Genomic DNA, 57,671 nt, shown 5'->3' on the forward strand with positions numbered 1-57,671 from the left:
TACCTATACGTTTCCTAATCTCTGTCACTGGAACGCCTTTAGCATATAAATCAAGATTCTCTAATCGTAATTTACCATCAATCTTGGCATCCGGAGAGAGATCATGCATACGGTTAAAACTGCGCAACAAAGTGCTCTTTCCACATCCCGAGGGGCCAATCAAGGCTGTAATTTCATTCTCTGCAAATGAAACATTAATATTCTTGAGAACATGCTTTGATCCAAAGCTTATATTTAAATTTTCAGCTGATAATTTAGACTTCATTTTTTCTATACTTATAACGAATGTAGAACGCTGTAAGGTTCAATAAAAAGACAACAATCACGAGAACTAGAGCCGTCCCGTATGCAATTGGTCGCACTTCATCAATGGATTGATGCTGCGTAGACAACATATATAAATGGTATGGCAGCGCCATAAACTCTTGGTTGATAAATCCGGAAGATCCATTGATATAAAATGCCGCTCCAGTAAATAATATTGGCGCTGTTTCCCCGGCGGCACGACTTAAAGTCAATACAACACCAGTCAAAATACCCGACATGGCCGAAGGGATAACAACATCCTTAATGGTTTCAAACTTTGTTGCACCAACAGCCAAAGCTGCTTCTCGTGTAGAGTTCGGAATACGCATTAAGGCTTCCTCCGTTGTTGTAATAATGTAAGGCAAGGATAACAATCCAAGTGTTAAACCCGCCGCAACTAAGGAAGTACCTAACTCCATAGATTGCACAAACAATGCCAAGCCAAACAAGCCATAAATAATACTCGGAACGCCTGATAGATTACGGATTGAGGCACGTATCGTACGCGTTAGCCAATTATCCTCCGCATACTCATGAAGATAAATAGCGCAACATACACCAAAGGGAATTGAAAAAATTGCGGTAATTAGTGTCAATAAGACCGTCCCAATAATTGGCGTTAGTATTCCTCCTTTTGTCATTCCATCGGTGGGAACACCCGACACAAATTCCCAAGACAGCTCTCCAGCACCTTTTGAAACAATCTCCCAAATAACAACCAGCAAAAAGAAACATACAATCAGCGTGCTGGTAAGCAGGGTTCCCCACTCAATAACTCTCGATAATTTTGACGTCCTATACTGCATGGAATTTTCTAAAACGGTTAATAAAATACTCTCCTAACATATTTGCTGCCAAGGTCATAATGAAAAGTACAGTTGCAATCGCATATAGCGCGAAATAATGAGTCGTCTGATAAGGAACCTCTCCCATCTCAATTGCAATCGTTGCTGTCATCGTTTTTACAGAATCAAAGAAGCCAGTAGGCATTAACGCTGCATTACCCGTTGCCATCAATACGGTCATCGTTTCACCAATGGCGCGTCCTACGCCCAACATAACCGCAGCGATGATACCTGGTGCAGCAGCTGGAATAACAACTTTTATCAAAGTTTCCCATTTCGTTGCCCCAACTCCATAGCTCGCTTCTTTATAAGTCTTTGGAACCGCATGAATAGCGTCTTCAGCGACCGTAATAATAGTCGGCAATGCCATAACAGCTAGTAATATTGCACCATTTAAAGCATTAAGTCCATTCGATAAATCAGCAAGATTTGCTATCCCCGGACTTACAACCACAATACCTAAGAATCCGATAACAACAGAGGGAATTGCAGCTAGCATTTCCACTGTAGGTTTCAGTATATTCTTCACTCGCGGACTTGCATAATCAGCGATAAATGCTGCAGTCCCGATACCTAATGGAATTGCGATAAGCATAGCCCCAAAGGTGACTAAGGTCGTACTAAGAATCAGCGGTAACATCCCATACTTAGGATCATTTGCCGTTGGGTTCCATTCCATTCCAGTAATGAAATCTAACGGTTTAACGTCCATGAAGAATGAAAAGGAGTTATAAATTAACATGGCCAAGATACCGCCTAATAAGGCTAGTACGAGTAAACCCGTCGCTTTAAAAATATATTTAAAACAAAGGTCTAATGACAATCGTGTTTTATATTTCATGTTGTTGATTTTCTAGCGTGTAATATCCGTGTTCTTCAATCAATTTGCGACCATGAGCACCGCGTTCAAAATTTATAAACGGGCGAACTTTTTCCCAGGACTTAGCGAGCACAAACTGGTAAAGCGGGCGTTGAAAATAATAGAGACTGTTATTAATCGCTTCCGGATCCAGTGGAGAGTACGCAATAGCCTTCGAATCTGCACGAATCTTTAGAATCTTGACCTTCTTGTTACTATTCGGATCATGCGCCACATATCCAGCACCAACATAACCAATCCCGGTCTTATCCGCTTTTACACCTTCGATAATTTGAGCATTACCGGTCATCTCCTTCGCCGTATTAGCGAATTCAATTTTCAACTTCTTTTTAATGAAAGAATGCGTTCCAGAGCTGCTCTGACGCCCATAAATATTAATAGGGTAGTCAACATCGATAATTTGATTCCAATTGTTAATCTGCCCACTCAAGATTAGTCCTAAGGTATCAACAGAAATCTCATCGATAGGCAAATCCTTATGCACCACGAATGCGGTCGCATCTTCGGCAAAGACGATCGTCTTCAATTCAATATTCTTCTCTTTAAATTGTTGGATCTCCTCTTCTGACAACGGTCGCGAGGAATTAGCGATATCCGCTTGACCATTCATCAAGGAAGTAATACCTAGCCCGGAGCCACCTCCAGAAATCGCGATGCTAAAGGTTGGATCTAGCTTGGTGAAACTTTCAGCGAGATTCACCGCTAAATTCACCTCGGTATCTGAACCTTTCATCTTAATTGAATTCGTATTGTTACTACAGGAATTCAAAAAAAATAAGGTCAGAACACAAAAACTTGGAAAATAGTTAATAATCTTTTGTTTCATCCCTACAAAATTGCTGTTTCAATATTAACACAATGTTAATCTTATATTATCCTAATGGTAGATTATCAATTTTATGTAAGGGAATTGTAAATTTGATGCTAACTAATTATTAAATACTGCCAAAAACCTTGACTTCCATCAAAACGAGGGAATTTCGATATAAGAAAAAAGCCGCCTAGAAAATCCAGACGACTTCGATTATGAATTGTAGAAGGTTAATCGCATTACAAAATTCGACAGCCAATAGGCCTTGCTAAATTAAATAAGGTCGGCGACGGCAGCCTTACGCTGTCTAAGACAACTACGGTACGTTTAGCAATTCAACAAATAAATAGTTATAATTTTATGCCTAGATCATTTGGTTCTAAGTTCTCGATGTTTAAACTTCGTTCAAATCAAACCTAGAAAATAAAATTTCATGCCTTAGATGTCAAAATATCTTGCCCAAAGATATAGCAACGTTGTTAATAGAGTATTAACAGAATATTTAATTTTGTTTAAAAAACACTTTACAAGAAGTACTTTTTAAAGATAATAAAACTAAAGATAAGAGATATCCGCACGTTCTTTGGTCAGTTGCAAGAGGTTTCGTCTTAGCTTTGGAGACGCAAAATCTAACATACCAATTTTCTTAATCACAATCTCGCCATTTTTGGCAATGATAATTGTCATGGGAATGGAATTGGTTTGCATATCACTTGGTAATGCTGAACCGAGCGAATATAGCGGGATACTATAGTCATTCTTTTTAAAAAACTTCGCCGCTTTTTCGTAATCTTGATCCATTTCGATCGCAAGGAATGCTATTTCCTTTTCATTTGCTAATGAGGAGTGCAATTGCTGAAATGACGGCAACTCAGCGATACAAGGTTGGCACCATGTCGCCCAAAAGTTTAAAACCAAGACCTTACCTTTAAGTTCAGAAAGCTTGAATGTCTTCCCATCTTTATCGACTAAGCTGAGTTCAACAGCCTCTTCTTGTTTATTTGTATCAATATTCACTTGATCCTGTGCTTTCGCGAGGCAAGTGCTAAACAAAAAAACTAAAACAGCAGAAAACTTAATCAAGGTGTGTCGCATTTATTTCTCTCTCCTATAGGCCCACAAGATAAGCAGATCGCTTGAAAATCACGAAAAACAGAAAATTTTAAAAAAAAATCAAATTCTTACTAAGGTTTTGCAAGCTCCCTCGTTTGAACAAGTAACAACCAATATAAACTTTATGAAGTTAAGTGCTGAAATTGCTGCTTTAATCAAGAAGCATCTTGAGGGAAATCTGTCGGAACTAGAGACCAATACATTAAAGAATTGGCTTAGTGAAGATCCTACGCACCAACATTTTTTTAATGATCTTATCCATAAAGACGAACTCTACGAAGATGCCCTTGCATACCTCGAACTAAAATCAGAAGGAAACGATGACTGGTTGCAGAGTTTGAAAACACAAACATTAGAAAAAATAGAGACCAAGAAATCTAACACCCCTAGACGGCTTTACAGGTGGGTCGCATATGCGGCATCCGTCCTTGTGATCTCCGCACTTTCTTACTATTTCTTAGTTCCAAAATTAAAAGAGCAGCAGCAATATGAGCAATTACAAGTCAGCGATGTCAAGCCAGGCAGCAACAAAGCAGAACTAAGACTTTCTAACGGACAAATCATTCAACTACGTTCCGACAAAGACGGAATCACCTTTGACGAACAACTGAACTATCAAGACGGAACAAACATCATCAAACTCAAAGAAGCAGAATTAGCAAAACTTACTGCAACAATCGAAGTACCGCAGGGAGGTAAATACCAAGTAAGCCTGCCCGACGGAACCATTGTTTTTCTTAATTCGGCAAGTCGATTGACATACCCATTGAGATTTGCAGCGAATAAAAGAGTCGTTACTTTAGAAGGCGAAGGGTACTTTGAAGTAAAATCACAGCATTATCAAGGGAAGAAAACAGCCTTTATCGTGAATTGCCAGGATCAGCAAATTGAAGTAACCGGCACCCAATTTAACGTAAATGCCTATCCAGATGAACAGTATATTAAAACAACTTTAGTCGAAGGTTCTGTCAATGTCATACACGGCCAGGAAAAATCAGCATTAAAGCCAAATCAGCAACTCACATGGAATCATCAACAAGCAAGTATCCAAACGGTGGACGTCGCTACTTTTATTGCATGGAAAGACAACAAGTTTCTATTTAATGAGACTGAGCTTCGGGAAGTCATGCGCAATATCGCGCGCTGGTATGATATTCAGATTGCCTTCGAGGGCAGCATTCCAGCAACCTATTTCTATGGCGAGATTGAGCGCAATAAAAACCTATCGGAAGTCTTGAGCTTATTAGAAAAAAGTGGCATAAAATTCCAATTGGATAATAAAAACAGAAAAGCAAAGCTAACGGTGCTACCCTAGTTAACGAACCTGATAAAAAACTATATTAAACAGAACTTATATGAATAATCTTATACCTCCCTGAGTAACCGATGGATTATGAATAAAAAAACCGAACGATGGTTGCAACATCGCTCGGCGTATACTAAGATAATCTTGAGCCAAGAACAAAACAGTGAATTTAATCCTTAACCAATTTTTAATCCTAATTGTACAAAAATATGATTTTTATACAACAAAATGATGGGACTAGCGCTTACGCGATTCCTAAAATAAAACCATGGGTTCTATATATGAAATTGACCATTTTTCTAACAATCTTATGTGTGTTTAAACTGTCCGCAAATGGCTTTGCACAACATGTATCACTAAAAGCGGTGAACAGCCCCTTGATCGAGGTCATGCGGAAAGTTCAAAAGCAAAGTGGTACGCCATTCCTTTTGCAAGGGAAAGATTTAGCAAATACTAAAATTAGTGCCGACTTAAAACAAGTCGAACTGCAGCAAGCACTTGCGCTAATCTTGGCGGATAAACCGATTTCTTGGGAAATATCTGAAGGCACAATCATCCTAAGGACCGATACGAAACGAAAAATCAACAAAGCGCAAACAACCGAAAGCAAGGCGCTTTATATGCAACAAAGCATCAGTGGGAAGGTTGTCGATGAACAAGGGCAAGCAATCTCTGGGGCTTCAGTGACCGTGAAGGGAACTGCTGTAGGTACGAAATCAGATGAGCAAGGGAACTTTACATTGGAAGCCGTTCAGGCAAATGCGGTTATTGTCGTATCAAGCATTGGCTATCTACGGCAAGAGATTTCCTTAGCAGGACGTTCGACCATACAGGTAAAACTTATAGAAGAACAAAGTGATTTAGATGAGGTCATCGTAATCGGCTACGGAACGCAGAAGAAAAAACTGAATACCGGAGCTACCATTCAAGTTAAGGGTGAGGATTTAACAAAATTAAGTACGCCAAGTGTGATGGAGGCCTTGCAAAGTCAATCTCCAGGCGTACAAATCACCCAAAGCTCGGGCATGCCTGGCGAGAACTACAAGGTGACGATTCGTGGTCTTGGAACCATCCACAATTCCAATCCGCTTTATGTAATCGATGGAATTCCTGGTGGAGATATCAATAACTTAAATCCTGCGGATATCGAAAGCATCGATGTCTTAAAAGATGCTGCATCTGCTGCAATCTATGGTTCAAGAGCCGCGAACGGTATTATTTTGGTAACAACCAAACAAGGTAAAGCAGGAAAGATGTCTGTTTATTTAGATTCTTATCTAGGAATGCAGCAGGTACAAAAACTTCCTTCCGTGTTGACGGCCAAGGAATACATGACCATTCAAAATGAGCGTCGTTTTAACGAAGGCTCTGCACCTTACGATTGGGCTACTATCATTCCGAAACAATATCAACAAATTCAAGATGGAACATGGAATGGAACAAATTGGATAAAAGAAGCGTATAACGAAAATGCTACGCTATTCAATACGGCGGTTTCATTATTAGGAGGTACCGAGTCATCAAAATTCTCCTTCGGTTATGCGAATAGCCATCGCGAAGGGATATTGGGGAATCCCCTACCGCCGGACTTTAAAAGACACAACGTACGCTTAAATTCAGATCACGTCATCTTGAAAAATGATGAGTTTGATATCATAAAATTCGGTGAAAACATTACCTATACGTTCAACAAGAAAAGAGGTCAAGGAATTGGCGATATCTACTGGAACGATGTACATAATTTAATCGTTGGCAATCCTTTACTTCCTTTATACAATGAAGCTGGCGGATATTACGATCAACCGAGCAAAGTTGCTGATGCTTGGGCCCTAGATGGTGCAATTGCAAATCCGATTGCCGAAATGTTTTATCGTCGCAGCCAGAATGAAAGCAACAACCATGCGTTAAACCTAAATGCTTATCTCGAAGTGCAGCCCATCAAAAACTTGAAATGGCGAAGCAACTTCGGATATAGAATGAGTACATACAATTACCGTCAATATACACCAACCTATCGACTGTCCACTACCCTAGAGAATGTATATGATGACATTTCTCAGAATCAAGGATTAGGCTATAGCTGGGTAATCGAAAATACCTTAAATTATCGCTTAGTTCTAAACGATGCACATGATTTCGATTTCTTAATTGGTCAGTCCATGGAGAAATCAGGAATGGGCTCGGATCTAAGTGCCACGCATACGAACTCTTCTTTCCCTGACAGTTGGGATCATGCTTGGATAAGCAATGCACAGGGCTATGAAGGCTTTGTTCCTGCACTATCTGGCCTCGGATGGAATCAAGGAGCCATGGCATCATTCTTCGGTCGCGCGATATACAATTATAAAGAAAGGTACATGGCCAGTTTAAGTCTTCGTGCCGATGGTTCTTCGAACTTTGCGTCTGGCGAACGCTGGAGCTACTATCCTTCCGTTTCTTTAGGTTGGTTAGTAACAGGAGAGGAATTTATGCAAGACAGCAAAGCATGGTTAGATTTCTTTAAAATTCGTGCCAGCTGGGGACAAAATGGCAACCAAAGTATTCCAAACTTCAATTACTTATCAACCATTGCAATCGACAACCAAAATGGCTATTATTTTGGAAACAACAAAAATAGCTTGATTAAAGGCGCTTATCCTGACTTATTAGCAAACCCTATTGTGACTTGGGAAACATCAGAACAGCTAAATGTCGGATTCGATGCACGATTTATTAACGATAGGCTTGCCGTTGTTTTTGACTGGTATAACAAGAAAACAATTGATTGGCTTGTGCAAGCCCCAATTCCAAAAATATTTGGAACAGGAGCACCGTACATTAATGGTGGTGAAGTACAAAACAGAGGTGTTGAATTGGGCTTGAATTGGACGGAGAAGTCTGATCAATTCCGCTATAGCATTGGTCTTAACGCCGCCTACAATAAAAACAAGGTGTTAAAAATCGATAACGACGAGGGCATTATTTTCGGACAGCGCGATGTTTTAAGTCAAAGTACGACCGATATGTACCGCGCACAAGTCGGATTCCCAATGGGTTATTTTTACGGTTATCAAACAAATGGGGTTTTCCAAACACAAGAACAAATCAACGATTTGCGAGCGAATGGTGTGGGCGTTCTTGCCACAGCACAACCGGGCGACCTGTACTTTGTTGACAACAATAAAGACGGAGCAATTACGGATGCTGACAAGGTCATGATTGGTAATCCGCACCCAGATTTCACTGCTGGATTTAATATCAGCGTCGGATACAAAGGTTTTGATCTTGCAGCAAACACTTTCGGAGCGTTTGGGCAACAGGTAGCAAAATCATACCGCTCATTCGCCGATAGTCCATTACAAAACTACACCACCGAGATATTCGGAAGATGGCATGGTGAAGGAACATCCAATAAAATTCCTCGACTAACCTCGGGAAGTCACACAAATAATCAATACATATCCGATTTATATATTGAGGATGCAGATTTCTTGAAAATTCAGAATATCACTATAGGCTATGACTTTGCGAAGTTATTCCCAAAAATTCCATTTTCACAAACAAGATTATACTTCACGGTACAAAACTTATACACGTTCACAAACTATTCTGGTATGGATCCAGAAGTTGGATACGGTGCAGCCGATCCTTGGGCATCCGGTATAGATTTAGGATTTTATCCACAGCCGAGAACCTACATGTTTGGTGTTAACATTAAATTTTAATTGTAGATCATGAAAAAGATAGGCATACTAGTAGCTTCCGCATTGTTGATGACGTCCTGCGAAAAATTCCTGGACACGGAAAGCTTAAATAAAAAGAATACGGGAAACTTCCCTGTGACTGTAGCAGACGCCAATCAGATGCTAACGGGAATTTACTCGGCTTTAAGTCGCGCGATCACGAACGTCCCACATACCCACTTCTATATGGCAGAATTGGCTTCCGATGATCGCTTCGGCGGAGGTGGTGAAAACGACCGGGATATGCAAGGTTTAGACCATTTAATGAACACGCAACCAGATCGCTTCCTAACGTTTTGGACAGCACGCTACGAAGGAATTCTACGTACAAATACCGCGATTGAAACCTTAGATAAGGTTAGTGGATGGAGTACAGAAGCAGAAAAAAATCAAGTACTCGGCGAAGTTCATTTCATGCGCGCGCTCTATTACTTTGAATTAGCACAGATGTTTGGTGAAGTTCCTTTGCTGACAGCTTCCGTTGCTAGCATTCAACCAAAAGCAAGTGCCGATGCTTTGTTTGCCCAGATTGGATCAGATTTAAAAAAGGCAATCGAATTGATACCAACCAGAGCATATAATGCTGTTCCATCGGGACATGCAACGAAATGGGCAGCACAAGCATTACTCGCGCGTAGCTACTTGTTCTACACAGGATATTATAAGAAAACTGCCATGCCGCTCGCCGACGGCAGTAGCCTAGCAAAAGCGCAAGTTATTCAATATTTAGAAGACTGTATTCAAAATTCAGGACACAATCTTGTCCCCGAGTTTAGGAATCTATGGCCATACAGCAATGAGCATACGGCGAAAGATTACCAATACGCGAAAGACAATAATTTAAAATGGGTGGGTGACGGAAACATAGAAACTGTGTTCGCTGTTAAATTTGGAACGCTAGCGGATTGGGGCGATCAATATATCCTAGGATACACAAACCAATACTTATTACACTTTGGTTTACGTTCTAACAACGGACAAGCAGGCACATTTCCTTTTGGACAAGGATGGGGAGCAGGCCCTGTAAATACTAGTCTTTGGAACGATTGGCGACAAGCTGAACCGACAGATATTCGTAGAACCGCATCTATAATTAATGCAGACACCGATCTGCAAGACTACATATATGGTGCAGACAATCAAATGGAGGAGACTGGATTGTGGCAAAAAAAATATATTCCGGTTACTGCTTATAGTGAGGGTAAATTAATTCCTTCCTATGCCATTCTAAGCGACGCTGCCGCAGCGGACTACCAATTAGCACATACACAAGATTTAGTATTAATACGCTTTTCTGATGTTTTATTAATGCATGCGGAACTAAAAGAGGATGCTACGAATTTGAATCGCGTTCGTGCGCGAGCTAAATTACCTGCAGTTGCCTACTCCCTAGCCGCATTAAAACGCGAACGCCGTTGGGAACTTGCTTTTGAGGGCTTACGTTATTTTGATTTGATGCGTTGGCACGATGCAGCCGAAGCTCTTGGCAAACAAGAAGGAATAACCATTAAAAATAAAGGAGTAAATACGGCTATGAAAGCTTTTGGAGGAGGTTATAAAGCCCGATTTGAAGCGACAGGTGGATTCTGGCCGATTCCAAATTCAGAAATAACGTTAACGGATGGAGTTTTAACCCAAAACAAAGGTTGGGGTACGCCAGCAGCTGAGTTTACAGGTTGGTAACCATTAAAAAGCTAAATCATGAGAAAAATTATAACATACGCTAGTCTATGCTTTCTAAGTTTACTGGTTTTTGCCTGTGAGCCAATGGAGGATCGCATGGAATTGGGAAATGCCATAACAGCGGATCAACTTGAAATTACCGCCGTTCCCATCATTGTGAATGGTAAAAAATCAAATAAAGTTATTTTAGATAACAAGAGTCCTGTACTTTCCTCTTGGGATTTCGGAGTTGGAAGTACCCAAAAGAAAACAGACACCGTTTTACTGGTGACCACGGGTACCAATGAGATCCTTTTTACAGGACTGAATCCTGAAGGAACTAAGATTACCAAGAAAATTGATGTGACAGTCGATGAGCTTACTTTCCCAGTTCCATTGGAATGGGGATATTTAACCGATGGAAGCGAGCGTACCTGGAAATGGGATGAAACAGCGCCAGCGGTATGGGGCAATGGTGGTTATTTGGGAAACTCTGCACCCGCTTGGTGGACTTTAAAAGAAGCCGATATTAATGGTCAAGTCGCTGGTGAAGGTGTAGGCGCCAAGATGACCTTTAGCTTACGTGGAGCAAAACTCACCAAGCTAAAATCAACTGGTGCAAAAGAACAAGGTGAATTTTCATTTGACATGACTAAAATCGTCAAGTTGGATGATGGCACGACTTGGGCAAAGGGCAAATTGACAACTAGAGGTATTACTGTTCTTTGCGGTATATCTCCAAATGAAGGGAATGCCCCGGTATACCAATACGATATCATCATTCTAAACAACGAGAAAATGATATTGAGTTATGCCGAACCTGGTGCTGGCCCATGGGGTACTGCTTGGTTCTGGGTATTTAGAGCAGAGTAATAAATTTATATTTAGGTTAGAGCGAGAGGCTGTCCTTCGGGACAGTCTCTCTTTTTTTTGTACATCCTTTAAGGATTAAGCCTAGCTGAGGCCTAGCTTAGCCATAGCTTAACCCATTAAAGTGCGTTTGTAAGGCCTAAGCTACGATTTAACTATTAGTTATTTTTACTTTTGATATATTAATACTACATTTACAATACCCGATTATGTAACCGAATAATTACCATGATTAAGAACGTCGAACAGCAGCTTGTTGATTTACGTGCTGGAAAAGAAACCAGTTTGAGCTTTTTCATGGATCAATATGCCCATTCCCTTCGTTTCTTCGCCCTTAAGATGATTAAGGACAGGTTGATCGCTGAAGAGATCATCTCTGATGCCTATGTAAAATTATGGGAGCGAAAGGAAAACTTCCATTGTGAAGAAACGGTTAAGTCATTCCTATATTTAGTAACCAAGAATGCGTGTTTAGATTTCATCAAGTCGGGAAGGAACAAAGTTCAGCATGAAGAGGAATGGCTTTACGACTTAGAAAATCCAGATAAGGATATATTGACAAAAATGATCTATTTTGAACTCATCGAGTTGATCGTACAAGAAATTGAGAAGCTACCTAAGCAACAAGCTCAAATATTTAAGATGTCTTATTTTGATGGTAAAGATACCGGAGAAATTTCAGAAGCGTTGGGAACTTCCGCAAGCAATATATACTTCGCTCGTTCGAGAGCGATTTCCATGCTAAAACAGGTCTTTAAACAGAAAGATATTTCTTTCTATAGCCTCTTGATAGCCTTTCTTGCTAACAATTATTAATCGCGTACTAGACAATTTTAGACGAGTATTCGAATCTCGTTTCGTAACAGTAAGATTTGATTCTCATTCTCCAATTTCTTCAGAATACGGGAAACCACAACCCGAGAACTATTAAGATCTGAAGCTATTTCTTGATGGGTAAGTGTAAGGATGGGACTTTCAGTAAGTCTGACTTTTTCTTTCAAGTAACTCATAATACGCATTTCCATATTGGAGAAAGCTAAATTATCAATGGCGCCAAGCATTTCATTCATTCTTGAAGAATAACTGCTTAAAATAAATTCACGCCACGAACTATATTTCGCAAGCCATTCATTGAGATATTGGTTAGGGATCATGGCGACAAGTGTTTTCATTTCCGCCTGCGCGCGTATTTCACTTTTCTTGTTACCTACGCAACAAGCGATAGACATGGTACAAGTCTCACCTTTTGCTAAATAATACAGTAAGATCTCCCCTTCCTTGAGGTCCTCACGAACTATTTTGATCGCGCCTTCAATCAACAAGGGCATTGCTCGAACATATTGACCAATGTCGATTATAGTCTCCCCCGCTTGGAAAGTCTTCATAATAGCAACCGCTTCAATCTCTTCGATTAAAGCGGGTTCTAATACATTCTGGTATGCATTTGCAATTAAACTCATCGATATCCTTATTTGATCGTTTCTTTTCCTAATCGAGTCCAATCGATAAAACTACCTGCATAATTATATACATTTTTAAAACCTGCACGTTCCAAAAACGAAGTTGCAATCGTCGCACGGTCACCTGATTGGCATTGTACAATTATTCGTTTATCGGCATATTCTGTAGGCAATTCTTTGGGAAAATATCCCACAAATTTATGTACAGCGCCTGATATATGAGCTGTTTCAAATTCAGATCTATTGCGAACATCTAATAAGATGGTATCTTCTTCATCTTTCCAAGCTTCAACAGTCTCAGCGTCAACAAGCTTAGTCGACACTAAGGATGATTTTGAAATATCGGTTACAAAGCCAACAATTTGATCCATTCCTATACGCATTAGTTTTCGTGTAACCTCTTCCTCCTGCCCTGCTTCTGCTATAATGACTAAGTCTCTATTGTATGGCAACATCCATCCCGACCAATTCGCTAATGCATTATTGTTCTGTATATTAATCGAATTGACTAGATGTCCTTTCGCAAACTCAACTTTATTGCGTGTATCAACAAGTATACTGTTGTCATTTGAAAGCGCATCAGTAACACTCAGATTTGGATGTTTTGGTATTTCCACGAGCAGAGGGCGTTCAACCTTATTGAGCTTTTTCATCATGGCAAAATAGGTTGGAGCTTCGGGTTGATCACTTAACAAATAGTTTTTAAACCCTTCGTAGTCATTTCCAAACTGAAATGCCCAATTACGAATCTTCTCATACCCAACTGTACTGCTCGGTACGGCGCCTAATGCTTTCCCACATGCAGAACCTGCACCATGTCCCGGCCAAACCTGAACATAATCAGGCAGGGCAACAAACTTTTTCAAGGATTGAAACATCTGTTCCGCACCAATTTCTTTCGTTCCAATCAAACCTGCTGCTTCTTCCAATAAGTCCGGGCGACCGATATCTCCGACAAAAACAAAATCGCCAGTGAAGATCATAACAGGTTCGTCAGATGCTGGATGATCGCGAAGTAGAAAGCTAATACTTTCTGGCGTATGTCCAGGCGTATGCATAACTGTTAAAGTTAAGTTACCTACCTGAATAACATCATTGTCTTTTAAGCCTTCATGTGGAAATTCATATTGCCAACTCTCCCCTCCTTCATCTGAAAGATATAATTTGGCACCAGTAGCCTTTGCGAGTTCACGCGATCCAGCTAAAAAATCAGCGTGAATATGGGTCTCCGCTATATGCGTAATTTCCATATTATTCTGCTTGGCGATCTCAAGATAGGTATCGATATCACGTTTGGCATCAATAACAATAGCAACCTTTTTGGCTTGACAACCTATAAAATAGCTAGCTTGTGCTAGCGTCTTGTCGTAAACTTGTTGAAAAAACATCTCTAAATTTAAATTTCGTTTTTAAAATTGCTTCTATAACACAGGTTTAAACCTTAGATTATAAAAACTTTCATAATATAACAAAGCTAACCCTAATTTTAGTCACACTCAGTTACAAATGTTACATAAGATGAGTTTTAATGTGGCAACTTATGACGCAACAATCCATACAAATAAGTCCCTATTAATGCGAACACAATTACAATCAGAATAGAATAAACCCCGGCGCCGAGCAGCACAAATAGAGGTCCAGGACAAGCCCCAACTAATGCCCAGCCTAATCCAAACAATATGCCGCCTATAAGATAGCGAGGAATCGATTTGGCTTTATCGGCAATTTGAATCTTCTCGCCGTCAATATCTTTTGCTTGAGTACGTTTAATGATTTGAACAGCAATAACACCAACGACCAGGGCAGTGCCTATAAACCCATACATATGGAAGGATTGGAAATTGAACATTTCATAAATCCTAAACCAAGATGCAGCTTCTGCTTTATACATCACCACACCGAATAGAACGCCAAGTATAATAAATAATAACTTTCTCATTTTTATTTTAGAAGATTAAAGGGAACAGTAAGTGAACCATAAGCAGGCCACCGATAAAAAATCCAATTACAGCAACCAAAGACGGCCATTGCAAGTCACTCAATCCAGATATCGCATGCCCCGAGGTACAACCCCCTGCATAGCGCGTTCCAAACCCAATCAACAAGCCTCCGATCGCTAAGATTAGCACGTTTTTCAGGCTCAATTCACCAAAGATCTCCGTTGGGGAATAGGCGGATCCAGCTGATTCAAAACCCATCGACTGGAGTTGTGTAATTGTATCTTCTGTGATTGCTGGGACTTGATTATTGGATAAGTAATGAGCAGCAACAAAGCCGCCTATTATCGAACCTACAAGGAATAGTATATTCCATCGTTGTGCCTTCCAATCAAAGTCGAAAAAACTACAATTCTTACCTGCACCTAAGGCAGAACATAGATTCCTGAAATTCGACGAGAATCCGAAACTCTTTCCAAGATAAATCAATGCGACCATAATGAGTGCAACAAGTGCTCCTCCAACATACCATGGCCATGGTTCTAAGATGATATCCATATATCCTTTCATTTTTTTACAAAGGTACGTACTGACAGGCCGCCCATTGGTAACATAAGTTACATGCTTAACATAGACTGGGAGGTTTGCTCAGGTCAAACAAAAGTCAATCCTTCCCCTGTGTAACAAAGGTAACCAAAATTGCAACGCTAAACCGTCACCTTTGAACCATCAAAATTTGACAGAATGGAAATAATTGGATTTATAGCAGCGATAGGCATTGGTTTGATACTTGGCTTAATTGGTGCAGGAGGAAGTATATTAACCGTACCTGTAATGGTATATTTATTTCGAATAGAACCCTATCTGGCAACAACCTACTCCTTATTTATTGTCGGAATAAGCAGCCTGATCGGCATGGTTCCCTATGGAAAAAACAAACTCGTAGACTATAAGACTTCATTTTTCTTTGGCATCCCGTCAATTCTTGGGGTTTTCATCATGCGCCATTACATCCATCCTATGCTTCCAAATGAAATTATTAGCACTCCAGATATGATATGGACGAAAGACTTATTGGTCATGCTTCTTTTCGCTCTATTGATGCTGAAGGCGAGTTTCAACATGATCTTTAAGAAAGAGTCATCAACAATAGCACAAAAATCGAAGTCCTCGATTCTAAAAATCGGAATACAAGGTCTGATGATTGGGCTACTCGTTGGCTTGGTCGGTGCTGGTGGAGGGTTCTTAATTATTCCTGCACTCGTTATTTTTAATAAGATGCCAATCAAAACTGCAATTGGATCTTCTCTATTTATCATTGCCTTCAATTCACTATTTGGGTTTCTCAGCAGTAAGAATGTTTTAGCTATTCATTGGCCTTTGCTATTGGAGATAACTGGAATCGCTATAATTGGCATGTTGCTCGGAACCTGGCTTAGTCAACGCATAGATGGTTCCAAACTAAAACCATTCTTTGGTTACTTTGTTCTGCTTATGGGAATCTTAATTATGATGAATGAGCTCCTGTAATAGAGACGGAATTCACCGAATAAAATCGGTAATTCACCGAATTTAAAACTCATTTAACCTATTCATGTATACAGATATCTCGAACATGATGTACTTTTGAATAACAAATTAAACAAGTAAGGTAAATAATTGTTAATCAAATAAAAGAAGAGATATGTCAATCAAAGAAACATTCACTATTACTGGTGAGAACTTATTAAAAAGAGTAAAAGAAATCATTGCTGAAGGAAACGTAACGAAGATCAGCATTTCAGATAAGTCAGGAAAAGACATCATGAGCTTTCCAGTGACTTTAGGAGTTATCGGAGTGGTCTTTGCGCCAATCTTTGCAGCAGTAGGCGCGTTAGCAGCCTTGTTGACGGAGTGTAAAATCACGGTTGAACGCTCTGAAAAACCTGCTGAAGACGCAGCGGATACTGATACAGTCGAACAAGAAGGTCCTCGTGATATCGAGGTTCACTAATAAGGATTTTTCAGTAGTTTAGGTTAAGTTAAATTAGAAAGGAGATGCTCGGGTGCATCTCCTTTTATGTTTACATTAATATAGCGTCTTTTACTTCAACTTTTGTCCAATACTTTTTATACTTCTCTATAGCGGCTAAATGCTCAGGATGCGTTTCATACACGTTAATTTCCTCCATATTGTGGAAAGTAACTAATAGCAGATAAGAAAATGAATTATCAACGACTGGACGAGGTGTCGTCGGTGCTGGTTTGCCGTACTTCAATTCCTTAATTCCTTCAATCTTACCCAAGATGGCAAAGAAATTTAAAAAATCCTTTTCTTCTTCAGGCGTAATTCCTTCTTTCAGCCAAAAATAAACAGAATGTACAATAGTGTCTTTTGATAAGGATGTATCCATATGATTTGATTTGTTTTTAGGTTCTACGCAACTGTTTAAAAGGGAGCCCGCAGCTGCTCCAATGAACATGCTTGCAATAAATTGCTTTCTTTTCATAGTATAAGTTTAGATTGATCTTGACAATGATAAATATACTAAAATCTTAGCAAATATAAACTGATGATTGATTAGCAATATTTTAGCGCTTTTTGCAATGCAACACCTATATTTGTAGGGGTATTAACACTAATAAAATTATCGAGAATCAAACATTTTCTGTTTTCATTCGTTAATAAATTAGAATTAAAAGATAATTATAAAAAAAGACATCTCCTGCTTTGAATAAATTCGGCCGTATTGCAATCAAAACATTCTTATGGATAATTGGTTCCATAATCGCTTTGGCGTTACTGATCGTTTTCTTAGTCCGTCTTCCTGCTGTTCAAAATTATATTGTCGGCAAGGTCACGAACTATTTAGAAAATAAAATTGGTACTCAAGTTGAAATCGGACATATCAACATTACATTTCCCAAAAAATTAGTACTCGAGAACGTCTTTTTTGCCGATCAGTCGAAGGATACATTATTGGCGGGGGAGCAATTGTTGGTGGATATCAACATGTTTAAACTCCTAAAAAACACGGTTGAAATTAACGAATTTGAGCTTAAGGGGATTACCGCTAAGATTAATAGAAATCTACCTGATAGCAGCTTTAACTTTTCGTACATCATTAATGCATTTGCTACTGAAAAAGAAAGTACCGCAACTGCTGACTCCACTTCTGCCCTCGTTTTCAATATCGACAAAGTACTTTTTGAACGAATTCGTTTCGTTTATAAAGACGACGTTATAGGAACTTCTGCAGACTTATATTTAAATCATTTTGACACCCGAATAAAGACCTTTGATTTAACGAAAAACATGTCCTTCAATATGCCTAAAATCAATATTGATGGCTTACAAGCAAAAATTAAACAATGGTCTGTCGTTAGTCAAGACGAAGCACCAGATGCTTCAGATTTTGGAATTAATGACCCATCGGTCGAAGCAAGTTCACTGCTACCTAATCTGGCGACAGAAGTGCTCGGTCTAAAAAACATTTATGTACAATATGATGATGAGGCTTCGAATATTAATACGAAGTTTGACATAAAAGAACTGATTGCAAACGTTGATGAGATTGACCTCAATAAAGAACTCGTTAAACTTAAAGAAGTTAAGTTAACAAATTCGGAGTCTGAAGTTTTTCTTGGTAAACCTGCTGTCAAAGCAAAGACTGACACATCAGCGTCGAGTCCAATTAATTGGGTTGTCTCCGTAGAGAAGTTAGGTATTGCGCATACAAACGTTTGGTTTAAAGACGATACACAACCTCGAATGAAGGGACTGGATTACTTCAATCTGAAACTTACCGATCTCGCGGGCGCAATGGATAATATCTATTACTCTGCCGACTCTATCTCGGGAAATCTGACAAATCTTGCCGTTAAAGACCATTCAGGATTCCAGTTAAAGCAATTGAAAGGTGATTTCGTATACACCAATACGGGTGCTATCGTGAAAGATTTCTTGATTGAAACACCAAACTCGATTATTCGGGATAATATCAAGGTTTCTTATCCGTCACTTGAAGCCGTTTCCAACAATCCAAGTCTAGTAGAAATTGAAGCTACCTTAAAGAAAACACAGATTGACATGCGTGATATTCGATATCTCGCCCCGGATCTTGAAAAGGAAGCGACAATGAAACCATTGATGGATAAAAAATTCTACATTGATGGGAAGGTATTGGGTAAATTAAATGATTTAAGAATCCCTAAAGTTGAATTTAAGACCTTAAACAACACGCATCTTATTGCATCGGCTCATATCAAAGGCTTGCCAGATATGAACAAAATGTATCTAGATCTGGATATTCGCAAAATGACAACAAGCCGAGCAGATCTTAATCGACTAATTGCTCCTTCCCTATTGCCAGATAGCATACAATTACCGAAAAACATCAGCCTTGTGGGTACTTTCAAAGGTGGAATGTCTGGCTTTGATACCGATTTGAAATTGGTAACTGAACAAGGGAATGCAACGGTTAACGGTCGATTAGACATGGGACGCGACACAACCTACAATGCATTCGTGTCGGTCGACAATTTCAATCTTGGCGAATTCTTAAAGCAAGATTCTGTTTTAGGCTATATAGCTGCTCAAGCACAGGTAAAAGGTACTGGTTTAAATCCAAAAACGATGATTGCTGATGCCACCGGAACGTTGAAACGTTTAGATGCCATGGGCTACGGATACCGAGACATTGATTTTGATTTCACCGCCGATCGAGGAGATATTTCTGCAAACCTACATAGTCCTGATCCCAATATACAATTGAATGCTAGCATTCAAGCGAATATGCATGGTCAATATCCGAAGCTTTACGCAGAGATGATGGTTGACAGTATTAATTTGAAGAACTTGAAATTAATGGATCAAAATCTAAAGTATCACGGTAAGATCATTGCCGATTTTGAGACACTTGATTTAGATCATTTAAATGGTTCGTTGCAAATTGCAAACTCATCGATTGCATACAACGATGAGCGTTATGTATTGGATACGGTCGCTTTAAAAGCTCAAGCGGATACCAATAGGAATATTTTAATTTTGAGTTCAGAATTCTTGAATGCGCATCTTGCGGGTAAATATAAATTGACTGAACTTGGTTCTTCGATTCAAGATATTATTAGAACATACTATAATCCTTCAAACAATCATGACAAGCTTGAATATTCACCTCAACAATTCGAGTTTAGTGCGCGCATAAATAATGCGAGAATCATACGAGAATTCTTACCAGAACTCGAGGAACTACAAGATATAACGTTGGATGGTACCTTTAATAGTGCTGACAAGTCATTGATGGCGAAGTTAATGGCTCCGAAGATCTTATATGATGGTACTGAGATTGAAAACATTGGTATGGATATCATAACCGTTGATAGTACAATGTACTATAATGCTTTGATTGAACATATCAAAGTAAGTGGTGTAGAGTTGAGAAATACGGTATTCAGTGGTAACGTTATAGAAAACAAAGTCGACTTAGGGCTTTGGATTAAGGATAAAGACGATAAGGAACAGTACCATCTTGGTGCAAACATGTCCGTCGATGCAAATAATTATAACTTCTCATTAAAAGAAGATGGTTTAATGCTGAACTATGAAAAATGGGGCATTAATCCAAACAACTTACTGAGTTTCGGCAAGGCGGGCGTTCGAGCGAATGATTTCCACCTTTCCAAAGATGGACAGGAAATGATTATACAGTCTAAGGATTCCACCTTAAACGCGCCAATCGATCTGACGTTCAATAATTTTAGAATCGAGACCATAACGCGCATGTTGAACTCCGAAAACCTTACGCTGGGCGGTGGTATTAATGGTACGGCTACTGTATCTCGACTAGAGTCTAGTCCTGTTTTTGTATCGGATCTTACCATTGATAAATTCTTTTTTGGAAAGGATACTGTCGGGAATGTGATGTTAAAGGTTAATAACATCAAGGAGAACACATATTCTGCTGATGTAAGAATCACGGAGAATGGCAATGATGTACAACTAATAGGAGATGTTATCATTCCTCCGAATGGCGATATGCAAATTGACGCTACATTGGATTTGAAGCCGATGACAGTGAAAACCATTGAAGCCTTCAGTATGGGACAATTAAGGGGATCACAGGGTGATTTATCAGGTTCATTACGAATTACGGGGACCTCAGCCGCTCCACGTATTAATGGAGAACTAACATTCAATGATGCGATAATAAACGCCTCGATGTTAAATTCTAATATGAAAATCGATGGCCAGAAAGTATATTTCAATGATCAGGGAATAGCTTTCAAACAATTTAACTTGGTAGACTCGAAGAATAACGTTGCTCGCCTGAATGGATCAATTAGAACATCGACATATACTGATTTTGTATTCAATCTGAATTTAACAACGGACGACTTCGAAGTTATGAACTCGACGAGAGAGGATAACGACTTGTTCTTTGGCAAAATGTACGTAACGTCGAATCTTCGAATTACAGGAGATTTAAACAAGCCTAGAATTGATGGGAATGTAAAAGCTAATGACCGTACAGACTTTAACTTTATTGTACCAAACGAGGATCCAGGACTTGCACAACGAGACGGAGTCGTAAAATTCGTCGATAAGAGCGATACAGCACGAGCAAACGTTTTTGCACGATTAGATTCGATGACAACTGCTACTACCCTATCTGGTTACGATATAGCATTGAATTTAAGTACTGACCCTCAAGCAAAATTCAAAATCATACTTGATGAAGGAACGCAAGACGCTTTGGATATTCAGGGTATTGCAGAAATCAACACAACCATCGATGCAAACGATAAAATTACGATGTCAGGTACCTTTACAGTTGAAGATGGTGATTATACCTTTTCATTTGGTCCGATATCCAAAGATTTTAGATTCCAAAAAGGGAGTACAATTACTTGGAATGGTGACCCGTTAGATGCTCGTCTAGATATTACGGCCCTTTATTCTGGTAAATTCGCCACATTAGAACTTGTTCAGAATCAAATTGGTGCTGAGAGTCAGAATTTATATAAGCAACGAATTCCTTTCAATGTGAAGTTGATATTGACAGGTGAACTCTTTAAGCCACAGATTAACTTTGATATCGATGTGGATGAAAATAATGCGGTTGCTTCACAAGACGTGATTAGTAAGGTTAATATTGCTTTGTCGAATATACGTGAAGACCCGGCTGAATTGAACAAACAAGTATTCTCATTAATAGCGTTAGGACGTTTTATGTCGAACAATCCATTTGAGAGTCTTTCCGGCGGTGGAGCGGAATTAATTGCTAGAAGTACCGTGAGTTCATTCTTAACGAGTCAATTAAATAATTTAGCGTCCGATCTAATTAAAGGAGTTGAATTAGACTTCAATTTAAATTCCGAAGAGGACTATCTTACTGGAACAGCTCAAACGCGAACAGACTTAAATGTCGGTATTTCGAAAATGTTATTCGACGATAGATTGAAGATTACGATTGGATCCAATTTTGAAGTCGAGGGTAACTCAAGACCTGGCGAGAAGGCGACAAATATTGCAGGTGATATCTCTTTAGATTATCAATTGTCTAAAGACGGGCGCTATTTCGCTCGAGTTTATCGCAAAAATCAATATCAAGCGACCTTACAAGGTCAGTTTGTCGAAACTGGTATTGGTTTCATCATTAATATGAGCTACGACCGCTTTAAAGAATTGTTTATGAGTTCGAAAGCCATTGCTGCCTACAATACTGACAGCCGTGGATTTAGAAAGAGATTCGATGTGGATCGTATGGATACGGATTCAATCTATCGTGATAGCGTACGTCTTGTCATTCGTGATAGTCTAATGAAACATAGCCCGGAATACAGAAAACGTATTGAAGAGGAACAAAAACAAGAATTGAAGAAACAGCAGGAACAGAAAGATACGACAAAGAATCTTCCTGATACAAGTAAAGTAACAGAGCCTAAAAAGGCAGCCATCAAAAACGAAGAAGAGGAAGGGGAATCAAATGAGAAATAAACTAGTCATACCTTGCTTTTTAGGGCTATTATTGAGTAGTTGTAATCCGACTAAATATATTGCCGACGATCAAAAATTATACAAAGAAGGAGACGTTGTGATTCATCATGACTCGATGGCTTTAGATCGTAAAGAGGCGTTTGAGACTTTCCTAGAATCGTCCTTGATGCCTAAACCAAATAAAAAGTTAGCTGGAATTTATTTCAAGCTTGGCATGTGGAATATGGGCGGAGGTCCGGATTCTACAGACAACTTCGTGCGTAAGTGGTTGAAAAAAAATGGAGAGAAACCAGTCCTTTTAAGTGATGTAAATCGCGAATACAATCAGAATTTGCTGCGTGGAAAGATGGAAAACTTAGGTTTCTTTCAAGCGCGTGCGACTTCTGATACTATTATAGATGGTAAGTTTGCGACAGTTCGATACGATGCTTATCCTGGAAAAATCTATCGGATAAATTCTGTTAAAATGGATGTGGATAGTACGACACAAATTGGACGCTCCATATTAGAATCCAAAGATCAAACTTTCTTAAAAGAAGGTTCTAATTACAACTTAGATGTAATTATCGGGGATCGCGAACGCATCGATAACGATTTAAAACATAAAGGCTATTATTATTTTAGTCCAGACAATTTACTTGTAGAAGTTGACAGTACGATTGGCAACAACAAAGTCGATATGTTTGTCACGCTCAAGCCGGAGACTCCAGCAAAAGCGAAACAACAACAAAGAATAGGTAATATTTATATTTTCCCGAACTATAAAGAGACAACGGGCTCAAACCGACGTCGCATCCCTCGCGGGACTGAGAAATACGACGATAAGTATTATATCGTTGACCGAGAAAACAGATTTCGTAAAAAGGTTCTGGCCAACCATATCTTTATGGAGCCAGGGAAGTTATATAACCGTTGGGAGCATCAGCAAACGATCAATCATTTGGTTAATCTAAATGCTTTCAAATTTGTGAAGAACGACTTTGTTGATAGTGCTGATTCCACAAATACACTTGATGTCTACTATTACTTGACGCCAATGCAGAAGCGCGCCCTACGATTAGAGCTGATTGCAAAAACGGCATCTGTTTATAATGGTACAGAAGCGAATATTAATTGGACTTTCAAAAATGCGTTCAAAGGTTTTGAGACCGTAACACTTTCGGTTTTCGGTGGATATGAAACGCAAACAGGTGGCAATGTCAATTTAAATTCTAGTTATATACGTTATGGTACAGAGGTTGGGATTAATTGGCCGAGACTGCTATCCCCTTACAAATGGGCTCCTGGAAGACGTTATATTCCTAGGACTTTCTTAAAAGTTGGATATGAATTCTTGAACAGACGAACAGCCTATACGTTGAATTCCTTTACAACGAATTTCGGATATGCATGGAAAGAAAACGAACAGAAAGAACATAATTTAACGCTTGCAGAGATCATCTATGTGCAGCCGAGAGGTATTTCAGATGAATATCGAGCGCAAATGGATACCGTTCCTACCCTACGCCATATTGTTGATCCGCAGTTCTCATTCGGGCCGAACTATACTTATACGTTCACCAATACAATGGAGAATAAGACCCATACATTCTATGCGAAAGCGGGTTTAAATACTTCTGGTAATATATTAGGGCTTATTCAAGGCGCTGATTACAATGGTGGTAACATTAAAGAATTATTCGGTACTGCCTATTCTCAATTTGTAAAAGCGGAAGCGGATTTACGTCATTATATGAAGCTCTCTCCGAACTCTCAACTTGCTTCGCGCATTATGATTGGAACGAGTTATTCGTATGGAAACTCCCGTTCATTACCTTATTTAAAACAATACTTTACGGGTGGTCCAAATGGTTTAAGAGCATTTAGAGCAAGATCTGTAGGTCCTGGATCTTCGCTTCCTGAAAATCTTGGAGAAGAGAACTTCTTTGCAGATCAAACGGGTGACATGAAACTCGAATTAAATACGGAATACCGTTCGAAAATTGCAGGGATGTTCCACTGGGCCGCGTTTGTTGATGCGGGTAACGTTTGGTTACAACGTGAAGATGTAAACAAACCTGGTGGTAAATTCAGCAAAGAGTTTCTCTCAGAGCTTGCTGTTGGTGGAGGTGTTGGACTACGCGTAGATTTAGATTTTTTGATTATACGTACGGACTTTGCTATTCCATTTCGCGTTCCTTATCGCGACAAAGGAGATCGTTGGGTATTTAAATATATTGATATCCGCGAGCGTGATTGGCGCCGCGATAACTTGGTATTTAACTTAGCGATCGGATATCCATTCTAATAGCGCTACAACGACAATTGGATGTAAATTAGCAGATTATTGGAATTTACTGGGCTAATTAGGACTGATTAACGATAAATTTTGTTAAATTTAAGAAGTACATAAAACCCCATACTATGAAGATAACCGTTGTTGGTGCAGGCGCAGTTGGAGCAACTACCGCAGACAATCTGGTAAGACGCAATATAGCAGAAGAAATTGTGCTCCTTGATATTAAAGAAGGCTTCGCAGAAGGTAAAGCGCAGGATATGATGCAAACCGCCGCTCTTTTAGGCTTCGAATCCCATATCAAAGGGGTCACAAACGATTATCAAGCAACATCGGGATCTAGCGTCGCTGTCATTACATCCGGTCTTCCACGCAAACCAGGGATGACGCGTGAGGAACTTATTGGCACCAATGCTGGCATCGTGAAATCGGTTGTCGAGAACCTAATTAAACACTCCCCAGATATTATTATTCTTATTGTATCCAATCCAATGGATACGATGACCTATTTGGCATTAAAGGCAAGTGGATTACCGAAGAATCGAATTATAGGAATGGGTGGAGCATTAGACTCGGCACGCTTTAAATATCAGATTTCTGACAAATTGAACGCTTCTGCAAATGACCTCAATGCGATCGTTATTGGCGGACATGGCGACACAACGATGATTCCTTTGATCAAACATGCGACTTGGAATAGTGTTAAAGTGGACTCCTTTTTAACCGAAGAGGAAGAAGACGAGATTGTTAAAAAAACAATGGTTGGAGGGGCTACATTGACCGCTTTAATAGGTACCTCTGCTTGGTATGCTCCTGGGGCTGCAGCGGCAGCGATGGTCGAAAGTATTGTAAAAAACCAGAACAAGTTATTCACAGCCTCTGTATTTTTAGAAGGCGAATATGGTCAAGAAGACATCAATATCGGAGTCCCTGTTATTATTAACAATAAAGGTTGGGATAGAATTGTACCGATGGAATTGTCCGACAAAGAACAAGCACTATTTAAAGCGTCGGCAGATGCAGTCAGAAAAATGAATGACGTTTTGTATACAGAGGGCATTTTAAAAAAATAGAAAACAGAATAACAAGATAAATCTTACATGCAAAAAATTCCTTTTGAAGTCATCGGTCTACAGGCCGATGGCTTTCATATTATTACTGAGATCACAATTTACGACAAGACCTTTAAAATCGTTATTGACACCGGAGCCTCTAAAACGGTATTAGATAAAGAAACACTATTACACTCTGGACTGGCGGAGGAAAATTTCCAAAATACAGACATTTTATCGACAGGATTAGGCACCAATACGATGGAAAGCTTTATGCTTAGCATTCCTGAAATGAAATTATGCGGATGGAGCGTAAAGAATTTCACCGTAGCGGTACTCGACTTGAGTTCCATCAACTACGCTTATACGCAGATCGGCTTGGATCCAGTAATCGGTGTCCTAGGGGGTGATATATTGAAAACATATGGCGGAATTATCGACTACAAGAAGAATCTACTGAGCTTAAATCAACGAAAATTAGCTTTAAATAACCGACGTTGAATATGAAGTCTTAGGTAAATGTAGAAGCCAATAGAAATTAACACCCCACATCCACCCATAATGTAGAGGGTGTTTTTTATGCCTAATACTTCGGCAATAGCACCTGTTAATAAGCTTCCAATCGGAAAGATCCCTTGAAAAGCCATCACATAATAAGACATTGCGCGAGCTCGATAAGCTGGCATCGCATGTGTTTGAATATATGTATTGATTGAGGAATTCTGCATCATCATAGCAAAAGATACCCCCATCGTGAAGAATAAAGCAGCGGGTAAATAGTTCGCATAAGCTAAGAATATTAACGAAATCCCCATAGCAAGGGCCGCAAAAAGCACGCGATATCGCAAGTTTTCTCCTGATTTTAATCGAGCCATATTGATTGCTCCAATCATTGCACCTAATCCCGCGGCACTTTCAAACCAAGAAAAAGTACGTTCATCACCCTCAAAAAGTTCTCTCGCCACAGCAGGCAACAGGGAGGTATACGGGATAACTAAAAGGCTCGAAAACGTCAATATGATGATTAAAGACATGATGTGTGGAGAACGCATCAGGTATTCAAAACCATGTTTTAGACCTTCAAATGAGCTTTCATTCGGGATTACGATGGGTTTTTCTACTACTTTCATTAATGCTAAGCAGAAAATTACTGGAATAAAACTAACGAAGTTCAAAGTAAAACAAGCCAATTCTCCATAAGTGGATAGCAAAACACCGCCTATTGCAGGCCCAACCATACGCGCAGCATTAAAAATTGAGGAATTTAATGCGATTGCGTTCGGCAAATCCTTTCGATCATCTACTAGAGAAACCAATAATGATTGTCGCCCCAAGACATCGAAAGCATTAATAACTCCTTGGATAAAGCCTAAAATTGACAGGTAAAGTACTGATTCCAGCTTAAGATAAACCAACAATGCTAATAAGCCAGCTTGTATCATTAAACCGATTTGCGTGATAAAAACAAGCTTATATTTCTTATGCCTATCGACAAATGCACCAATGAAAGGTGATAGCACTAAAGAAGGTAAAAGAGATACAAAAGAGACAAATCCTAGCCAGAAAACTGAATTCGTTAACTGATATACCAGCCAACTGATGGCAATACGCTGCATCCATGTGCCGAGTAGCGAGATCGCTTGGCCAATAACATGGAGTCTAAAGTTCGGATATGCTAGTGATCTAAATAATTGCATGAATATAGGTTAGCCTATTTAAATAACCTAATGTATGCCAAAGAGTTTGCCTTGACACGATAAATGTAGGCTTTTAAAACAGTAAAGAAGAATATGAATAATAAAAATTCCTCATTTAATCCCTTGCTAACGAATAGTTTATTATGAAAACGCAATTAGTTAATGTACATCTTCACATTCTGCAACAATATAATTACCTTTGTGCAAACAAAGCGTTTAGCTTATTTTGAGACAACAGTAAACACAATCATTCAACACTTTACAACATGAAATTTTTTATTGATACCGCTAATTTAGAGCAAATCAAAGAAGCGCAAGATTTAGGCGTTTTAGACGGCGTAACAACAAATCCTTCCTTAATGGCTAAAGAGGGTATTTCTGGCGAAGAAAACGTGATTAACCATTACAAAGCGATCTGCGCAATCGTTGATGGCGATGTAAGTGCCGAAGTTATTTCTACTGAATACGAGGGTATGATTAAAGAAGGTGAAGCTTTAGCGGCATTGGATAGCAAGATCGTTGTCAAAGTTCCAATGATCAAAGAAGGCATCAAAGCAATTAAATACTTCAGCAAAAAAGGAATTAAAACGAACTGTACATTAGTTTTCTCTGCAGGTCAAGCTTTATTAGCGGCTAAAGCAGGTGCAACTTATGTATCTCCATTTATCGGTCGTTTAGACGATATCTCTGTCGATGGTTTAGGCCTAATCGAAGAGATTCGTGAGATCTACGATAACTACGGATTCGAAACTCAAATCTTAGCAGCATCTGTACGTAACAGTGCTCATATTTTAGGTTGTGCGAAGATTGGTGCAGATGTAATGACTGGTCCTTTATCGGCAATTACAGCGTTATTAAAACACCCTTTAACAGATAGTGGATTAGCACAATTCTTAGCGGATCACGCGAAAGCTGCTGGAAAATAAGCCAGCAAAAACATACATAAATCAGCCTTCGTAGTTCCACTACGAAGGCTTTTTTTTATCAGCTAAAAATTTCGTAATTTTAGATTTATGAAAGCGGAAATGTACACGGATAATACAGCATTACAAGCAGCAGAATTCACTCAAATTCTGAAGACAAATAAGTTAAAAATTACACAACCTAGACTACGTGTTTTGGAAACTATTTCGACGAAAACCGCTGCGATTTCCCAACCAGAATTAGAGAAAATTCTTGGAGCTGAAATCGACCGTGTTACCCTTTATCGAATACTCGCAAGCTTCGAGGAAAAAGGAATCCTTCACAAGGTTTTTGATCTAAACGGAACTGCTACTTATGCACTTTGTTCAACCAAATGCACCGAGCATCATCACCATGATCAACACGTTCATTTCATTTGTTCGGTTTGTAATTCTGTGTTTTGTTTAGATGAAACTGCTGCCCCGAAAATCAGTTTACCCCATGGCTTCACACTTCATTCCATAGCCGTTAACGCAGTCGGCCTTTGCAATGATTGCAAAGAAAAATAAGTCAATTTCTCGATTTTTTTTGTAATTTTCACCTGCTTAACCCAATAAGTAGTTTGTCAATCTGTTTGTTTGAAAAACCCCTAAATGAAAGCTAAATCAATTAATTCACACTAAAGCTAAAATTTAGCATAGTAGAACATAACTCTTTATATTAAAGTAATATACCATACGCAAAACAACCAAACAGTTTATACATATAAATTTAGCAAACCTTACTATTCTTGTTGTAATTTTTATAAATAAACACAACAATATTCATTATCAGCTATTTACGGAAATTTAGCGATTTATATTATTTTAGCAAAACATGTTTATTAACAATATATTCAGCTAATTACACATGCTAAAAAGAATAGTTAATTTACATACATAATTTCATCCAAACACCGCTATATCCCTTCTCAAAACTTGCACGAAATTTGAACAAGTTTTTACGTACCTTAGTTCTATCATTTTAGAGGCGCATTAACGAAGATCATCCCAATGCTGGCAGGACCTCTCCTACCCTAGTATGATTAAATAGCTTCTAAAAACTGGAGCACAAAACAGACATATGAAATCAAAAAAAGAAAACCCTTACAAAGAAGTTTTAACCCAACTGATCGTAGACGTTTTTGAAAAATCAGGAAACACTCCACTCAACTATAAGCAAGTTGCTGCGAAATTAAATATCAAAGAATCCGACGCTAAAGTTGCCATCGCTGACATACTCAACGACGGTATTAAGGCAGGTCAATTCGAACAACCCGAGCGCGGAAAATTCAAGCTTCGACAGCTCAATGTTTACATCACAGGAAAGGTCGATATGACTGCCGATGGGTCTGCCTATATTGTCCCGGAAGATGAACTCGAAAATGACATCTATGTTGCCCCTCGAAAACTCCGCCAAGCCCTACATGGTGACCGTGTCAAAGTACATGTTTACGAACGTAAAAAAGGCCGTAAGCGCGAAGGCGAAGTCGTGGAAATCCTCACCCGTGCGAAGACTGATTTCACTGGTACAGTAGACATGTCGAACAGCTACGCCTTCTTCCTTCCAGATGATCGCAAAATGCTACACGACATTTTCATTCCGCTTGACAATTTAAACGGAGCGAAAGACGGAGAGAAAGTATTAGTTTCCATTATCGAATGGCCAAAGAATGCGAAGAATCCTATCGGGCGCGTAAAACATGTTCTCGGAAAAAAAGGAGAAAACAATACAGAGATGAATGCCATCTTAGCGGACTATGGATTCCCGCTCGAATTTCCTAAAGAAGTCGAGAACGAAGCGAACGCTATCTCGGACATTATCTCCTCGGAAGAAATTGCAAAACGTAAAGACTTTCGTCAAATTACAACTTTCACGATTGACCCTGCCGATGCTAAAGATTTTGATGATGCCATCTCTTATCAAGTCTTGGAAAATGGGAACTACGAAATTGGCGTTCATATTGCCGACGTTTCACATTACGTAATTCCTGAGACCGCATTAGACAAAGAAGCATTTGAAAGAGGAACCTCAGTATATTTAGTCGACAGAGTTATTCCCATGCTCCCTGAGCGACTTTCTAACAATCTGTGCTCATTGAGACCCAACGAAGATAAACTTTGCTTCTCAGCCGTCTTTGAGCTTGATGAGAAAGCGAATGTTGTAGACCAATGGTTCGGCAGAACAGTTATACATTCTGACCGTCGGTTCACTTACGAAGAGGCACAAGAAATAATTGAAGGAAAAGAAGACGCACTTGCGCCAGCGATACTAAAATTAAATGAGCTTGCATTTATTCTGCGCGAACGCAAATTCAAAAATGGCGCAATCAGTTTTGAATCTGAAGAGATAAAATTCCATTTAGATGGAAATGGTAAGCCTATTGGCGTATACACTAAAATCCGTAAAGAGGCCCATAAGCTAATTGAAGATTTCATGCTACTGGCGAATCGTAAGGTTGCCGAATTTATTGGCAAGCAAGGACGCGGAAAAAACAAGCTTCCGTTTGTCTACAGATTCCACGATGTACCGAATCCTGAAACACTAACTAACTTTTCACAGTTCGCTTCGCGCTTCGGTCACCGATTAATTATCAAATCCGATAAAGAGACTGCAAAATCTTTAAACAGCTTAATGACCAAGATAGAGGGATCGAAAGAACAAAATCTATTAACTTCTCTTGCTGTTCGCTCGATGGCGAAAGCGATCTATACCACGAAGAGCACTTCGCACTACGGATTAGCATTCGACTATTATACGCATTTCACTTCGCCTATCCGTAGATATCCAGATGTGATGGTTCACCGCTTGCTTCAATACTACTTGGACGGAGGAACTAAGATCAATGCCGAACACTACGAGAAGATGTCAGAACATTCTTCCCAAAAAGAGAAGAAAGCAGCGGAAGCCGAACGAGCGTCCATTAAATACAAACAAGCCGAATTCCTACAAGATCAAATTGGCGTAGAATACACGGGAATTGTATCTGGCGTCACTGAATGGGGTATGTATGTCGAAATCGAAGAGAACAAATGCGAAGGCATGGTTCGTCTACGCGATATCACAGACGACTTCTATACATTGGATGAAAAGAATTACGCTATCATTGGACAACGTAAGAAAAAAGTCTACCAACTCGGCGATGAAGTACAGATCAAAGTCAAAAAAGTAGATTTAGAAAAACGTCAGATCGATTTCACACTGATAACCTAATTCAAACAACTATATCAGCAATCTGGAACGAAATTAATAAACAGAGCCGTCCTAAGAGACGGCTCTTGAATTATTAACCATCTACGTATGGATTGAGCAGCTAAAAAAATATGGCATCATAGAAAGTCATCAAAATAGACAAGGTCAAGTAGCGCGATTTATCACTATAGATAACGATATCTACCCATTTAGTCAAAATGGGTCTACTCAATGCTAAAATTAGACAATTCTTGAAGACTCCATATCTTTATCGAGATTCAATATCTAATTTCCAGCAAATTGCGAGGTAGAATTGTCCAACTGAAAAGAGCGCGTAAAATATTTAAAAACTTTATCGCACAACTCTTTACGATTCAAGATATTCTTTATATCTTTGCAGACTTAAAAATTAATTTTACACAAATTAAAAACACAAAACAGGTAAATGCCTACTATTCAACAATTAGTTAGAAAAGGTAGAGTAGCTCTGGTTGACAAGAGTAAATCACCAGCGTTGGATTCATGTCCACAGCGAAGAGGTGTGTGTACACGTGTATACACTACTACCCCTAAAAAACCAAACTCAGCAATGCGTAAAGTAGCTCGCGTTCGTTTAACAAATGGAAAAGAAGTGAATGCTTACATTCCAGGAGAAGGACACAACTTACAAGAGCACTCAATCGTGTTAATCCGTGGTGGCCGTGTTAAAGATTTACCAGGAGTTCGTTACCACATTATCCGTGGTGCATTAGATACTTCAGGTGTAGCTGGTCGTAACCAACGTCGTTCTAAATACGGAACAAAACGTCCTAAACCAGGACAAGTAGCTGCTCCAGCAAAAGGTAAGAAATAATTAAACGGAGGAAGAGAAAATGAGAAAAGCAAAACCAAAAAAGAGAATCATTTTACCTGATCCAAAGTTTAATGACGTTCAGGTAACACGTTTCGTAAATAATATGATGGTAGACGGTAAGAAATCTATCGCTTATTCAATTTTTTACGATGCAGTAGAATTAGTAGAATCAAAAACGCAAGAAAACGGTTTAGAGACTTGGAAAAAAGCTTTAAACAATGTAATGCCAGCTGTAGAGGTTAAATCTCGTCGTGTTGGTGGTGCAAACTTCCAAGTTCCTATGGAGGTTCGTCCTGAGCGTAAGATCGCTTTAGGTATGAAATGGTTAATCTCTTACGCTCGTAAACGTGGTGAAAAAACTATGTTCGAGAAATTAGCAGGAGAAATTATTTCAGCGTCTAAAGGTGAAGGTGCTGCTGTAAAGAAGAAAGAAGATACGCATAAGATGGCGGAAGCTAACAAAGCGTTCTCACACTTCAGATTCTAATTTTGAAGATAAAGAATCAAATATGATTACACCGACTTTAGGTAATAGAGTATACATTATCGAGAGTCGGTGTATTTGTTTAAAAACAAAGCAACAAAAAACGCCAACAGGCAAACTGCAAAATTAATATGGCAAGAGATTTAAGATTAGTTAGAAATATTGGTATCGCTGCACACATCGATGCTGGTAAAACTACAACAACTGAGCGTATTCTTTACTACTCAGGTGTTAACCATAAAATAGGTGAAGTTCACGAAGGTGCATCAACAATGGACTGGATGGAACAAGAAGCAGAGCGTGGTATTACAATTACCTCAGCTGCAACTACTGTATTCTGGAACTACCGTAACAATAAATACCAAGTAAACGTTATTGATACACCGGGACACGTTGACTTTACGGTTGAAGTAAACCGTTCGTTACGTGTATTAGACGGATTAGTATTTTTATTTTCTGCAGTTGATGGTGTTGAGCCTCAATCAGAAACTAACTGGCGTTTAGCTGACGGGTACAAAGTACCTCGTATTGGTTTCGTAAATAAAATGGACCGTTCAGGTGCTGACTTTTTGAAAGTTGTAAAACAAGTAAAACAAATGTTAGGATCTGATGCTGTTGCATTACAATTACCTATCGGCGCTGAAGATACGTTCAAAGGCGTAGTTGACTTGATCAACAACCGTGGTATTGTATGGAATGAGCACGATAAAGGAATGACTTTTACAGAAGTTCCTATTCCTGATGATATGGCTGAAGAAGTAGCGGAATACCGTGAAAAATTATTAGAAGCTGTAGCAGGATACGATGAGTCATTAATGGAGAAATTCTTTGACGATCCAGATTCATTAACAGAACGCGAAATCTTAGACGCTTTACGTAAAGCTGTTTTAGATAACGCAATCGTTCCTATGGTTTGTGGTTCATCTTTCAAAAACAAAGGTGTTCAAACAATGCTTGACTTAGTAATGGAGTTATTACCTTCACCATTAGATCAAGAAGCTGTAAAAGGAACAAACCCTAACACTGGCGAAGAGATTTCTCGTAAACCATCGGTTGATGAGCCTTTCGCTGCATTAGGTTTCAAAATTGCAACTGACCCATTCGTAGGTCGTTTATGTTTCATCCGTGCGTATTCAGGTAAATTAGATGCTGGTTCTTATGTATTGAACACTCGTTCAGGAAATAAAGAACGTATCTCTCGTATCTTCCAAATGCACGCGAATAAACAAAACCCTATCCCTCATATCGAGGCTGGTGATATCGGTGCTGTTGTGGGTTTCAAAGACATCAAAACTGGTGATACTCTTTCTGATGAGAAACACCCAATCGTTCTTGAGTCAATGACTTTCCCTGAGCCAGTAATTGGTTTAGCGATTGAGCCAAAAACTCAAGCTGACGTAGATAAATTAGGTATTGCTTTAGGTAAATTATCTGAAGAGGATCCTACATTTGTTGTAAAATCAGATGAAGAAACTGGACAAACAGTTATTTCAGGTATGGGTGAGCTTCACTTAGAAATCTTGATCGACCGTTTGAAACGTGAATTCAAAGTAGAGGTTAACCAAGGAGCTCCTCAAGTAGCTTACAAAGAGTCTATCAAAGGTACATCAGAACACCGTGAAGTTTACAAAAAACAATCAGGTGGTCGTGGTAAATTTGCGGATATCAAAGTTGTTATCTCTCCTGCTGATGAAGATTGGGATGTTGTTAAATCACCTCTTCAATTCATCAATGAAATCGTGGGTGGATCTATTCCAAAAGAATATATCCCTTCAGTTCAAAAAGGATTTGAATCATCAATGAACAATGGTGTATTAGCTGGTTACCCACTTTCAGGTATGAAAGTACGTTTGATCGACGGATCTTTCCACGCAGTCGATTCAGATTCACTATCTTTCGAATTAGCTGGTAAAATGGCATACCGTCAAGCATTACCTAAATGTACTCCAGTATTAATGGAGCCTATCATGAAGGTTGAAGTATTGACTCCAGAAGAAAACATGGGTGATGTAATGGGTGACTTAAACCGTCGTCGTGGTCAGATGCAAGGTCTTGACTCACGTAACGGAGCACAGGTTATCAAAGCATTAGTACCTCTTTCTGAGATGTTCGGATATGTAACTCAATTACGTACAATCACTTCAGGTCGTGCAACTTCTACAATGGAATTTGATCACTACGCTGAAGCTCCTCGTAACGTATCTGAAGAAGTTATCGCGAAAGCAAAAGGTAAAGTAAAAGGTCTAGAAGACTAATAATAGCATACAAAACAACCGATCCCTGATTATAAATAGCTCTAATCAGGGGTCATTTAAAAACAAATATATAATGAGCCAAAGAATCAGAATCAAATTGAAATCTTACGATTACAACTTGGTTGACAAGTCAGCTGAGAAAATCGTGAAAACAGTAAAACCTACAGGTGCAGTTGTTAGTGGTCCTATTCCATTGCCTACTGAGAAAAAAATCTATACAGTTTTACGTTCTCCACACGTTAACAAAAAAGCACGTGAGCAATTCCAATTGTGTTCTTACAAGAGATTGTTAGACATCTACTCATCAAACTCTAAAACTGTTGATGCGTTAATGAAATTAGAATTACCTTCAGGTGTTGAAGTAGAAATCAAAGTGTGATAGATTTGATTTAGAAAAAACAAAAGCGCCTTCTTTGAAAAAAGAAGGCGCTTTTTGCTTTTATAAACAATTGGAATAGCAATGGATTAGTTTTTCATGAACTTCAGATGATTTCAATTTAACAACGAATCTTTAAATTTGACCATGGAAAATTTAAAGGAAAAATATGCACTGATAACTGGAGGTGGTCGCGGATTGGGTAAAGCTACTGCCCTAGCCTTCGCTGCAGAAGGTATACACGTGGCTATTACTGGCAGAAATGAAGAGTTATTGAAGCAAACAGTAAAAGAAATCGAAGCTATCGGAGTGAAAGCAAGTTATGCCGTTTTCGATATAGCAGACCTTGCTGCAGTTGAAGCGGGCATCAAGAAACTAAATACTGAATTTGGCAACTTTGATATTTTGGTCAACAATGCTGGCATCGCTGCATTCGGAACAGTCCTAGACATGGATCCGATAGAATGGACAAATATTATGAATACAAATGTCCTGGGGACTTATTATGTGACGAAAACCGTGCTTCCACAATTAATTGAAAAGAATGCTGGAGACATTATTAATGTTTCGTCAACAGCAGGCTTAAATGGAGCTGCAACTACATCAGCCTATAGTGCGAGTAAGTTCGCTGTAATTGGTTTTTCAGATTCGTTAATGCGCGAAGTTCGGAAATACAATATTCGCGTATGTACTTTAATGCCCAGCACAATTGCTTCCGATATGTCGAAGGAATTAAACTTGACTGATGGAAATCCAGATAAAGTACTGCAACCAGAAGATTTTGCAGAACTGATTGTTGCAAACTTGAAATTACCTCGTAGGGCTATGTTGAAATCAGCGTCGCTATGGTCTACTAATCCCTAAGCAGCGTCCCATTAAAATAAAAAAGGCAATCGTAAGATTGCCTTTTCACATAAGATATTATTTCGCTTAGAATTGGAAACCAACTCCAAATGACAATACACGGTTTGAAGATTTCTCGCCATCACCTGGGTTAAGATTAGATAAACCTAAGTTGTAACCAGCATTGATTAAGAAACCGTTGTTGAATTTGTAACCACCTAGGAAATTAACACCTGCATCAATCAAATTCATGTCTTTATCATCTCCTGAGAATTCCATTTTTCTATCACCTGACGATGCCTCAACACCACCAAATGAACCATCCCATTTTTGTTTACCCGAGATATTGAATCCTACATATGGACCAGCTCCTAAGAACACATTACCAGCTCCTGCGGGAATATAATAAACCGCATTTACAGGAACTTCAATTGACATCACATTTTGAGTCATCGATCCTGAACCATTGTCACCACTTGCTTCATATTTAGCACCTTTACCTTGCAATGAAACTCCTGGTTGAATTGAGAATTGTGGTGCAACTGGGATATCAGCGAAACCTGTAACATAAAAGGAAACATTGTTCTTTTGGTAATCATCAAGCTCTGTTGAAACATTTGAGTACTTACCTAAGTTAACACCAGCTTTTAAACCATAGCTAGTTTGAGCTTGCGCTCCTGCTGCTAATAAAACTACAGCTCCGAATGATAGTAATAATTTTTTCATATGCTTTAAATTTTTCTTTTTTAATGGTCAACATCATATTGACTTCACAATACTTGCAAAGTTTAGACCAAAAAGTAAATTTATTTAACCTTAGCACGTAAGGTTCTTTATATCAGCGAATTAGTTTAATAAAAAAATGATGAATACAATTACAAGACACATAAAACAGTTCGACCTAAAAGCAAATACAGTTATAAATCTATTATAATCAACGTCTTAATGTGTAAAAACGAAATAAGCCAAATAAAAAGCAAAAAAGGTTTTTATTTTTCAAAACTAAATCCTATTTTTGCATGCCTGTAAAGGTAAAAGGGTCGGATGGCCGAGTGGCTAGGCAGAGGTCTGCAAAACCTCCTACAGCGGTTCGAATCCGCTTCCGACCTCGTTTGAACATTAGAAAAAATATTAACAACAATGGGAGTTACACGTTTAAAAAGAAAAGATAGAAGAAACAAAACTGTTTCACGTGTTGAAGTACAGTTTTTGAAACTTGGACGTAATATTGAATTAGGTTCAAAAAACAAGATGTCTGCAAAAGGTCAAATCGCTAAGAATGACGCGATCTTAAACCAATTAGCTACTGAAGCTAAGTAAGCATTTGTTTTAAACAATATTGAAAGCCTTTAGTGAATACTAAAGGCTTTTTATTTTGTCTACCAATTCGCTTACGCGTTCCGCGGAGCTATGAATAACCATTTCATCCATCCCTTTTACATCGACTTGATTAAAGGCCATTTTAGAGGCCTCTACGACCTTCGCAGATGAATGTACACTCTTGGCCCCTGTGTGTTCGATTATTGCTTTCACGTTACTCTCATCGATCCCAGCGCCAGGCATAATCTCTATTCTACCATTCGCCTGTTCAATTAAGGATTTGATAAGTGCTCTTCCCTCCCACGCAGAATTCTTTTGACCTGATGTTAATAGACGATCACAGCCCAATTCTATTATATCTTCTAAGCTTTGTTGAGGATTGGAACATCGGTCGAAGGCCCTATGGAATACGACACACATGGGCTTCGCTAAATCTACAAGTTCCTGCATACGTACTTTATCGACATTCCCCGCTTGATCTAATATCCCAATAACCACACCATCACAACCTATATCCTTACAATAAAGAATATCTTCTTTAATCTCGGCAAATTCATCCTCGCTATAAAGGAAATCGCCAGATCGTGGTCTAATCAACACGTGTACAGCAATATCAAGAGCTTCACGGACAAGCTTGATTTGTCCATAAGAAGGCGTAGTCCCACCGTTCTCGAGGTTTTGACATAGCTCCACTCGGCTTGCTCCTCCTGTTTGGGCTTGCTTGGCAGAATAAACTGAATTCGCGCAAATTTCAAGGAATATTGAATTGATATTTTTTTCCGTCATAATTTCAAATATATTTCTTTTAACCTAATTATATATTATTTTAGTACAAGAATCAGAATATCAGCGATCTACCAAAACATATCAACCTATTAATTGTTAGAACACTTACGAGCATCAAAATTTAAATGTTATGCCACTTATTTCACAACACAAGGAAGTACAACTCCATCTCTCCAACATGTATGATTCTCTACAAGATAGTGTAGAGAAAATGAAACAAGAGCTAAAAACACGTCGTTCACAATATGAACTAGCATGTCATAAGCATATCGAGTCGGGCTTCCAATTTGAACATCTTTGGTTGAATGCTGATCGCAGTTATCAAAGCAAATTTCAAGAATTTGAAACACATTGTGTTCTTTTGGACATTCTTGGAGATTACCGCGATGAAGAAGGGAACTTCATCCATATTTCTGAAATCATCTTAACGTTAGAGACCCTTCTGCGCTCCTTTGAGCAGCAAGAAGCATATGAAGTATGTGTCATTATAAAAAAATGGCAAGAACACATTCTTCTAAAGCAACAAACAATTATTTAAGCTTTTTCTAAACGCTACCTAATCCGATTCACTATTCATTTTCTGAGTGGCTAAGGCATTTTTATTATTTTTTGTAATGTGTGGTAGACCTAATTCGTCTATCGATTACCTGATAATAAAACGTTCATGATACATCGGGTATCACCAACAGCCATGAAAGTCACGGGCTCATAGTCCCAATAGGCATTTAGCCAAAACGGTATCTTAGTACCAATAAATATAAGACCTATGGCTGTCAGCGGATTACCCTTTATTCTTGACCGTGGTTGTGGACTGGATGTCCACAAAGACACAGTAGTTGCTACCATTAAAGGTAGTGATTTTGATACAGAGACAAAAACCTTCTTAACTTTTACGGATGACTTGTACAATTTAGTGGAATGGCTCCAGGCCCATTCCATTACACAGGTTGCCATGGAGAGCACTGGGGTTTACTGGCGACCGGTTTACGCGGTTCTGGAAGACTATTTTCACATCCTACTGGTCAATGCCCGGCATATCAAAAATGTTCCGGGACAGAAGACCGACAAGAAGGATAGCGAATGGATCACTAAACTGCTTCTTTCCGGTTTACTGAAGGGGAGCTTCATCCCACCACAACATATCCGGGAGCTCAGGGAACTTTTCCGACATAGACGTAAGCTTATCGCTATGCGGACCGCAGAAAAGAACCGGTTACAGAACATCCTTGAATCCGCCAACATCAAACTGAGGAGCGTAGTCAGCGACGTATTTGGGGTAAGCGCCATGGAAATGGTCCGGGCCATGGCCAAAGGTCAACTCGATCCTTTGCTATTGGCAAGCATGGCCAAGGGTTCGCTGGTCAAGAAACACGCAGAGCTACTTAAGGCGCTTACTGGCAAGATTACGGATCATCACCGCTTCATGTTGAACCTAATACTGCAATCCATCGATCATATCAATCTACAAATAGCACAATCAGAGGCTCAGATGGAACAGTACGCAAGGATCATGCACAAGGAGCTGGAACTACTGGAATCTATCCCTGGAGTATCTTCCAGGGTGGCACTGGGAATCGTTTCAGAAATCGGTACGGACATGGCTCAATTTGCAACACATCAGAACCTTTCTTCATGGGCTGGGGTTTGCCCAGGCAACAATGAGAGTGCAGGAAAGAAGTACTCCTCGAAAATAACACGTGGAAACAAGTATCTCAAGACGACGCTCGTGGAGGCAGCATGGGTGGCCTCTAGATCCAAGGCAAATCCATTACTTGCGGTCAAGCATCATCAAATCGCTGCACGAAGAGGTCAGAAGAAGGCTACAATAGCCATCGCACATAAGATCTTGATTGCAGCATACCATGTCCTGAGGGACAATGAAGCCTATCAATTGCATCCACAGGATAAGAAAATACTTGAAAATAGACGACTTAAAAGAATTGACAGATTACAGAAACAATTGAGTACCCTTAAAGACACGTCTTACAAATAAAAGATCGACCTTTTTTTGGTGGTTAGACTCCCCGGAAATAAAACTGATATCAGACGTTAAGAACCAACAGTTGATGCCTTTAGAGCTCGTAGAAAAAATTATACTCTTGTTTTTATTAATCAAGTCATTTCATCATAAATAATCATACACAAGAAACAGAAACAAAATTATCCGGACAAAAAGAATAGACCCTTGAATAATCACTGGTCTAACATTGTATTGGATTACTAAAAAAAACAATAATAACTTTCAGAAAAAAAAGCCGGCTCAGTGGCCGGCGCATTTTATTTAAGTTTAACCCAACTTGCGTTGTTTTTCACCCAGGTGGAGACTTCAATAGGCACATCTGTACACAGATAATCGGAACCCAGTGATAATCCTAAAAGGAAATCATCAACGGAACGTCCAGGCCATAAACTAACAGTCATCCCTTGTTTCTTGGCATCTTTAACCATTGCACGCGTTGTTTGTGTAATGTTAGCCGCTATTCGTTTAATTCCTAATGCTTTTGTTTCATCAATTAATGCTTGCGTCAAAGCTTCGCCTTTGATAAACATTAAATCCGCACTTGGATATTTCTGCTTCAAATACTGTAGTGGTCTTTTATCAAATGAGGTAAGTAAATAATCCGAATTTTGAGGTCTATTTGAATACACTTTATTGTACAACATATCGCAGTATTTATGTAACGTTGCCTCATCATACATCGGTTTATTCGTCTTCATTTCAAACTCAATATAAACTCCAGGTTTGTCTTTAAAGTAATTTACAATCTCATCGAGGGTAGGAATCTCATTCCCCTTTAAGGTTTTTAATTTCTTAATCTCCGCAAGCGTCATTTCTTCAATCACTCCTTCCTTACCGACAATTCTTTTGAGATTATCATCATGAAAGATTACCAACTGCCCATCTTTCGTAATTCTGACATCCGTTTCATAACCACGCATCCCTTGCTCATAAGTAGTCTTGAAGGCCGACAAAGTATTCTCGTCATACTCGTGTGCTCCTGCACGGTGAGCAAATATCTTCACTTCATTAAGCTGTGCGAATGACGAAGAAATCGATGAAATGCCTAGCGACACTCCCAATAGCGTGTACTGAAATAACTTTTTGGTATTTAACATTTTCATTGTTTATTATGTTTAGGTTGAAACATAAAAATACATGAAAATTTTAGAAGAGTAAGGTAAATTCTTTGTTAAGAAATTGGAATCATAAAATTATCTAAATGCTCGTAGTCATTATTTGTATAAATTCACTTTCATTGCAACGCACTATCTGATTATAAAATACAGTTTTATAATTGCGGTCGAAATGTGGTGCGCCGACTATTGGTAATGCATCCATCAAATTATCCGTTAGTTGCTGCAAATTCCCGCTTGCAAATTGAAAGCTATAAACCTGATTGTTTGCGACGAAGCAGACAAACTCGCCGTTCGAATCTAAATTGATTGGGGATGAAATAGAGAATGTGAACTCAGAAAGATATTTCATTTCCCCCGTTTCAACAGAAATACGGACAAGCTGGTTTTTGTAATACAGATCTTTTGCAAGAGCATAAACATATTGACCGTCGGGACTCGCTCTTAACCAATGTCGAAGATCCGAAAGCCCATGTTCAGTATAAGTGAGTCTCTTTTGTATAGTTCCTTGTGGAACCTTTGGCCGTTCCCCAATTTCCCCAACAGCCAGACTATCTTTTAGAATACTTTCACAATCAATATCAACTAAGAAGACCTCGGTGACCAAGTCTCCATTTTCATTGAACGTATTCCCTTGAAAAGCGATACTAAATGTGTTTTTTGATCCAGTAGGATTAGTCACCCAACATTCATCAAAAGCTCGATTTATATCATCGGTTCCCCATCTTGGCTTATCAACGACATCCGATACGATCGCTGCATAAAAAGAACCCTGAACATTAACGGGTTCTTCATTCACTTTTTCGGGTGAATCGATCGGCAACATAACGCCTACAGTTCGAAGCTGAGAATCGATCAGCTCATCATTGTATGTAAAACTTAACAAACGACCATCCGGACTCCACATATGTGAGTGCGTACCTCCGCGTAAACTGCCCGGAACATAGGGTGCTACAATATCACGACTATCCACATAAGACGCTTCATTATTCCTATCCATATCTACCATCACCGCGGTCCTTCGAGTGATATCATAAGGTTTCTCTTTATCGGCATCACACAAACCGTGAATAAAAACCACTTGATTTGTATAAGGATTAAAAGATGCTGCACCAACTCCCGGGCCGTATTCCGATTGATTTGAAGTTTGATAGATGGGATACTCCTTTCCATCAAGTAAATTCATTACCGCAATTGTTCCAGTTTTCGCAATATGGGTTTCATCATTCCGATAATCAAAAAGAATCCACTGACCATCCTTAGATAACACACCATTATGATGGAGTGTATGCCCATGTTCTCCTTGTGTAAGCTGCTTTTGTTTCGACATAAATGAATGATAAATTAACCTCCTAAATGATGTAATAATTGAATGGGATTCTTAATCATATTTGAGGACACTCGCATATATTGAAGTGTACCACATGTAATATCAAATATGAATTAGTGCCACATGCCTGAAATCTTTCATCACATAATGTTTAGAAATCTTCCTTTAAACCATAGTCAAAAGTACTATTTGTCTAGTTCTATTTAATATCAAATTGATAAATAGTGAATCACGTGTCGATGTGATGATTAACTGTATTCATTCGGATTACTAATTGTTGAAAAGGCCCCTATTTAAACAAAAAAGCCCATGATCAGCATACGCTTCACATGGACTCTGAATGATCTATTAGGGATCTTTATTTCGCTTTATAAGCGTCTATAGCGCTCTGCAAATAGGCTGCATAGCTCTCAATATCATAATTTGCGCCACTTGCCGGAACCAATAGTTGCTCATCAGCACCTACGATTGCATACAAGGGTTGGGAATTGCTCTGAAAGCGAGTGATCTGAAAGTCCGTATTTTTCTTACCAACCGTATTGATCTTCTTGCCTGTTTCTTTGGAAACATATTGCTCCGCTTCAGGTAATTTCAAATCGTGCTCATCAACATATAATTCGACTAAAATAAAGTTTTCATTGATTAGACCCTTCACTTTTGGATCCGACCATACCGAGGCTTCCATCTTGCGACAGTTTACACAAGTCCAGCCGGTAAAGTCAATCATCAAAGGCTTATTCTGTGCCTTTGCTGCTGCCAATGCCTCATCATAATCATAGTAAGGATCGAATCCTTTAATTGTTGCACGACTGTGGAAATGGCTATAATGCTTTCTGCTAGCCGCATCCGTTGCCGTTGCGCTTTGACCACTAGCGCTAGAGATATCAAAATCCTGTGTTCCAATTGGAGGAAGGAAGGCTGCAATCGATTTTAATGGAGCGCCCCACATGCCTGGTATCATATAAACCACAAAGGAGAATATTACAATCGTTAATACTAAGCGAGGAACCGATAGAAAAGCTAAGTCACTATCGTGAGAGAACTTGATTTTCCCCAATAGGTAAAGTCCCATTAATCCAAAGATTACGATCCATAGGGCTAGGAATATTTCCCGATCCAATAACTGCCAGTTGTAAGCTAAATCCACGTTGGAAAGGAATTTCATCGCTAAAGCTAGCTCTAAGAAACCTAAAACCACTTTCACACTGTTTAACCATCCGCCTGATTTAGGTAATGATTTTAATAATGAAGGGAACATCGCAAATAATACAAATGGAATGGCTAAAGCTAAAGAGAAGCCAAACATACCCACAGCAGGTCCTAAACGCTCGCCTTTGGTTGCCGCTTCTACAAGCAGGGTCCCGATTATCGGACCTGTACAAGAGAAAGAAACAACCGCTAAACTAGCCGACATAAAGAACAAACCGACCAACCCGCTTTTATCGGAATTGGAGTCAATCTTGTTGACAAATGAACTTGGTAAGGTAATCTCGAATGCTCCGAAAAAAGAAGCCGCAAAGACAACCAGTAAAAGGAAGAATAGGAAGTTGAAAATTCCGTTGGTGGAGAGTGCATTTAAGGCCTCTGGACCGAACGCAATGGTAATCAACATACCTAATGCTACATAAATAACAATGATAAACAGCCCGTATAAAAAGGCTTGAGAAATGGCTTTACTTCTGGAGTCTGATTTCTTGGTAAAGAAAGAGACTGTCAAAGGCACCATTGGGAAGATACAAGGCATTAGAAATGCTGCAAAACCGCCGATAAGGCCAGCGATAAAGATTCCCCAAAGAGATTTTGATTCCTGCGGTGCCGCAACAGCACTTGCAGAAGCTTTTGCTGTCGTGTCTTGACTCACAGAGTCTTGTCCGTCAGAGAAAACAACATCTTCGGTCACTGCCGTATCCAATAGCTGCGTATCAGCGCCAGTGGTAAACTCAACGTCGTCTAGGTTGATCAGACTGTCCGCTTCTTGCGCCTGCACTGACCCCGCGAAAAACAACGCGAAAACTAAAATAATATGAAAAATATACTTCATCATTCCTTATTCCGTGAATAGTTGATTTAAACAATTAAGTTAACCGAGCTGGAACCCGGCTAACTTCTACTAGAAAACTTAACAGCCAACAACAGCTGCATGAAACAAAAGACTATTTATTGAAACCGATTAATGGGTTCTCCAATCTTGCAATAGGATGAAATCCTGTAAACTCAAGATCTGTAGAAATATACCCCTCTTTAACTGGTTGCTCCTTAACTAAATCTGTAGTTAAGTATTTTTTATTATCGTCGCATAGTAATGTCACCACTACAGCGTCATCACCCAATTCTTGCTTTAATTTGATTGCGCCAATCACATTCGCACCTGAGGAAATACCAACCGCTAATCCTAACTGCTGCGCTAACTTCTGTGCCATAATGATAGAATCACCATCCGAGGCACAAACTACAGGATCCAATTCTTCTAACTTCACAATAGCTGGAATAAACTCGTCAGAAATACCTTGAATACGATGTGCACCTACTTTATATCCAGTCGTTAACGTTGGACTTTCTTGAGGCTCTAAAGGATGGATTTTAACCAATGGATTATAGTTCTTCAACTGCTTTCCAACGCCCATAACCGTACCACCCGTTCCGACGCCAGCAACAAATGCGTCTGCAACCAATCCCTGTGATTCTAATTGCAAAGCAATTTCTTTCCCAGTGGTCAATTCATGCGCTTCCGCATTGAAAAGGTTCTCGAACTGCCTAGGTAAAAACACACCACCTTTAGCAGCTAATTCCTCACTTAGTTGAATACTTCCTAAGAAACCACCCTCTTCTTTGCTGACTAATTGAATATCAGCACCCATAGATTTAATAATATCGATGCGTTCTTTACTCAACCAATTCGGCATAATAATTTTTACAGCATGACCTAAGGCTTTTCCAATAGCTGAAAACGCTATACCTGTATTTCCACTCGTCGCTTCAACAATCATATCCGTTGGGCGAATTTGGCAGTTAGCATAAGCTTTATATAAAATATACAAGGCCATACGGTCTTTGATACTTCCTGTTAAATTGTAATTCTCACACTTCACGTAGATCTTCCCAGGTTTCCCCTTATAAGTATATTGAAGTTCTAACATCGGTGTATTTCCAACTAAACACCATAGATGTCTAAATCGGCTATCCAACTCAGGAGATAAACACTTACTAACTGTTGATTCCTCGATCATCATTAAAATTAATTGAATTAGGTATTATTTGTCATTTATTAACTCTACAAAATTCAAATAAAACAAGATATTATTCAACACCTTGATGAATATTCGGTAAATTTTATTGTTTCAGTGGTATTTTTCAAGTAATTTTTCAGAACTTTAAAGAATTGAATCGTTAACACTGAAAAAAATATCGACAATGGATTTGGATCAAACTGACATCAAATTGCTAAAGCTGCTTCAAGCCGATGCGACCCTCAGCAATAAGGAACTATCCTTAAAGCTTCATAAATCTATTGCAGCTATACATGAACGCGTAAAAAAGCTTAAATCAGGGGGATACATCAAAAAAACAGTAGCGATACTCGATCGACAAAAAGTCGGAATCGGTTTAATCTCCTTTTCACAAGTATTCCTTAAAGCCCATACATTCGAAGTGCTTGGCGAATTTGAACGTGAGGTTTCTAAATTTCCGGAAGTAATGGAATGCTATCAAATGGCAGGATCCTATGATTTTATGTTACGTATAGCAACTAAAGACATGGAAGCCTACCATCAATTTTTAAGGCATAAATTAGCAGTTCTACCGCATGTTAATACCGTACAAACCTATTTCGTACTCTCCGAAACCAAAAGTGAGACCGCATACCACTTTTAAAATGATTGCTAATCTTTCTTGATGAGGCTTTCTATTTGTTCCATAAAATTCGATGACGCATAATTAGCAAAGCCTTCATGCTTGAATCGAATACTTCCGTCTTTTGCAAATATTAAAGTCGTAGGTAAAGATCCTGTATAAATTTCATGTGACAAGGGACCATTCAATCGGTGTATTGGCACGGTTAATCCTTCATTCTGCAAATAGTTTTTTCCTACCGCAACGTCATCATCTTGATTGATCATGATAAACTCAACTTGCGGATGATCCTTAAAACGCTCATAAAGGGTTTGAATAGACGGAAATTCCGCCCGACAAGGCGGACACCAGGATGCCCAAAAATTGATGAAAACCACCTTCCCTCGCAGCCTCTCGGTTGAAAAAACATTCCCTTGTTCATCACTATAAGAGAAGTCATGGATTTGTTTTAAGTCTGAGGCTTGTTCTTCAATCTTCGCATTAAAGATACCGGTTTTCATGATCTGCCGTAAAGCCCATGCTTTTGCGTCAGGAGATACTATCAATAAAACGATTACAAGCCCCAAAACAAGACTAAAGCCATGCTCCCGTAGGAAAGAAATAAATTTGTTTGATTCAGGAGTACTCATCTTCTGTTAATTGAACAATTTAAAATAGCGGAAAAACTGAAAAATAAGATTCCTATTTCGATCCTTCATCAGTCATTAAAACTAAGCGACAGAGCTATCGAATTGAATAGCCCCATGCTTAAATCCTCAGCGACGCAGAAGCGTATCGAATTAAAAAATAATCAGTAAATCCTATTGAATTACTAAGCCACGCGACTATTTTGCTTGAATCAACTCGTTCAAGCGGTCTTTAATCTCTTGGGTATCGTAATCTTGTCCCCCTTCGACACGTTCAGCAATATTTCCTCTTTTGTCGAGAACAACCGTTGTTGGAATAGCGCCAGCGAGAAATTCCGAAGGTATTTCGCTATTAGGTATAAATACCGGTAAGTCATAGCTATTATCCTTCATAAAAGCGGTTGATTGTTCAATTTCCGAGTCTACATCCACCATTAAGAAAACGATATTATCGTTGTCCTTATAACCATTCCGTAGGTTATTGATTGAAGGTAGTTCCTCAATACATGGAGGACACCAAGTTGCCCAAAAATTGATAAACACAACTTTTCCCTTCAGGGATTTTAAATCAACGGAATTTCCTTTTTCATCTAGAAATGAAATTTGGTAGTTTCCTTCTGTAATAGGTTCAGCTGAACTAGAAGGAGTTGTTGCAGTTGCCGTTGTCGAATCATTGGTTACCTCAGCGTTTTTCTTTTCAGCGTTACCACATGCTGAAAAACTTAAGGATGTTATTAAAATTAAAGCTGGTAGCAATATTTTTTTCATGATATCTATAATAATTTTTCTATTGAAATGTATTTAAATTGAATGAACGTTCCTTTATAGACTGTAAACTTACCTATTTGTATTTAACAAAAAACTTAGGCAATAAATAAAAGCCTTTATTTTTTACTTAATATATAAATATAAATTGAAATGCAACAGCATTCCTCTTTGCGAATAAGCTGGAGACTAAAAAGGAGTCCTAACTTGGACTTTAGAGAGCAATAACAAATATGAAGCTAAATCAGTAGTTTTCGATCTCTTAAAAAGATTGGAGGAGTGTTAAAGTGCTGTTCAGAGTGATACGTCTGTAAGGATCTATTCAATTTGAATAGCATAGCACTAAAGAACAGTACACTGGTGATAAACGGCAGAACTGGGTTCAGCTGCTTAACTTTTGCTGATATTTTTATTATCTGCTGAATCGTAGACATATCAACCGAAACACACTGCGTTGCTGGTAGCTGTACAAGATTCTGATTAACTTTCGCACTGCTTTGTTCACTGTTGAACGGAATTCCGGCAAGACTTTTAATACTACTTTTGATAGGACATGAGCTCAGCAAAACAAAAAGAGTCAATACCATTAGCGTTGCTAATTGCAGAAAAAAACCAGAAGCTTTCGCTGTTTGATTGCCCATATTGCCCCGAAGTTAAGGCAATTATTACTTGTTGGCAAATCTTTAAGCTATTCCAATATTGTTATTACAATGGATATTTATCTTATATTGTTGTGAAATTACACAGCTATGAACAAGCATATTCCTGAAGAAAATAGCGTTAACTGGAACGTCTCGCTATCAGCTGGACTCATCTTAACAAACACCTTGTTAGCGATTGTTTGTTTCGGTGGCGTTTATGAATTTGACCCGGATAGTATCCGAAGTATCTTCGCCTTTCTTCTTAGTATCACCATATTAATCGGAATTTTTGCTTTTGGTTATCGCGGTAAATCATATCGCTGGGCAATGTGGTTATTTGTTATCCTATTGATAATTTCCATCATGTTATTAGGATTAGCATGGTACGCTACACAATTGGGGAAAGCCTTTAAAAACTAAAACCTACCTCATGAGAATTAACACAGTCAATAAGCTATATATCCTGATTTTTGTCATACTTGCTACATTAGCCGTGATTAAGACTTGTCGCTTTAAGCCTTGGGACCGCTACTTTTACTTCGTGAGTGCGACTTCACCTGCATCCTACCCCATTCACGTTCGTAATTTGTATATGGAAACTGACAATCCGGACGATTTAATTATCATCAACAAAGAAAACACAGAGCCCTACGCAGCAAATTGGGGAGAGGAATACTACTTCATAGAAACAAACGAGAAAGAACAACTGCCAAAACAACTCATCATTCAGTACCTTGATTTCCGTAGTAAATTGTTTTACAAAGATACCTTAGCGCTACCTACAGATGAAATCAGAAAAATATTTAAAGACGCAGCCAAGAAAAACGATGAATTGGACATTTACTATCGAGGTGGAGATGCGAAAGGTCTGACTTTTCTAATTGGGATAGCGAATGAAGGACATATTATTGTCTGGCTAAGGACAAAGACTGAAGATCATATTGTTTTGAAAACCAAACTTACCCCTAAACAACCAAATGCAGAAGACTTATATTATGATGGTTATAAATCTTTTAAAGACTATTATAATGATGTTTTCGCGGATATTTCTGATAGCTTAAAGCTAAAATTTGATTCCGGCTGGGACCGGAATGCCAAATATATTGATAGTCTTCAGATTCCAAAACCGTAGCATACACTATTTTTCAATTCTAACGTTGAGTTTAAGCTCGTTTTCGTATATTTAAGTAGTCACACTACACTAATAAATATGATTACGGAAAAATTTGATTTCCTACTCCACCCTGCCTTGCGGGAGGAGTTTGAAAGAGACGGCGTAAAACTCAGCTTCAAAGCCGGCGATATTCTTGTCGAACCTCAAAAGTGCATTAAGATCATTCCCTTAGTTCTCAAGGGCAACATTCGAGTCCTCCGACAAAACGAAGATGGTCAAGAACTTTTCATCTATTACATCAAAGAAGGACAGTCTTGCGCTATTTCCCTTTCCACCATGATGATGGACAAACTCTCTAATATCAGAGCAATTGCAGAAGAAGACGTCGAACTCATTGGCATCCCCTCTCCTGTTGCACGCCACTGGTATGAAACCTACCCTGCATGGAGATGGTTTGTCCTAAACACCTTGGATTTCCGATATGAGGAGATTCTCTCCACTTTAGACAGCGTTGCATTCAAGAAAATTGACGAACGATTAATTGAGTACCTAGCAACTAAGTCGGAAAGCATTCAAAACAATAGTTTGACTATTACGCATCAAGAGATCGCCAATGAATTGTCCACTTCTCGCGAGGTGATTTCTAGGCTATTGAAACAGTTGGAACAGCGTGGTATGGTAAAGCTTTTCCGAAACAAAGTGGAAATAATTTCCCTTGTGTGATAAAAGTCACTGACAAGGGTTACTTCAAATGGGCATATTTGTCTTAAACAATCACGCTACACCAATACTATGAGACAAAATTTGGGAACAATCGACCGAGGTATTCGAGTATTCGCAGCACTTGCAATTGCGATACTGTTTTTCTCGGAAACAATCAGCGGAACGATTGGAATCGTTCTGATGATCTTTGCTGGCGTTATGATACTAACCAGCCTAATGGGTTACTGCCCACTGTACAGTTTGTTGGGAATCTCCACTTATAAAAATAAGAATCAGAATCCCTATCAACAAAAATTAGATAATTGAACCTCGAAAATCAAGAGCATATCGGGATAGACTTAAGGCAAAAAGAATCTATCACAATAAAAAAAATGCATCACACTATCTAATTTCACAAATAAGTAAGAACCCTGGCTTTGCTCGAAGTCAGGGTTTCTTATTTCTATCGCATTCCTATCTAAACATGTTATTCATAATCTCGAAACGAGAAAGACAGAAATGAGAAATCTAGCGCATAGATAGTTTTTAAGCTTTCTCAAAGCCGTGTTTGTTCTCAGGTTGATGAGATATGGATCGAAGGAGGTACGAAGGAAGAGTAGAACAGATAAGACTTAAACTGATTGCAATTTTATATTGGAATCATAATAAAATAATTTAAACGACCTTGAATTTTACAGGGATATATTTCCCCCCATCGCACCAACATTAAACTTTCAATTTAAATGATTGATAAAGCATTAAGGTATTATGTGTCACAAAAAACTATAACGAAATTATTTTCTTGTTTTAAGTGAAATAAAAACTAAAACTATTATTATTACATATATTTTTAACATTAGGTTATCTCTATTCATATTTCGAAGCTAACAATAAGATTATGCCTCATTGCTCCAACGATGATCTGAATTCGAACGAACAACGACTTCTTACCGCATTAAAAAATGGGGAGGAATGGGCTTTTTCCGCTATCTACGAACAATATTGGAGAAAACTGCTTGGCATCTCCTATCGATTGGTTCGCGACAAAGATTTAGCAACAAGTATCGTACAAGATCTGTTTATCTATTTATGGCAAAAGCGAGAAATATTACAAATTGACTCTTTAGAATCTTATCTCTCTACTGCTATCCGATTTTCCACCTACAAAGTACTACATCAAAATAAACGACGAACAGCCGTTCATGCAGAATTAGCGAATGAGATTAGCAGCGACATAGATGAACAACAAATTGACGCCTTGTTTCTAAAAGAATATTTGCAGACCGGAATTTCAAAGCTGCCAACAAAATGTCAATTGGTTTTCAAGCTTAGTAGGGAAAATTATCAGTCGTATAAAGAGATCGCTGAACAATTGAATATTTCCGAAAAATCAGTAGAGGCCCACATAAGTAGAGCATTAAGATTTCTACGGCATATGAGAACCGGTTATTCCCCTTCTGTCGGAATCGCTTGGAGATTGAAAGAAGAGAATTTCTTAAAAAATATTAACTGATTAAACCAGCAAAAGCTTCGCGCTAGTGCAGTACGAACTGGAACGCAGAACTTAGGGGATAATTTATTTTTACCGAATGATAGCGTTGGAGTTGCCAAATATTACATCACATATTGACTCCCCCTATTCTTTAAATCCTAATAAATTTCATGATTTGGTGATAAAAAAAGAAGAAAAACAAAAATTCATGTTCAAAATCCAACAAAAACAGCAAGAGATTGAACATTTAAAAAAACAGCGATATTCAATATAAACTTATGTTCTAAAATCCATTGGTATTCGTCTTACGGGTTTTATATATAAAAAATTAATTAAAAATCAAATACACAACTGTTTATTTTAAATTCTGATTTTCAGCACATATTATATCCAAAATTGGCATTAATTTGAATTAAACATACTCATCTCTTTTCCGACCTCTAACTTCTGTTAGCTTCATCGTCATCCGTTGAGCTTCACCAATTATCCATTCCTCATATTCTTCAATTGCTAGCAACCTTAACTCTTCAGAAATATATCCTTCCTCCACTACTTGCTTTAAATTGGCTACTTTTGACCATATTCCGATTCTTGATAAAAAATTATCATCTCCTTTCTTATATATTTCATCGGAATTGAAAGCTTCAATAGCAATAAAGCCTGCTCCATCGAAATAGTCGACTAATTCATCGGAAATATGATTATTCATTCCTGCATCGGAACGCCACTTCAAAAAAGATTGATAATATAATTGCATGCTCGTAGGCGGCTGAGGATCCCATTCTAATTTCTCATGATTAAAATCAAGGATGGATAACTGACCTCCAGGTTTCAGCAATTCTTTCATTTTTAGTATAGCGTCTTTTGGATTATTTAACCATTGTAAGGTACGCGCTGAAACAATTAGATCAAACTTCTCATCGGTATTGTAGTTAAATAAATCACAATGGACGAGTTGTAAATTTTTTGTTCCAGAATAACTTTCTTTTCCACTTACAATAAACTTCTCAGTATTATCTATCCCAGTAATATGACCGTTAGGCCCAATAATTCTCGCAATCCCATTGGATATAGCACCTGTACCACATCCTACATCCAACACTCGTAATCCTTCCTCTAGAATCGGAATTAAAGTAGCATAGTCTTTTTCCAAGCTACGATTATCAAATATTTTATTTGAAGCCTGATGGTCACGATTAATAATTTTGTTTTCGTTTAGCATGACATAAAATTAGATTACTTTCTCTTAAAACATATAACCATTTTCTAGTTATATAAAACCTTCCCAATCTATAAACGAAAATTATTCATTTGTATAAACTTTTTTAAAGGAAGAACCCACCTTATGCTGATCCTCAGGAAAATTAAAGACTTCCACTATTTTTTTATTCTCTATTTTCCAAAGCAGACAAGACATGTTGTTCAAATTATCCTCTCCATCTAACTTGCTCCAATTGCGATGAAAATCAATAACAAATTGATCATTATATCCAACAACATTTGAGGACGCCTGAAACGATGCTTTATTAAGCTGACTTAGAAAAGCAAGGACATCATTCAATCCTTTTTTAGTTTCACTTAATGGATGGTTACCTGGAATATGCCATTGGATATCATCAGAAAGAATCTGTCTTACTGCATCTTCGTCATTACTAACATACGCTTCATAAAGGCTCTGTACTATCTTAGTATTACTTTCAATCATTTAGCTAAAATAATAGAATATTCATCAGATTTTAAACTTTCACTTTGCTCATAAATAAGTAAAGGAGATTCAGTAACCTAAACTGAACACAATCACGTACTATTTAAAATGAATTAAGTATGATCGATACATAGATAATGAATTACTAGCTCATGAGAAGAACAAGTCTACCATGATCTACACACATATCAAAGATATTGATAAGAAAAAGACTACATGAGACTTCCTAAACCTTAATTTAGGATCAAGTACAAAAGTTGTGGAGGGGATAAAAAATAAATAGATATTTGTGCTTTGAACTTTTAGAGAGATGCACGATTCATTTAAAGCTTTAATACCCCTTATCATTCCTGAAGGAGTTTCCAATTATTTTGAGATGACCCACCATTCTCAAGGCGAGGGTCGCTTAGATATTTTCCTAGAAGAGATGAATATTATCCCAGAGGAATTTGAACACAATAAACTAGTTTCAAAAGGCTTTTATGAACCTGTAACCCTGCAAGATTTTCCTATTCGCGGACAGCAGGTCTATCTTCATGTCAAACGACGCAGATGGCTTAACCAGGATACTGATCAAGTGGTTTACAGGAATTGGGAATTAGTAGCTAAAGGAACGCGGATCACACAGGATTTCGCGGCTTTTTTAAAAGGTATCAGCGGACAGCCAAGCACATAGCATCCAGACCATCAGTTCATTTTATGGAATATCAGCCAGTAAATTAAGGAGATATTACCGCAATAAACTAAGCGGTTTCCAGGATTGGGAGCATCGCGAAAACGCAAGGGATGGATTGATCTTCCCCCAAAATATCAGCGGCCATCTTTCCATTGACGAGACCTGCCTATCCCATGGGGAGCTCTATACCGTTGTTACCAACAAAGAAGCACATGGTAAAAAGGGGACTATTGTCGCTATACTAAGCGGCACAAAATCAGAGAACATTATCCCCATTCTTCAAAAGATTCAACATCGATTACGCAATAAAGTTCAGGAGATAACACTTGATCTAGCTGGTAATATGGGACTGATAGCCAAAAGATGCTTTTCCAATGCTGTTCAGGTAATAGACCGTTTCCATGTCCAGCAATTAGCCACTGAAGCGCTTCAAGAAATAAGGATAAAGCACCGCTGGCAGGCAATAGAGGAGGAAAACCAAGCTATTGAAGCGGCTAGGAAAGTGAAAGAAACCTATCTGCCAAAACTATTACCCAATGGAGATACCGTAAAACAAATGCTGGCAAGAAGCCGGTACCTGCTTTATAAGAGTGAACATAAATGGACTTTAGAACAAAGAGAAAGGGCGGGTGTACTATTTGAACGATATCCGGATGTTGGAAAGGCCTATAGGCTAGCTCAGGAACTCTCTTGGATCTTCAACACAACAATTGATAAGATCTATGCCTTTACCAGACTAGCTAAATGGGCGGATAAAGTTGAACAAGCTGGCTTCAGGTCATTCAATACCGTCTCCAGAACCATAAATATCCATCACAAAAAAATATTGAACTACTTCGACAACAGAAGTACTAATGCATCCGCAGAGTCTTTCAATGCAAAGATAAAAGCTTTCAGAAGTCAGTTTAGGGGAGTAGGGGATATCAATTTCTTCCTGTTCAGATTGACCAAATTATTTGCTTAATCCACAACTTTTGTACTTGATCCTTAATTTACCGATCCTAATAACAAATTGAAAAATAAGCGATTTCGTCCGAACTATTTAGGAAACAAAAAAAAGCCACCGTTGTAAAACGGTGGCTTTTTAGTCGGGGTGGCAGGATTCGAACCTACGACCTCCACATCCCAAATGTGGCGCGATACCGGGCTACGCTACACCCCGAAAAGGTATCACCTTTATTGTGGCACAAATATACAACCTTTACAATTACTTGCAAAGTGCATTTTTCACGTTTTTCAATAACATCCTGATTCTTTGAGAAATAATTTAACATTTCTAAGTTTTGGAGATTTAAATTCGATGTTGAAAAGGAAAATGTAAGCATTAACCAGTATATTGGCATACTATTTTGTTAATTACTTGGGATTCGGAGATGATGTGATCATCATGAAAACATCGACTCCATTTTTGCGTTTATATTTAAAAGTACTCATGAAATTTAAGTATCTATATCTTGGCTTAACTGTTTTACTTGCGTCTTGCAACTCGAATAGCAATAATAAAGAGAGTGATTCGAATTCCTCAGATTCAAGCGGGAATTCTGAGTACGCATTGTCTAAAGCTGACATGTTTCAAGATTACTTAGATGCGCTAGATACAACGGATATAAACAGCATAGACAAAGCGAATAAAAAATTTAAGGAAATCTTTAATCCTGGCGATACAATCAATAACGACCAGGGGGTTGTAGATATCGTTGATTTCATGAACAAAGTTGCTGCATATGGTCATCAATCAGCAATAGATGATGACATTGATTACAGTGGCTTAGTGGATATCGAAATTGCTGGCGGAAAAGCGCCAGGGAAATTGGAAGATGCCTATGAAAAGATTAAGAAGAACGGATTCCGTATTAGACAATCTGAGGGTATGTACAGCTTACAGATCAATCCCTTTTTCATTCAAAAAGAATTCTATCCCTATATCTCTTCCAATATGGAGATTATGTTACAGCAAATTGCAAAAGAGAACTTAGAAGGTTATGCAGAAGATGCGGCGATAACTATTCCATATCAAAGTTTGGTTCAGCGCGTGGTTTGGTGGGAAGATTTCTTAAAAAATAACAGTAACAAAGCATACACAGCACTTGCCCAAGAGCAATACGGGAAATATTTCAATGCCCTAATTATTGGAATGGACAATACCCCAGCCATTGAAAGTGAACAAATTGCACCATATTTTCAAGAAGCGTATAGCTATTTAAAAGATTTTGCGCCTAATTCAACTAGTTATCAGCAGTTACAGCCCTATATCGACTTATTAGAGCAGGGGAAAATTGAAGAGGCGAAGGGCTTTGTTGAAGGTTTATTAAAGCGATAACTTCTTTGATGCCCATTTTAAAAGCTTACTTTTGCAAGCATGGCACGATCATTAGCAAAACCTTCAAAAACCGTAGACCTTCACGCAGAGGCTTTTCTTACAGATCTTGATCAATACGAACAAAATGAACTCTTAGGTGAAGCAATCGAATTTCTTCGCGAACAGCTTGATGGAGCTATATACTGGGATTATCCAGAAATAAGATTTATTCACGGAAAAGGAAAAGGCTTGCTGAAACAAGCCGTGTATGAAGAATTAAAATACTACAAGCAATCCGGCGCCATTTCAAATTACTACCCCGCCTATCATAATGAAGATATCGTTGTCGTTTTAATTGGACTATAAAACCTT

At 38.6% G+C, this 57,671-nt stretch carries 55 protein-coding genes and 2 tRNA genes (2 of these 57 cut by a window edge); 33 read left to right on the top strand and 24 right to left on the bottom strand.

Features of this window, described 5'->3' with window-relative positions; genetic code table 11:
• The 5 genes from pstB to GFH32_RS12670 form a co-directional block, all read right to left on the bottom strand.
• Positions 1–265: the beginning of a phosphate ABC transporter ATP-binding protein PstB gene (pstB, locus tag GFH32_RS12650; RefSeq protein ID WP_153511948.1), read on the bottom strand. The gene continues 482 nt to the left of window position 1, outside the view; only the first 265 of its 747 coding nucleotides appear in the window; it begins with the start codon at positions 263–265; its stop codon lies off the left edge, out of view.
• Positions 255–1,112: a phosphate ABC transporter permease PstA gene (pstA, locus tag GFH32_RS12655; protein ID WP_153511949.1), complete on the bottom strand. Its 858-nt coding sequence runs from the start codon at positions 1,110–1,112 to the stop codon at positions 255–257. Before pstA ends, pstB begins: the two co-directional genes overlap by 11 nt.
• On the bottom strand, positions 1,102–1,992 hold the full coding sequence (gene pstC / locus GFH32_RS12660) for a phosphate ABC transporter permease subunit PstC (protein WP_153511950.1): 891 nt from the start codon (positions 1,990–1,992) through the stop codon (positions 1,102–1,104). Before pstC ends, pstA begins: the two co-directional genes overlap by 11 nt.
• Entirely contained in the window at positions 1,982–2,857 is an 876-nt protein-coding gene (locus tag GFH32_RS12665) for a PstS family phosphate ABC transporter substrate-binding protein (RefSeq protein ID WP_153511951.1), read from the bottom strand. The genes pstC and GFH32_RS12665 overlap by 11 nt, the downstream gene beginning before the upstream one ends.
• A 540-nt stretch (positions 2,858–3,397) precedes the next feature.
• Positions 3,398–3,859, bottom strand: coding sequence for a TlpA family protein disulfide reductase (locus GFH32_RS12670; protein WP_194285640.1), 462 nt, complete (start codon positions 3,857–3,859; stop codon positions 3,398–3,400).
• Positions 3,860–4,079: 220 nt separating this feature from the next.
• On the opposite strand from GFH32_RS12670, the gene GFH32_RS12675 reads away from it, so the two are divergent.
• The 5 genes from GFH32_RS12675 to GFH32_RS12695 all read left to right on the top strand — a co-directional run bounded on the left by GFH32_RS12675 (position 4,080) and on the right by GFH32_RS12695 (position 12,331).
• Positions 4,080–5,270 carry a FecR family protein gene (locus tag GFH32_RS12675; RefSeq protein WP_153511953.1) on the top strand — a complete coding sequence of 397 codons (1,191 nt, stop codon included), beginning with the start codon at positions 4,080–4,082 and terminating at the stop codon, positions 5,268–5,270.
• 200 nt (positions 5,271–5,470) lie between these two features.
• On the top strand, positions 5,471–8,965 hold the full coding sequence (locus tag GFH32_RS12680) for a SusC/RagA family TonB-linked outer membrane protein (protein WP_228384131.1): 3,495 nt from the start codon (positions 5,471–5,473) through the stop codon (positions 8,963–8,965).
• 9 nt (positions 8,966–8,974) lie between these two features.
• Positions 8,975–10,666, top strand: a complete 1,692-nt coding sequence (locus GFH32_RS12685; protein WP_153511954.1) for a RagB/SusD family nutrient uptake outer membrane protein — start codon at positions 8,975–8,977, stop codon at positions 10,664–10,666.
• An 18-nt stretch (positions 10,667–10,684) separates the two neighbouring features.
• Entirely contained in the window at positions 10,685–11,518 is an 834-nt protein-coding gene (locus GFH32_RS12690; protein ID WP_153511955.1) for a hypothetical protein, read from the top strand.
• A 225-nt stretch (positions 11,519–11,743) separates the two neighbouring features.
• On the top strand, positions 11,744–12,331 hold the full coding sequence (locus tag GFH32_RS12695; protein ID WP_153511956.1) for an RNA polymerase sigma factor: 588 nt from the start codon (positions 11,744–11,746) through the stop codon (positions 12,329–12,331).
• Positions 12,332–12,348: 17 nt separating this feature from the next.
• Here the strand turns inward: GFH32_RS12695 and GFH32_RS12700 are convergent, their stop codons facing one another.
• The 4 genes from GFH32_RS12700 to GFH32_RS12715 all read right to left on the bottom strand — a co-directional run bounded on the left by GFH32_RS12700 (position 12,349) and on the right by GFH32_RS12715 (position 15,482).
• Positions 12,349–12,975, bottom strand: coding sequence for a Crp/Fnr family transcriptional regulator (locus tag GFH32_RS12700; protein ID WP_153511957.1), 627 nt, complete (start codon positions 12,973–12,975; stop codon positions 12,349–12,351).
• A gap of 8 nt (positions 12,976–12,983) precedes the next feature.
• Positions 12,984–14,363 carry an MBL fold metallo-hydrolase gene (locus GFH32_RS12705; protein ID WP_153511958.1) on the bottom strand — a complete coding sequence of 460 codons (1,380 nt, stop codon included), beginning with the start codon at positions 14,361–14,363 and terminating at the stop codon, positions 12,984–12,986.
• 137 nt (positions 14,364–14,500) lie between these two features.
• Complete coding sequence (locus GFH32_RS12710) at positions 14,501–14,914, bottom strand: DUF6691 family protein (protein ID WP_153511959.1); 414 nt, start codon at positions 14,912–14,914, stop codon at positions 14,501–14,503.
• Positions 14,915–14,921: 7 nt separating this feature from the next.
• On the bottom strand, positions 14,922–15,482 hold the full coding sequence (locus GFH32_RS12715) for a YeeE/YedE family protein (protein WP_228384132.1): 561 nt from the start codon (positions 15,480–15,482) through the stop codon (positions 14,922–14,924).
• Between the two features lie 174 nt (positions 15,483–15,656).
• On the opposite strand from GFH32_RS12715, the gene GFH32_RS12720 reads away from it, so the two are divergent.
• Positions 15,657–16,442 (top strand): sulfite exporter TauE/SafE family protein, encoded by a 786-nt coding sequence (locus GFH32_RS12720; RefSeq protein ID WP_153511960.1) that lies wholly within the window; start codon positions 15,657–15,659, stop codon positions 16,440–16,442.
• Positions 16,443–16,596: 154 nt separating this feature from the next.
• Positions 16,597–16,905, top strand: a complete 309-nt coding sequence (locus tag GFH32_RS12725) for a DUF4342 domain-containing protein (RefSeq protein WP_153511961.1) — start codon at positions 16,597–16,599, stop codon at positions 16,903–16,905.
• A gap of 70 nt (positions 16,906–16,975) precedes the next feature.
• Here GFH32_RS12725 and GFH32_RS12730 read toward each other — a convergent pair whose 3' ends face one another.
• The gene (locus tag GFH32_RS12730; RefSeq protein WP_153511962.1) at positions 16,976–17,401 is read right to left on the bottom strand and encodes a Dabb family protein; all 426 of its coding nucleotides are present in this window, start codon (positions 17,399–17,401) and stop codon (positions 16,976–16,978) included.
• A gap of 221 nt (positions 17,402–17,622) precedes the next feature.
• Between GFH32_RS12730 and GFH32_RS12735 the strand changes: the two genes are divergently transcribed.
• The 4 genes from GFH32_RS12735 to GFH32_RS12750 all read left to right on the top strand — a co-directional run bounded on the left by GFH32_RS12735 (position 17,623) and on the right by GFH32_RS12750 (position 26,718).
• A complete protein-coding gene (locus GFH32_RS12735) occupies positions 17,623–22,890 on the top strand; it encodes a translocation/assembly module TamB domain-containing protein (protein WP_153511963.1) in 5,268 nt (1,755 codons plus the stop codon).
• On the top strand, positions 22,880–25,177 hold the full coding sequence (gene tamL / locus GFH32_RS12740; protein ID WP_153511964.1) for a translocation and assembly module lipoprotein TamL: 2,298 nt from the start codon (positions 22,880–22,882) through the stop codon (positions 25,175–25,177). Before GFH32_RS12735 ends, tamL begins: the two co-directional genes overlap by 11 nt.
• Before the next feature lie 116 nt (positions 25,178–25,293).
• On the top strand, positions 25,294–26,238 hold the full coding sequence (locus GFH32_RS12745; RefSeq protein ID WP_153511965.1) for a malate dehydrogenase: 945 nt from the start codon (positions 25,294–25,296) through the stop codon (positions 26,236–26,238).
• Positions 26,239–26,265: 27 nt separating this feature from the next.
• On the top strand, positions 26,266–26,718 hold the full coding sequence (locus GFH32_RS12750) for an aspartyl protease family protein (protein ID WP_153511966.1): 453 nt from the start codon (positions 26,266–26,268) through the stop codon (positions 26,716–26,718).
• On the opposite strand, the gene GFH32_RS12755 is transcribed toward GFH32_RS12750, so the two are convergent.
• The gene (locus GFH32_RS12755) at positions 26,685–27,914 is read right to left on the bottom strand and encodes an MFS transporter (protein ID WP_153511967.1); all 1,230 of its coding nucleotides are present in this window, start codon (positions 27,912–27,914) and stop codon (positions 26,685–26,687) included. The two genes, GFH32_RS12750 and GFH32_RS12755, sit on opposite strands and share 34 nt — an antisense overlap.
• A gap of 266 nt (positions 27,915–28,180) precedes the next feature.
• Between GFH32_RS12755 and fsa the strand changes: the two genes are divergently transcribed.
• From fsa to GFH32_RS12795, 8 genes are all read left to right on the top strand, one after another.
• Entirely contained in the window at positions 28,181–28,840 is a 660-nt protein-coding gene (gene fsa / locus GFH32_RS12760; RefSeq protein WP_153511968.1) for a fructose-6-phosphate aldolase, read from the top strand.
• Between the two features lie 87 nt (positions 28,841–28,927).
• On the top strand, positions 28,928–29,386 hold the full coding sequence (locus tag GFH32_RS12765; RefSeq protein WP_153511969.1) for a Fur family transcriptional regulator: 459 nt from the start codon (positions 28,928–28,930) through the stop codon (positions 29,384–29,386).
• 553 nt (positions 29,387–29,939) lie between these two features.
• Positions 29,940–32,069: a ribonuclease R gene (gene rnr, locus GFH32_RS12770; protein WP_153511970.1), complete on the top strand. Its 2,130-nt coding sequence runs from the start codon at positions 29,940–29,942 to the stop codon at positions 32,067–32,069.
• A gap of 424 nt (positions 32,070–32,493) precedes the next feature.
• Positions 32,494–32,901, top strand: a complete 408-nt coding sequence (gene rpsL, locus GFH32_RS12775; protein ID WP_153511971.1) for a 30S ribosomal protein S12 — start codon at positions 32,494–32,496, stop codon at positions 32,899–32,901.
• 19 nt (positions 32,902–32,920) lie between these two features.
• A complete protein-coding gene (rpsG, locus tag GFH32_RS12780; RefSeq protein WP_153511972.1) occupies positions 32,921–33,388 on the top strand; it encodes a 30S ribosomal protein S7 in 468 nt (155 codons plus the stop codon).
• Positions 33,389–33,516: 128 nt separating this feature from the next.
• Entirely contained in the window at positions 33,517–35,640 is a 2,124-nt protein-coding gene (gene fusA / locus GFH32_RS12785; protein ID WP_153511973.1) for an elongation factor G, read from the top strand.
• A 73-nt stretch (positions 35,641–35,713) separates the two neighbouring features.
• Positions 35,714–36,019 (top strand): 30S ribosomal protein S10, encoded by a 306-nt coding sequence (rpsJ, locus tag GFH32_RS12790; protein ID WP_013667229.1) that lies wholly within the window; start codon positions 35,714–35,716, stop codon positions 36,017–36,019.
• Between the two features lie 144 nt (positions 36,020–36,163).
• Positions 36,164–36,880: a 3-ketoacyl-ACP reductase gene (locus GFH32_RS12795; protein WP_153511974.1), complete on the top strand. Its 717-nt coding sequence runs from the start codon at positions 36,164–36,166 to the stop codon at positions 36,878–36,880.
• A 66-nt stretch (positions 36,881–36,946) separates the two neighbouring features.
• Here the strand turns inward: GFH32_RS12795 and GFH32_RS12800 are convergent, their stop codons facing one another.
• Positions 36,947–37,585 (bottom strand): porin family protein, encoded by a 639-nt coding sequence (locus GFH32_RS12800; RefSeq protein ID WP_153511975.1) that lies wholly within the window; start codon positions 37,583–37,585, stop codon positions 36,947–36,949.
• Between the two features lie 312 nt (positions 37,586–37,897).
• Between GFH32_RS12800 and GFH32_RS12805 the strand changes: the two genes are divergently transcribed.
• Positions 37,898–37,968: transfer RNA gene (locus GFH32_RS12805), tRNA-Cys, on the top strand.
• A 31-nt stretch (positions 37,969–37,999) separates the two neighbouring features.
• Positions 38,000–38,179: a spore protein gene (locus tag GFH32_RS12810; protein ID WP_153511976.1), complete on the top strand. Its 180-nt coding sequence runs from the start codon at positions 38,000–38,002 to the stop codon at positions 38,177–38,179.
• Positions 38,180–38,218: 39 nt separating this feature from the next.
• Here GFH32_RS12810 and GFH32_RS12815 read toward each other — a convergent pair whose 3' ends face one another.
• Positions 38,219–38,965, bottom strand: coding sequence for a copper homeostasis protein CutC (locus GFH32_RS12815; RefSeq protein WP_153511977.1), 747 nt, complete (start codon positions 38,963–38,965; stop codon positions 38,219–38,221).
• 130 nt (positions 38,966–39,095) lie between these two features.
• Here GFH32_RS12815 and GFH32_RS12820 point away from each other — a divergent pair, with 130 nt between their 5' ends.
• Both GFH32_RS12820 and GFH32_RS12825 read left to right on the top strand, forming a co-directional pair.
• A complete protein-coding gene (locus tag GFH32_RS12820) occupies positions 39,096–39,503 on the top strand; it encodes a hypothetical protein (protein WP_153511978.1) in 408 nt (135 codons plus the stop codon).
• Positions 39,504–39,731: 228 nt separating this feature from the next.
• A complete protein-coding gene (locus GFH32_RS12825; RefSeq protein ID WP_153511979.1) occupies positions 39,732–40,958 on the top strand; it encodes an IS110 family RNA-guided transposase in 1,227 nt (408 codons plus the stop codon).
• Between the two features lie 284 nt (positions 40,959–41,242).
• Here the strand turns inward: GFH32_RS12825 and GFH32_RS12830 are convergent, their stop codons facing one another.
• The 4 genes from GFH32_RS12830 to GFH32_RS12845 form a co-directional block, all read right to left on the bottom strand.
• A complete protein-coding gene (locus GFH32_RS12830; RefSeq protein WP_202111313.1) occupies positions 41,243–42,088 on the bottom strand; it encodes a glycerophosphodiester phosphodiesterase in 846 nt (281 codons plus the stop codon).
• A gap of 94 nt (positions 42,089–42,182) precedes the next feature.
• On the bottom strand, positions 42,183–43,430 hold the full coding sequence (locus GFH32_RS12835; protein ID WP_153511980.1) for a DUF3748 domain-containing protein: 1,248 nt from the start codon (positions 43,428–43,430) through the stop codon (positions 42,183–42,185).
• A 358-nt stretch (positions 43,431–43,788) separates the two neighbouring features.
• Complete coding sequence (locus GFH32_RS12840; RefSeq protein WP_153513081.1) at positions 43,789–45,471, bottom strand: protein-disulfide reductase DsbD family protein; 1,683 nt, start codon at positions 45,469–45,471, stop codon at positions 43,789–43,791.
• A gap of 112 nt (positions 45,472–45,583) precedes the next feature.
• Positions 45,584–46,660 (bottom strand): PLP-dependent cysteine synthase family protein, encoded by a 1,077-nt coding sequence (locus GFH32_RS12845; protein ID WP_370626528.1) that lies wholly within the window; start codon positions 46,658–46,660, stop codon positions 45,584–45,586.
• A gap of 181 nt (positions 46,661–46,841) precedes the next feature.
• On the opposite strand from GFH32_RS12845, the gene GFH32_RS12850 reads away from it, so the two are divergent.
• A complete protein-coding gene (locus GFH32_RS12850; protein ID WP_153511981.1) occupies positions 46,842–47,300 on the top strand; it encodes an Lrp/AsnC family transcriptional regulator in 459 nt (152 codons plus the stop codon).
• Between the two features lie 8 nt (positions 47,301–47,308).
• Here GFH32_RS12850 and GFH32_RS12855 read toward each other — a convergent pair whose 3' ends face one another.
• The 3 genes from GFH32_RS12855 to GFH32_RS12865 form a co-directional block, all read right to left on the bottom strand.
• Positions 47,309–47,908 carry a TlpA family protein disulfide reductase gene (locus tag GFH32_RS12855; RefSeq protein WP_153511982.1) on the bottom strand — a complete coding sequence of 200 codons (600 nt, stop codon included), beginning with the start codon at positions 47,906–47,908 and terminating at the stop codon, positions 47,309–47,311.
• 195 nt (positions 47,909–48,103) lie between these two features.
• On the bottom strand, positions 48,104–48,673 hold the full coding sequence (locus GFH32_RS12860) for a TlpA family protein disulfide reductase (RefSeq protein ID WP_153511983.1): 570 nt from the start codon (positions 48,671–48,673) through the stop codon (positions 48,104–48,106).
• 236 nt (positions 48,674–48,909) lie between these two features.
• The gene (locus tag GFH32_RS12865) at positions 48,910–49,311 is read right to left on the bottom strand and encodes a hypothetical protein (protein ID WP_153511984.1); all 402 of its coding nucleotides are present in this window, start codon (positions 49,309–49,311) and stop codon (positions 48,910–48,912) included.
• 108 nt (positions 49,312–49,419) lie between these two features.
• Here GFH32_RS12865 and GFH32_RS12870 point away from each other — a divergent pair, with 108 nt between their 5' ends.
• The 5 genes from GFH32_RS12870 to GFH32_RS12890 all read left to right on the top strand — a co-directional run bounded on the left by GFH32_RS12870 (position 49,420) and on the right by GFH32_RS12890 (position 52,640).
• On the top strand, positions 49,420–49,731 hold the full coding sequence (locus GFH32_RS12870; RefSeq protein ID WP_153511985.1) for a hypothetical protein: 312 nt from the start codon (positions 49,420–49,422) through the stop codon (positions 49,729–49,731).
• 10 nt (positions 49,732–49,741) lie between these two features.
• Positions 49,742–50,443 (top strand): DUF2931 family protein, encoded by a 702-nt coding sequence (locus GFH32_RS12875; protein ID WP_153511986.1) that lies wholly within the window; start codon positions 49,742–49,744, stop codon positions 50,441–50,443.
• A 117-nt stretch (positions 50,444–50,560) separates the two neighbouring features.
• On the top strand, positions 50,561–51,148 hold the full coding sequence (locus tag GFH32_RS12880; RefSeq protein ID WP_194285641.1) for a Crp/Fnr family transcriptional regulator: 588 nt from the start codon (positions 50,561–50,563) through the stop codon (positions 51,146–51,148).
• Positions 51,149–51,217: 69 nt separating this feature from the next.
• Positions 51,218–51,454, top strand: coding sequence for a YgaP family membrane protein (locus GFH32_RS12885; protein ID WP_153511988.1), 237 nt, complete (start codon positions 51,218–51,220; stop codon positions 51,452–51,454).
• A gap of 571 nt (positions 51,455–52,025) precedes the next feature.
• Positions 52,026–52,640 (top strand): RNA polymerase sigma-70 factor, encoded by a 615-nt coding sequence (locus GFH32_RS12890; protein WP_153511989.1) that lies wholly within the window; start codon positions 52,026–52,028, stop codon positions 52,638–52,640.
• A 391-nt stretch (positions 52,641–53,031) separates the two neighbouring features.
• On the opposite strand, the gene GFH32_RS12895 is transcribed toward GFH32_RS12890, so the two are convergent.
• Entirely contained in the window at positions 53,032–53,841 is an 810-nt protein-coding gene (locus GFH32_RS12895) for a methyltransferase domain-containing protein (RefSeq protein ID WP_153511990.1), read from the bottom strand.
• An 81-nt stretch (positions 53,842–53,922) separates the two neighbouring features.
• Positions 53,923–54,324 (bottom strand): nuclear transport factor 2 family protein, encoded by a 402-nt coding sequence (locus tag GFH32_RS12900; protein ID WP_153511991.1) that lies wholly within the window; start codon positions 54,322–54,324, stop codon positions 53,923–53,925.
• A 310-nt stretch (positions 54,325–54,634) separates the two neighbouring features.
• Here GFH32_RS12900 and GFH32_RS12905 point away from each other — a divergent pair, with 310 nt between their 5' ends.
• The gene (locus GFH32_RS12905; protein WP_153511992.1) at positions 54,635–55,000 is read left to right on the top strand and encodes an ISAon1 family transposase N-terminal region protein; all 366 of its coding nucleotides are present in this window, start codon (positions 54,635–54,637) and stop codon (positions 54,998–55,000) included.
• A 28-nt stretch (positions 55,001–55,028) separates the two neighbouring features.
• On the top strand, positions 55,029–55,964 hold the full coding sequence (locus tag GFH32_RS12910; RefSeq protein ID WP_458296204.1) for an ISAon1 family transposase: 936 nt from the start codon (positions 55,029–55,031) through the stop codon (positions 55,962–55,964).
• 124 nt (positions 55,965–56,088) lie between these two features.
• Here the strand turns inward: GFH32_RS12910 and GFH32_RS12915 are convergent.
• Positions 56,089–56,162, bottom strand: a tRNA-Pro gene (locus tag GFH32_RS12915).
• A 174-nt stretch (positions 56,163–56,336) separates the two neighbouring features.
• Between GFH32_RS12915 and GFH32_RS12920 the strand changes: the two genes are divergently transcribed.
• Complete coding sequence (locus GFH32_RS12920; RefSeq protein WP_153511994.1) at positions 56,337–57,320, top strand: hypothetical protein; 984 nt, start codon at positions 56,337–56,339, stop codon at positions 57,318–57,320.
• A 39-nt stretch (positions 57,321–57,359) separates the two neighbouring features.
• Positions 57,360–57,665: a Smr/MutS family protein gene (locus GFH32_RS12925; RefSeq protein ID WP_153511995.1), complete on the top strand. Its 306-nt coding sequence runs from the start codon at positions 57,360–57,362 to the stop codon at positions 57,663–57,665.
• On the opposite strand, the gene GFH32_RS12930 is transcribed toward GFH32_RS12925, so the two are convergent.
• Positions 57,660–57,671, bottom strand: partial view of an SMP-30/gluconolactonase/LRE family protein gene (locus tag GFH32_RS12930; protein ID WP_153511996.1) — the 3' end only. Its footprint extends 1,098 nt past the window's final position; only the last 12 of its 1,110 coding nucleotides appear in the window; its start codon lies beyond the right edge, outside the window; it ends in the stop codon at positions 57,660–57,662. The genes GFH32_RS12925 and GFH32_RS12930 overlap by 6 nt on opposite strands.

The organism is Sphingobacteruim zhuxiongii (genome assembly GCF_009557615.1).
Taxonomy (GTDB): Bacteria; Bacteroidota; Bacteroidia; order Sphingobacteriales; family Sphingobacteriaceae; genus Sphingobacterium; species Sphingobacterium zhuxiongii.

What these genes read in the sequence shown, in the direction of transcription:
- rpsL (WP_153511971.1), top strand. Translation starts at nt 32,494, where the DNA reads ATGCCTACTATTCAACAATTAGTTAGAAAAGGTAGAGTAGCTCTGGTT.
- pstC (WP_153511950.1), bottom strand. Translation starts at nt 1,992, where the DNA reads ATGAAATATAAAACACGATTGTCATTAGACCTTTGTTTTAAATATATT.
- rnr (WP_153511970.1), top strand. Translation starts at nt 29,940, where the DNA reads ATGAAATCAAAAAAAGAAAACCCTTACAAAGAAGTTTTAACCCAACTG.
- GFH32_RS12865 (WP_153511984.1), bottom strand. Translation starts at nt 49,311, where the DNA reads ATGGGCAATCAAACAGCGAAAGCTTCTGGTTTTTTTCTGCAATTAGCA.
- rpsJ (WP_013667229.1), top strand. Translation starts at nt 35,714, where the DNA reads ATGAGCCAAAGAATCAGAATCAAATTGAAATCTTACGATTACAACTTG.
- GFH32_RS12840 (WP_153513081.1), bottom strand. Translation starts at nt 45,471, where the DNA reads ATGAAGTATATTTTTCATATTATTTTAGTTTTCGCGTTGTTTTTCGCG.
- GFH32_RS12685 (WP_153511954.1), top strand. Translation starts at nt 8,975, where the DNA reads ATGAAAAAGATAGGCATACTAGTAGCTTCCGCATTGTTGATGACGTCC.
- GFH32_RS12835 (WP_153511980.1), bottom strand. Translation starts at nt 43,430, where the DNA reads ATGTCGAAACAAAAGCAGCTTACACAAGGAGAACATGGGCATACACTC.
- GFH32_RS12730 (WP_153511962.1), bottom strand. Translation starts at nt 17,401, where the DNA reads ATGAAAAGAAAGCAATTTATTGCAAGCATGTTCATTGGAGCAGCTGCG.
- GFH32_RS12795 (WP_153511974.1), top strand. Translation starts at nt 36,164, where the DNA reads ATGGAAAATTTAAAGGAAAAATATGCACTGATAACTGGAGGTGGTCGC.
- GFH32_RS12695 (WP_153511956.1), top strand. Translation starts at nt 11,744, where the DNA reads ATGATTAAGAACGTCGAACAGCAGCTTGTTGATTTACGTGCTGGAAAA.
- GFH32_RS12895 (WP_153511990.1), bottom strand. Translation starts at nt 53,841, where the DNA reads ATGCTAAACGAAAACAAAATTATTAATCGTGACCATCAGGCTTCAAAT.
- GFH32_RS12885 (WP_153511988.1), top strand. Translation starts at nt 51,218, where the DNA reads ATGAGACAAAATTTGGGAACAATCGACCGAGGTATTCGAGTATTCGCA.
- GFH32_RS12710 (WP_153511959.1), bottom strand. Translation starts at nt 14,914, where the DNA reads ATGAGAAAGTTATTATTTATTATACTTGGCGTTCTATTCGGTGTGGTG.
- GFH32_RS12905 (WP_153511992.1), top strand. Translation starts at nt 54,635, where the DNA reads ATGCACGATTCATTTAAAGCTTTAATACCCCTTATCATTCCTGAAGGA.
- GFH32_RS12860 (WP_153511983.1), bottom strand. Translation starts at nt 48,673, where the DNA reads ATGAAAAAAATATTGCTACCAGCTTTAATTTTAATAACATCCTTAAGT.
- GFH32_RS12665 (WP_153511951.1), bottom strand. Translation starts at nt 2,857, where the DNA reads ATGAAACAAAAGATTATTAACTATTTTCCAAGTTTTTGTGTTCTGACC.
- GFH32_RS12705 (WP_153511958.1), bottom strand. Translation starts at nt 14,363, where the DNA reads ATGTTTTTTCAACAAGTTTACGACAAGACGCTAGCACAAGCTAGCTAT.
- GFH32_RS12755 (WP_153511967.1), bottom strand. Translation starts at nt 27,914, where the DNA reads ATGCAATTATTTAGATCACTAGCATATCCGAACTTTAGACTCCATGTT.
- GFH32_RS12680 (WP_228384131.1), top strand. Translation starts at nt 5,471, where the DNA reads ATGATTTTTATACAACAAAATGATGGGACTAGCGCTTACGCGATTCCT.
- GFH32_RS12900 (WP_153511991.1), bottom strand. Translation starts at nt 54,324, where the DNA reads ATGATTGAAAGTAATACTAAGATAGTACAGAGCCTTTATGAAGCGTAT.
- GFH32_RS12845 (WP_370626528.1), bottom strand. Translation starts at nt 46,660, where the DNA reads ATGATGATCGAGGAATCAACAGTTAGTAAGTGTTTATCTCCTGAGTTG.
- GFH32_RS12715 (WP_228384132.1), bottom strand. Translation starts at nt 15,482, where the DNA reads ATGAAAGGATATATGGATATCATCTTAGAACCATGGCCATGGTATGTT.
- GFH32_RS12700 (WP_153511957.1), bottom strand. Translation starts at nt 12,975, where the DNA reads ATGAGTTTAATTGCAAATGCATACCAGAATGTATTAGAACCCGCTTTA.
- GFH32_RS12820 (WP_153511978.1), top strand. Translation starts at nt 39,096, where the DNA reads ATGCCACTTATTTCACAACACAAGGAAGTACAACTCCATCTCTCCAAC.
- GFH32_RS12810 (WP_153511976.1), top strand. Translation starts at nt 38,000, where the DNA reads ATGGGAGTTACACGTTTAAAAAGAAAAGATAGAAGAAACAAAACTGTT.
- GFH32_RS12925 (WP_153511995.1), top strand. Translation starts at nt 57,360, where the DNA reads ATGGCACGATCATTAGCAAAACCTTCAAAAACCGTAGACCTTCACGCA.
- GFH32_RS12825 (WP_153511979.1), top strand. Translation starts at nt 39,732, where the DNA reads ATGGCTGTCAGCGGATTACCCTTTATTCTTGACCGTGGTTGTGGACTG.
- GFH32_RS12720 (WP_153511960.1), top strand. Translation starts at nt 15,657, where the DNA reads ATGGAAATAATTGGATTTATAGCAGCGATAGGCATTGGTTTGATACTT.
- fsa (WP_153511968.1), top strand. Translation starts at nt 28,181, where the DNA reads ATGAAATTTTTTATTGATACCGCTAATTTAGAGCAAATCAAAGAAGCG.
- rpsG (WP_153511972.1), top strand. Translation starts at nt 32,921, where the DNA reads ATGAGAAAAGCAAAACCAAAAAAGAGAATCATTTTACCTGATCCAAAG.
- GFH32_RS12830 (WP_202111313.1), bottom strand. Translation starts at nt 42,088, where the DNA reads ATGAAAATGTTAAATACCAAAAAGTTATTTCAGTACACGCTATTGGGA.
- GFH32_RS12890 (WP_153511989.1), top strand. Translation starts at nt 52,026, where the DNA reads ATGCCTCATTGCTCCAACGATGATCTGAATTCGAACGAACAACGACTT.
- GFH32_RS12850 (WP_153511981.1), top strand. Translation starts at nt 46,842, where the DNA reads ATGGATTTGGATCAAACTGACATCAAATTGCTAAAGCTGCTTCAAGCC.
- GFH32_RS12745 (WP_153511965.1), top strand. Translation starts at nt 25,294, where the DNA reads ATGAAGATAACCGTTGTTGGTGCAGGCGCAGTTGGAGCAACTACCGCA.
- GFH32_RS12690 (WP_153511955.1), top strand. Translation starts at nt 10,685, where the DNA reads ATGAGAAAAATTATAACATACGCTAGTCTATGCTTTCTAAGTTTACTG.
- GFH32_RS12675 (WP_153511953.1), top strand. Translation starts at nt 4,080, where the DNA reads ATGAAGTTAAGTGCTGAAATTGCTGCTTTAATCAAGAAGCATCTTGAG.
- GFH32_RS12765 (WP_153511969.1), top strand. Translation starts at nt 28,928, where the DNA reads ATGAAAGCGGAAATGTACACGGATAATACAGCATTACAAGCAGCAGAA.
- GFH32_RS12855 (WP_153511982.1), bottom strand. Translation starts at nt 47,908, where the DNA reads ATGAGTACTCCTGAATCAAACAAATTTATTTCTTTCCTACGGGAGCAT.
- GFH32_RS12875 (WP_153511986.1), top strand. Translation starts at nt 49,742, where the DNA reads ATGAGAATTAACACAGTCAATAAGCTATATATCCTGATTTTTGTCATA.
- GFH32_RS12725 (WP_153511961.1), top strand. Translation starts at nt 16,597, where the DNA reads ATGTCAATCAAAGAAACATTCACTATTACTGGTGAGAACTTATTAAAA.
- fusA (WP_153511973.1), top strand. Translation starts at nt 33,517, where the DNA reads ATGGCAAGAGATTTAAGATTAGTTAGAAATATTGGTATCGCTGCACAC.
- GFH32_RS12800 (WP_153511975.1), bottom strand. Translation starts at nt 37,585, where the DNA reads ATGAAAAAATTATTACTATCATTCGGAGCTGTAGTTTTATTAGCAGCA.
- GFH32_RS12750 (WP_153511966.1), top strand. Translation starts at nt 26,266, where the DNA reads ATGCAAAAAATTCCTTTTGAAGTCATCGGTCTACAGGCCGATGGCTTT.
- GFH32_RS12815 (WP_153511977.1), bottom strand. Translation starts at nt 38,965, where the DNA reads ATGACGGAAAAAAATATCAATTCAATATTCCTTGAAATTTGCGCGAAT.
- tamL (WP_153511964.1), top strand. Translation starts at nt 22,880, where the DNA reads ATGAGAAATAAACTAGTCATACCTTGCTTTTTAGGGCTATTATTGAGT.
- pstA (WP_153511949.1), bottom strand. Translation starts at nt 1,112, where the DNA reads ATGCAGTATAGGACGTCAAAATTATCGAGAGTTATTGAGTGGGGAACC.
- GFH32_RS12870 (WP_153511985.1), top strand. Translation starts at nt 49,420, where the DNA reads ATGAACAAGCATATTCCTGAAGAAAATAGCGTTAACTGGAACGTCTCG.